This is a genomic window from Amycolatopsis sp. H20-H5, assembly GCF_035828755.1.
In the GTDB taxonomy this organism is placed as follows: domain Bacteria; phylum Actinomycetota; class Actinomycetes; order Mycobacteriales; family Pseudonocardiaceae; genus Amycolatopsis.
The window spans coordinates 1-50,072 of sequence record NZ_JAYMZS010000063.1 but is presented as its reverse complement, the minus strand read 5'-3'; the positions used below and the strand labels follow the sequence as shown (position 1 = coordinate 50,072).

Sequence of the window (50,072 nt, the reverse complement as noted above, 5' to 3'; positions counted from 1 at the left end):
CGCAAGCCGACGCCGTCTTGACCCAGGGAGCCTTGTCATGCCCGTAAACCGGAGAACCGCACTGCGCGGAGGCGCTGTCGCGGCCGCCGCGGCCGCTCTGACGGCCGTGGCGTCACGACCGGCGTTCGCCTCGAAGGTCCTCACCGCCGAAACTGCCGACGCCCTACCGGCCGCCACCTCGGCGATCGTCACCGGCTACCGGCAGCTGCAGACCGGGATCAACCGGCCGTCGGCCGAGCGGACCGAGGCACTGGCGAACCTCGACCGGGTCGCGAAGTCGTACAACGCGAGCATGACGGTGACCGGCGGCCCGCTCTGGGCGGACCTGCCGTTCGGGCCGGGCAGCGACTACACGACGTCGATGTACGCCCGGCTGCGGGCCATCGCGGTTTGCTGGGGCACGCCGGGCAGCGCGCTCGCGGGTGACCCGGCCGTCCTCGACCGGCTCAGAGCGGCACTGAACCTGTTGTACACCAACCAGTACAACGAGAACGTCGCCGAAATCGGCAACTGGTACACCTACGAGATCGGCATCCCGTACTACCTGCTGCACACCCTCGTCACCGTCGCCGAGGAGCTCGACGCCGCCGATCTGGCGCGGTACGTCAAGCCGATCCAGCGGTTCGTCGGCGACCCTAACCGCCGCGCCAACAACAAGGCGCTGGTCGAGACCGGGGCCAACCGTGCGGACAAGGCGCTGATCTCGATCGTGGCGGGCGCGCTGATCGGCGACACCGCGTACATCGCGACCGGCATCGACGCGATCACCGACGTCGCGGGCGGGGGAGCGGCCAGTGTCGTCGCGAAGCTGAACAAGTCCGCCAGCGACGGCTTCCACACCGACGGCTCTTTCCTGCAGCACGACTCGATCCCGTACTCCGGGCACTACGGCATCGTGCTGCTCACCGCGCTGGCCGGGACCATCCACGTCACCGCGGGCACCCCGTACGCGCTCCCGGCCGAGCTCAAGGACAAGGTCTACGCGCTGGTGGCGGACACGTTCGCGCCGTTCGTCTTCGGTGGCGCGCTGATGGAGCCGGTCCGCGGGCGGATGCTCTCGCGCCAAGGCGAGACCGCGCACGACATCGGGCACCAGCTGACCGTCGCCACGGCGGTGCTCGCCCGGTCGGCTTCGGGACAGACCAAGGCGGACCTCGGCGGGCTCGTCGCCAAATGGATCGGCGAGGGCAAGTTCGCGCCGTTGTTCAAGATCCCGGACCCCGAGCGGTTCGCGCCCGGCCCGGACCTGGTGGCCATTCCCGGGGTCGAGTTCGCGCAGGAGCTGCTCGCCACGAAGGTCCGGCGCACCCCGGTCGTCGCCGCGCACCGCGTTTTCGGCCAGCAGGACCGGATGGTGCACATCACCGAGGACTGGTCGAGCTCGCTGGGGGTCAGCTCGACACGGATCTCGCGGTACGAGTCGGTCAACTCGATGAATCTGCACGGCTGGTACACCGGCGACGGGGTGCTCTACACGTTCCTGCCGAACGCGCTGGGGCACTACACCGACGCCTATTGGCCGACGGTCGATCCGCTGCTGCTGCCGGGAACCACGACGAAGACGGGTCCGACCGGCGCGCTCGGGCAGGTGCCGCTGACCACGAAAGCGCATACCGGCGGCGCTCGCTGGGACGCCCGGCACGGGGCGTACGCGATGGACTTCGTATCGGCCGACGGCACGCTGACGGCGAAGAAGTCGTGGTTTTTCACGCCCTCGGGCATCGTCTGCCTCGGTGCGGGGATCACCGACGCCTCGGGCGAGCGGATCCGGACTACGATCGAGAACCGCAACCTCGGGGAGGGCGGCAAGGGCGCGTTGCTCGCGGACGGGCGCCGGGTCGCGGTCGATCCAGGAAAGGTGGGCAGCCTCCGCCGGGCGCGCTGGCTGCACCTGGCGGACGTCGGCGGGTACGTACTGCTCGGCGACGCCGAGGTGACGGCGCTGCGCGAGGACCGCATCGGTGCCTGGCGCGACGTCGACACCGGCGCGAACACCAAGGGCACCACGGTTCCCTGCACCCGGCGTTACCAGAAGCTGGTGATCGAACACGGGGTCAGGCCCTCGGGCGCGACCTACGCCTACGCGGTGCTGCCGACGGCGTCGGTGCTCCAGACGGCCGCGTCCGCGTGGTCGTGGCGCGTCCGGTCCAACACCCCGGTGGCGCAGGCGGTTCGCTTGTGGGACAGCACTTTGCTCGCCAACTTCTTCGCCGCGGGCTCGGTCGACGAGCTCACTGTCTCCGGTCCCGCGTCCGTCGCGCTGGGCCGCACGCGCGACGGCTGGCAGGTCGCCGTGTCCGATCCGACCCAGCAGCAGGCCAGCATCCGGGTCACCGTGCGCCGCAAGAGCGTCGAGGTCCCGGTGCGGGACAGCTTCGGCGCGACCCTGACGGTGAGTCTTCCTCGGTGATCAACAAGGAAAACTAGGCCCGAAATCGTCCTATGAGGACAGTTCACGGCAGACCGTTCCGAGTGGTTTCACGTATGTGAATGACGATCAGGTTTCTGAATCGTTATCAACGCCTGTCTTGTACGTCCGTTTGCAGCGTGTGAGTGTGAGGGCCCTCGTGGCCTAGACCAGAGAAAGAGGCGACACGGCAATGACGCAGACAGAGCCTGCGCGGCGGCAGATCAGCAGAACCACGTTGTACTTCTTCGGTGCGCTCGGCGGCATCCTGTTCGGCTACGACCTTGGTGTCATTTCCGGCGCCCTGCCCTTCATCACCAAACTGTTCGGGCTGACCAGCTGGGACAAGGGCGTCATCACGGCCAGCCTGTCGGTCGGCGCCATCATCGGCGCCCTGTGCTCGCCGAGGACGAACGAGAAGATCGGCAGGCGGCGCACCATCATGGTGGCCGCGGTGATCGTCATCGTCGGCACGCTCGCGGCGACCTTCTCGCCGACCTTCACCCTGCTGGTTGTTTCCCGGCTGGTCATCGGGCTCGGGATCGGACTCTCCTCGTCCACGGTGCCGACGTACCTTTCGGAGCTGGCCCCGGCCAAGCTGCGCGGCGCGATGGGCGCGCTGAACCAGATCTTCATCGTGCTGGGCATCCTGATCGCGTTCCTGGTCAGCTACGGGCTCGGCACCTCTGGCAACTGGCGGCTGATGTTCGCCGGCGCGATCGTCCCGGCGGTCGTCCTGCTGCTCGGCCTGATCATCCTGCCGGAAACCCCGCGCTGGCTGCTGAAGAACGGCCGCGAGGACGAAGCGCGTTCGGTCCTCATCAGCGCGCACGGCGGCAAGGCGAACCTCGACGAGGAGATCGAGTCGATCCGCGAGGTCCTGCGGCTCGACAGCGGCCAGAAGGGGCGCATCCGCGACCTGTGGGCGCCGTGGGTGCGGCCGATGCTGGTGGTCGCGCTCCTGCTGGCCGTCGGGCAGCAGTTCAGCGGGGTCAACGCGATCAACGCCTACTTCCCGACCATGCTGATCGGCCTCGGTTTCGCCACCCAGGCCGCGCTGCTCTCGGGGGTGCTGCTCGGGCTGACCAAGTTCCTGTTCACCGCTTGGGTGGTGTTCGTGGTCGACCGGTGGGGCCGTAAACCGCTGCTGCTCATCGGCAACGTCATCATGGTCGTCACGCTGGTGGCCGCCGGGCTTGTCGTGCTGAACGTGCACGATGTCGGCACCCGCGGCATCCTCATGCTCGTCATGATGATCCTGTACCTGGTGGGCTACGAGCTCGGCTGGGGCGCGGTCGTCTGGGTGATGATGGCCGAGGTGTTCCCGCTCAAGGCGCGGGCGTCGGGCATGGGCGTGGCCAGTGTCGTGCTGTGGGCGGCGACCGGCCTCGTCAGCGCCGTGTTCCCGATCATCTCGGACCCGAAGTCGCTGGGCATCGGTGGCTCGATGTTCCTCTTCGCCGGGATCAACGTGGTGCTGTTCGGGCTGACCAAGTGGCTCGTACCGGAAACCAAGGGCCGCAGCCTGGAACAGATCGAACTGGACCTGCGTGCGCGCACCCAGGTGCGCGCGAAGGCTTGATCTTCGCCGGCTGTAGTTCCTTCGGGCCCGTCACCGCTTCGGTGACGGGCCCGAAGCCTGTTGGTCGCGCGGGAGGCCGATTTCTTCCTGCTGGTTTACGGCTGGCGGGCCTGAACGACCGGTCCGAACAGCTCGTCGAGCAGGCTCGCGGCCTGCTCCGGGGCTTGGACCAGCAGCTGGACGACGTCCGCGGCGAACCGGAGCCGGAAGGCGAAGAACGGGCAGCACTGCTGCTCGGCGACCACCAGTTCCGCGACCGCCGACGCGAGCGCGGCGGGTAGTTCGACGCGGATTCCGCCGGTGATCCGCTCCCGGGGCGCGGTCCCGAGCAGCTCCCGCCACCGCTGGGCCCGCGTGTCCTGCCCGGCGGCGGCGAGCGAGCAGGCGATCGGCACTTCCTTGGCGGGGTGGGGGAAACCGCAGTCGTCGGTACAGGGACTTTCGCTGGCGGGCAGCACTTCCAGCCGCGCGAGCGTGTCGGTGAGCTGGTCGCTCAACGTCGTCAACTCGTCGACACGGTTTTGTGCCAGCGTGAGTCGCGCGGAAACCAGGGGACGCAACTTGTCGCGCAAGTCCACACACGCGCCGTCCTGCCGGACGCTCAGCAGCTCGGCGATGTCCTCCAGCTGCAGCCCGAGTCCCTTGGCCGACGCGATGAACGCCAGCCTGTCCAGCGACGCGTCGTCGTAGAGCCGGTAGCCCGCCGCGCTGCGCCCGGCGGGCAGCAACCCGGCCTGCTCGTAGAACCGCAGCGTGGTGGCCGGAACGCCGGTCCGGTCGGTGACCTGGGAAATGCGGTAGGTGCCCACCGGATGACGGTAGACCTTCGACCCGGCTCGAAGGTCAAGCCCGCTGGCTCGACTCTCGCCGGGGTTTCAGAAGGCGTAGGGTCCGAAACGGCCCCAGGCCACGAAAACGGCGAGCAGGGTCAGGACGACGGTGAAGCCGGTTTCGCGCGGTTCCTTCGCCCGGACGTGGATCACCACGGCGCCGATCGACACGATGGCGAGCCCGACGGCCGCGAGCGGGGTGAGCACGGTCGCGATCTTGGTGAGCGCGGGCAGGACCAGGCCCAGCGCGCCCAGCACCTCGACCGCGCCGACGAACTTGACGAAGCCGGGGGACGAGTCCACCACCCACTTCATCTGGCCTGCCAGCTTCTCCTTCGGCTTGCTGACCTTGGTCACGCCAGCCATTAGGAACAGCAGCGCGAGCGCGCCTTGGACGATCCATAACACGACGTTCACCGGGGGCCTCCTGACTTCACCTGGCGAGAAGGTAGCACAAGTGAGAGCTGACCTTCACTCATTGCGGAGGCAACCAATTGCCACATGCGCATGTATGCATGTATTGTCCAGGGGTGAACACGAGCGACGAAGAAGCGGGTGTGAAGTCTCAGGACGCGGGTCATGGACACGGGCACGGCGTCACGGCCGGTGCGGACCGCCAGTGGCTGGCCGCCGCACTCGCGCTGATCGTCACCTATATGGCGGGCGAGGTCGTCGTCGGGCTGCTGGCCGGTTCGCTCGCGCTGATCTCCGACGCGGGGCACATGCTGACCGACGCCGTCGCGATCGTGCTGGCGCTGGTGGCCATGCGGCTTTCGGCACGCCCGGCGCGGGGCGGCTACACCTACGGCCTCAAGCGCACGGAGATCCTTTCCGCGCAGGCCAACGGGCTCACGCTGCTCCTGCTGACCGTGTGGTTCACCTACGAGGGCATCAACCGGCTCATCGACCCGCCCGAGGTCAAGGGCCTGCCGGTGCTGCTGACCGCGTTGCTGGGCATCGCGGTCAACATCGCCGCCGCCTGGTGTCTGAGCCGGGCCAACCGGTCCAGTCTCAACGTCGAGGGCGCCTTCCAGCACGTCCTCAATGACCTCTATGCCTTCATCGCCACGACGGTGGCAGGCGCCGTCGTCTGGCTGACCGGGTTCAGCCAGGCCGACGCGATCGCCGCGCTGGTGGTCGCGGCGCTGATGGCGAAGGCGGGCTGGGGCCTGGTCCGCGAATCGGGCCGGATCTTCCTCGAAGCGGCCCCCGTCGGGATGGACCCCGAGGCCATCGGCGCCCAGCTGGCCGCGGTGCCCGCCGTCGCCGAGGTGCACGATCTGCATCTCTGGCAGATCACCTCCGGGCAGAACGCGCTTTCGGCACACGTGCTCGTCGAGCCCGGCGCGGACTGCCACCGGATCCGCGGTGACATCGAGACCTTGCTGCGCGAGGAGCACCACCTGGAGCACACCACGCTGCAGGTCGACCACCAGCCCGATCCGTCCGATGTGGACGCTCACTGCGTGGGGTCGCACGGTGTCGTCCATCGCGCGGTGGTCCGCTGAGACTGGACACTGGCGAAGTCCGGGGAGTCCTCAGCCGTGGCCGGAGCCGGGCGAGTTCGATCCACCGGGAGTACTGCGAGCAGTGCGCGCAGGTGGCGGGCATCATTGCCGGGCCACCTGTTCCCCGCACCTGGTTCAGGAGGCCAGTGCCTCGTTGAGTGGAAGGAATTCGTGGGCGGTGCGGGTGGGGGAGAACTCGATGACCTCGTACCGGGCGAGGTGCTGCCAGACGAACGGGTCGGTCGCCAGTATCGCGTCGAGTTTCCCCCGCAGGAGCGGCCGGGTGAGGATCACCCTGTCCGCCTTGCCCGCGCATTTACCGGCGGCGAGGAACAGTCCTCGATCGAACTGTTTTCGCAACCAGGCGGTGTGCTCCGCCAGCGCGTAGTCGACTTCTATCTCGGGTGCTGTGTAGGTGATCAGTGCGATAAACATAGTTCGATGTTAGGCCCGTCGCAGAGCTTTCCGCATCGGCTTGTAGAGTGGCGCTGAACACGCCTCGTGCAAAGAATTTGCCAAGCTCTTCCCGGTTCTCTTTACCGCCCTTTTCCTTACTTGTCGAAAAGGTGGTAAAACCTGAGAAAATCACCCGATATGGTGAACGATTCACTTCGGCGGCGGCACGGTGAACGTCAGGACCAGCCGGTACCGGAGGGCGTCGATCCGGTTCACCGTAGCGGTCCGCAGCAGCCCGGTCACCGCACAGGTGACGGTCTGGCCGGGCGCCGGTTCCGGGCAGGTGGCGACGGTGCCGGTGCGGTCATGAGTGAGCGCCCGCTGTGCGAGGATCCCGTCCGAGTCGAGGGGAAAGTCCCATCTCGTGGTCGCCAGAAATCGGCGATAGCCACCTTCGTCATCCTTGTTCTGTTTCATGAAGAAGGTTCCTGAATAGCCGTGACGGCCTTTCTGATCACGCAGCAAACAGTCGTAGCCCTGGTCATCGGGTTCCGCGCAGTTCGCGACGACGCCGGTGAGCGTCTCTTCGCCGACCTTCGCCACGATGGTGGACTCGGCCTCCGCCCTGCTGGGCAGCGGCGGGCTGTCGTCCCCGTGCGCCAGCGCGAAGGCGGCCCAGATCCCGACCGCCGTCACCAGCGTCCAGCCGATGACCTTCGCCGTGGTGCTTTCGGCCATGTGACCACGGTAGATCCGCAGACGGTGGGCCCGGGGCGGTATTTCAGCCGACGGCGAGCCGGAACCGGTCGCGGAGCTCCGCGAGCCTGCCCGCCGGTTCGTTGGCGAACACGATCCGCAGGTAGCGTGCGCCGCTCGGTCCCCAGCCGTCCATCGGGGTGGTCGCCACCTTCGCCCGGTCGAACAGGAGCCGGGACAACGCGGCGGGCGTCAGGCCGAGCGGTTCGCTGTCGATCAGCAGGGACCAGCCGCCGTGTGGCCGGATGACCGGGTATGCGGCGAGCTGGTCGAGCACGGTTTCGCAGCGGCGTTGCCATTCGGCAGTCGCCGCGGCCACGTCGGCTTCCGCGTCGGGCGCGTCCAGCGCGGCGGCGACGGCGGCCTGGCCCAGCCCGACCTGGCAGACGACGTTCGTCAGCCCGACCAGCTTGATGTCGGCGAGGATCGGCGCCGGGCCGGCGACCCAGCCGATCATGCGCAGCTCCTTGGCGGCCGACCCGACCGTGATGGTCCGCTCGGCCAGCCCGGCGCAGGCGGCCGGATGGCTGGGCGGCAGCCCGTCGAAGCGGATGCGTTCCATCGCCGCGTCGTAGATCAGCCAGGCGTCGTGCCGTTCGCAGGCGGCGGCCAGCGCGGACCAGTGCGAGTCGTCGAGCACCAGCCCGGTCGGCATGGCCGGGCCCATCATCAGCACCGCGGCGGTGTCCGGTCCGACGGCCTCGGCGAGCCTGCCGGGGTCGACTGTCCAGCCCCGCGCGGTGGCCTCGCCCGTCACGAAGCGCGGGACCCCGCCCGCCAGTCGCACCCGGTTCACCAGTCCGGCGTAGAGGGGATCGCACAGCACGACCTCCTGACCCGGTTCGACGGTGGCGAGCAGCGTGTTGAGGACGCCGTTCAGGCCACCGGCGACGCTCACGCACTCGGTGCGCGGATCGTAGGAACGCCCGGCGAGCCGTCCGACGTGTGCGGCCGCGGCCTCGCGGAGCGAGCGATGTCCGTGGAACGGCAGGTAACTGTTGGCCGCGTCGTCGTCGATCGCGGCCAGGGTCGCCGCCAGTGCCACCGCCGGGGGACGCAGGTCGGTGTCGAGGTTCTCGAGGCGCAGGAAGTCCGGATCGGCGGCGGCGTCCGCCGCGTCGCCGATGACGTCCACCCCGATTCCCGGGATGTCGCGCAGCCTGGACACGGTCATGGCGCTCCTCCTGAAATGACAGGCCAGCCGGTTTTCGACAGTATGGGGCTTACCTACCGAGTCTTGTGAAGCTGAGTGGAGAATTCACCATGGCGGGACGAAGCACCGTGTTCGGCGCGGCCGCCGCGGGTGTGCTGATGCTGTTGTCCGGGTTCAGCGCACCGGCTCTGGCGGCTGAGGCGGCCGCACCGGCGTCGACCGTCGGCTGGAAGCCGTGTGCGGACGCGCCCGGTCTCGACTGTGGCACGGTGACCGTGCCGATCGATTGGTCGAAGCCGCACGGCGCGACGATCGAGATCGCGCTGGCACGGAAGAAGGCCACCGACCCCGGCGCGCGCATCGGCTCGATCCTGATGGACCCCGGCGGCCCCGGTGGCTCCGGCGTGGACGAGGTCAAGGCGGGCTGGAGCCTGTCGCCGGAGATCACCCGCCGGTTCGACACGGTCGGCTTCGACCCGCGCGGGGTCGGCGCCAGCCATCCCGTGCTCTGCGACTACGACAAGATGAGCGCGCCCTACGCGCAGGTCCCGGCCAATGAGGCCGAGTTCCGCGGGCTGGCCGCGCACAACAAGGCGCTGGGGGAGAGCTGCCGCAAGCTCACCGGGCCGCTGTTCGACTTCGTCGACACCGAGAGCGTGGCGCGGGACATGGACGTCATCCGCGCCGGGCTGGGCGAGCGGAAGCTCACCTACTACGGCGAGTCGTACGGAACGCTGATGGGCCAGCAGTACGCGGAGTTGTTCCCGGAGAACATCCGGGCGCTGGTGCTCGACAGCAACATGGACCACAGCCAGACCACGGCCTGGCAGTTCCTGCGCTCGGAAAGCAAGTCGGCGCAGGGGCTCTTCGAGCAGTTCGCGGCCTGGTGTGACCGCACGGCGTCGTGCGCGCTGCACGGGCAGGACGTCGGCGCGGTGTTCGCGGATCTCTACGGCAAGTCGGAACGGGGCGAGCTGAAGGCCCCGGGTAGTGGCGAGCCGATCGAGCCGTCCGTCCTGCTGGGCACCATGGGTGGCGCGTTCTACGGTCCGTCGTGGGGCCAGCTGGCGAGCTACCTGGCCTCGCTGCGGGACGGCAAGCCGAATCCCGAGTCGTTCGGTGCCGCCGAGCCGTCCGCGATCTCGGTGCCCTCGCCGTTCCAGGCGGTGTTCTGCCAGGACTGGAGCCTGCCGGTGCGCAGCTTCGCCGAGCTCGACGTCTACCGGAAGGCGATCGAGCGCACCGTGGCGCCCGACATGAAGCGCTCCCCGCTCGGCTGGACGGCCACCACCGGCTGCATCGGCTGGCCCGGCCAAGTCCGCAACCCGCCGCACCCGCTGTCCGTCCACGGTGCGCCGCCCGTCCTGATGCTGAACAGCCGGTACGACCCGGCGACACCGTACGAATGGGCGCGGACGGCGTCCAGGCAGAGCGGCGCCGTCCTGCTGTCCTACGACGGCTGGGGACACGGCGCGTACTTCAAGAACAGCGACTGCGTCATCCAGGCGACGGACGACTACCTGATCACCGGCAAGACCCCACGCCGCGGCACCCACTGTGCCGCCGTCGAGCCCGGCCCGGCGTCTGCCCAGAAGAACGCACCGCGGACCACCGGCCCGGCCCAGCGGCAGACCTGGCCCGCCTCACCTGCTTTCACGGCGCCCTAAGTGGTTGGTTTCGGAGGTTCTTCGGGGGTCTTGGCGATTTTCGTGTGTCCGAGCGTGGGACTCGCCCCCGTGAACGTGGAACTCGCACGCCTGAGTGTGGGACTCGCCGCACGGCGCGCAGCTCCTCCGCGAGTCCCACACCCAGGGAGCCGAGTCCCACACTCGAGCGAAACAGACCACGCTCCACCAACACCCCCGAAGAACTTCCGAAGTGACCACTACCGTCGCAGCAGCCGCCGCTCGAAGCCTCGGGCGCCTGTCCTTCGAAGTCGCTTACCCTCCACAAAGGACGGAAAGTCGGCCCATTCGCCCGTTTTATACCGCCACGACCGTTTCATGCGTGCCCCTGAAGGCCACCATGACAGCGTTAAACGCCGTGAAGGCTCCCATCAGGGCACACGGCAAGCCTGGGGTAGCGGACTGAAGGGACGCGGCCCCAGGCACCAAACTGGACGCCATGACATCAACTTCCGGACGCCTTCTAACGCCGTCATGGTGGCCTTCAGAGGCTTTCTCGGGCGGTCAGAAGATGGACCAGCCGGTCAGGGTGGTGAACAGGTCCAGTGCGGTGGCGCCGGCGACGGAGTTGCCGCGTTTGTCGAGGCCGGGGCTCCAGACGCACACCGTGCAGCGGCCGGGGACGATCGCGAGGATGCCGCCGCCGACGCCGCTCTTGGCGGGCAGTCCCACGCGGTAGGCGAACTGGCCCGCCGCGTCGTAGGTGCCGCAGGTCAGCATCACGGCGTTGACGCGTTTGGCCTCGCTTTGCCCGAGCAGGCGGCTGCCGTCGTTGCGGATTCCGTGCCTGGCCAGGAATAGCGACGAACGGGCGAGGTCGGCGCAGCTCATCGAAATCGCACACTGCCGGACATACTGGTCGAGCACCTCGGGCACGGGATGGCGCATGTTGCCGTAGGCGGCCATGAAGTACGCGAGCGCCCGGTTGCGGTCGGCGTGCTCGGCCTCGGAGGTCGCGACCTCGGCGTCGAACGCCAGGGTGGGTGTGCCGCTTTCCTTGCGCAGGAAGGTCAGCAGCTCCTCCGCCGCGTCGCCGTAGCGGGCCAGTTCGTCGGTGACCACCAGCGCGCCCGCGTTGATGAACGGGTTGCGCGGGATGCCGTCCTCGTGTTCGAGCTGCACCAGCGAGTTGAACGGGTCGCCCGACGGCTCCCGGCCGACCCGATCCCAGAGGTCGGCGCCCTCGGCCTGTGCCAGCACCAGCGCCAGGGTGAACACCTTCGACATGCTCTGGATGGAGAACGGCTGCCGCCAGTCGCCGACGCCGTACACCGTGCCGTCGAGCTCGGCAACGGCCATGCCGAACCGGTCCGGATCCACCCTGGCCAGCGCGGGGATGTAGTCCGCGACCTTGCCCCGTGCGTCGTCGGCCTCGACGTCGAAGGCGATCCGGTCAAGCAGCGATGCGAGATCCACACCACACAGCCTAGAAGCCCGCCAGTGTGCGGCACGCGGCGCCCATCCCGCACGTTGGGACTAGTGATTTCCCTACGTGATTTCCCGCACACCTTAAGTCTTTCCTTTGTGGCTTGGGTCACCTGGGCAAGGTGGTCTACGGTCTGGCAACTATGGATTCCACAGTGGTCACTGAAAAGGGTGACAACTACACGAAAGCGCTCGGCAATCGCCAAGTGCAGATGATTGCGATCGGCGGCGCCATCGGCGTCGGGCTGTTCCTGGGTGCGGGCGGAAAGCTCCAGCAGGTCGGTCCTTCGCTGGTCTTCTCCTATGCGATCTGCGGTATCGCGGCGTACTTCGTCATGCGCGCTCTGGGCGAACTCGTCATGCAGGAGCCGTCCTCGGGCAGCTTCGTGACGTACGCCCGAAAGTTCATCGGGCCGTGGGCGGGGTTCGCCTCCGGCTGGATGTACTGGGTCAACTGGGCGATGACCGGGATCGCGGAGATCACCGCGGTCGCGATCTACGTGCACAAGTGGCTGCCGGACGTGCCGCAATGGATCACCGCGCTGGTCGCGCTCGGCGTGCTGCTGGCGGTGAACCTGCTCAGTGTCAAGCTGTTCGGTGAGCTGGAGTTCTGGTTCTCCGTGGTCAAGGTGCTCGCCATCGTGGTCTTCCTGATCACCGCGGTCGGGCTCGTGCTCACCAGCGCGAACATCGGCGGCACCACGGCCGGGGTGCACAACCTGACCGGCAACGGCGGGATGTTCCCGGCCGGTGTCGGGATCGCCCTGATGACCCTGCAGGCCGTCATCTTCGCCTACTCGGCGATCGAAGTGGTCGGCATCGCCGCGGGGGAGACGAAGGATCCCCGCAAGGTGCTGCCCAAGGCCATCAACAGCGTGATCTGGCGGATCGGCGTGTTCTACGTCGGTTCGGTCCTGATGCTCGCGATGCTGCTGCCGTGGTCGTTCTACAACGGCGGGGAAAGCCCGTTCGTCACGGTGTTCTCCCGGCTCGGCATTCCCGGCGTCGGTGACGTGATGAACGCCGTCGTGCTCACCGCGGCCCTGTCCTCGTGCAATTCAGGGCTCTATTCCACCGGCCGCATCCTGCGCGCGCTGGCCGAAAAGGGCGAAGCGCCCAAATTCGTCGGAAAAATGAACAAGCATCACGTGCCGTTCGGTGGAATTCTTTTCACGTCCGGCGCCTATGTGCTGGGCGTGGTGCTGAACTACCTGGTGCCGAAGGAGGCCTTCGACATCGCCATCGCGATCGCCTCGCTGGGCGTCATCTCGACCTGGGCGACGCTGGTCATCTGCCAGATGCGCATGCGGACGATGTCCCTGCGCGGTGAGATCGAACGGCCCGCCTATCGAATGCCCGGCGCGCCCTACACCGGCTGGGCCACCCTGGCCTTCCTCGCGCTGGTGGTGGTGCTGATGGCCTTCTCGGACGGCGCGGAGAAGATCGCCTTCTACTCCCTGCCCGTGCTGGCGCTCATCCTCGTGGTGGGCTGGCGGTTCGTCGTCGCCAAGCGGCGGCCCGAGATGATTCCCTGACAGTGGTGACGGCGGCAGCGGGCGGAAAACGTCCCCTGCCGCCGTTTCGCTGTCCGTTGTGGACGGTTTAGCTGCTTGGCGACGCCGTCGCGCAGGACGCCCCCCGGTATCCGGGCACGGATCGCAACATGCCCGAAACGTGCCCGGCAACACCCGGTGCTGGACTGGGCGTCATGCCAGCGGATTCCGGCGAGCTTCGATACCAGGTGATTCACGGGTACCGGCGGGCCTATCGCCGGGCGGGTTCCGGGCCCGCCGTGTTGTTCATCCACGGGATCGGCGACGACTCGTCGACGTGGCTGTCCGTGCTGTCGGCACTGGCGGACGAGTTCACCGTGATCGCGCCGGACCTGCTCGGCCACGGTGGATCGGACAAACCGCGCGCCGACTACTCGGTGGCGGCCTACGCGTGCGCGATGCGGGACCTGCTCGCCACCCTGGACGTCGAACGCGTCAGCGTGGTCGGCCACTCGCTCGGGGGCGGGGTGGCCATGCAGTTCGCTTACCAGTTCCCGCAGCTGTGCGAACGGCTCGTCCTGGTGAGTTCCGGCGGTGTCGGCCCGGAGGTCCATCCGCTGCTGCGCCTGGCGACCGCGCCCGGCACCGACCTGATCCTGCCGCTGCTCGGCGCGCTGCCGGTGCGCACCCTGCTGCGCCGGTTCGAACGGCTGCTCCGTCCCGTCGACGGCTTCGGCATAGGCTCCGACTTCGACTACGTCGTCGGCAAGTACGTGCGGCTGGCCGAATCGACCACCAGGCAGGCGTTCCTGCGCACGCTCCGCTCGGTGGTGGACTGGCGTGGCCAGGTCGTCACGATGCTCGATCGCGGCTATCTCACCGAGGGCATGCCCACCATGCTGGTCTGGGGTACCCGGGACCGCGTCGTGCCCAGCCCGCACGCGCAGATCGCCTACGAGGCGTTGCCGAGCAGCAGGCTCGAGATCTTCGAAGGCGCCGGTCACTTTCCGCACCACAGCGCCCCGGAGCGGTTTCTGGCGATCCTGCGGGAGTTCCTCAGCGAGACCGAACCCGCCGCCCACGACAGCGAGAAATGGCGGAAGCTGCTCAGGGCCGGCCGGCGGGACCGGCCGGCCCCGTCGAGCGGCACCTGATCGCGGGGGTCAGGCGGTATGCGGGCAGTTTCCCTGGAACGCGGAGATCGCCGGGTTGCCGGTCGGGATCGGGCAGAGGAACTGTTCGTACCGGGTGTCGGAGTCCACGAATCGTTTCAGCCACGAAATCGAGTACTTCGCGATCGTGGTGTTCGGGGAATTGGGGGTGGAGTGCGATCCGCCCGCCAGCTCCAGATACGCGCGATCGAGCGTGGCTGGCAGGCTCGCGTAGAACGGCCGGGAGTGGTTGGCGACCGGCGCGATGGCGTCGTTCTGGACGCCGACGATCAGCGAGGGCACTTTGAGCGACGAGAAATTGTTGTTGAAGTCGTAGCCCGCCAGCGGGATCGCGGCCTTGAGCGTGGGCGTGCTCCTGGCGGCTTCGAGTGTCCCGCCGCCGCCCATGGAATGGCCCATCACGGCGAGCCGGGCGGGGTCGATCCGGCTCTTGACCGGGCTCTGGCCGACGAGGTACTTCAGCGCGGCGAGCAGCTGTGTGCCGCGGCTGTCGGGCAGGTCGAACAGCCCGAGGGTGTCGATGGTGATCACGACGAACCCCTGTGAGGCCAGTCGCGGCCCGTACCAGCCGATGGCGGACTGCGGGCTGACGAACCCTGGCGAAACCGCGATCGCGCCGTAGGTTCCTTCGGCTGTGCTGGTCGGGTAGTAGATCGTGCCGCCGCCGAAGGTCGAGGTCTTGGGCGCGGTGGTTTGCGAGATGGCGAACGGGCCGGTGGTGGCTTCGATGCTCGCCACGGTCGGGGCGGGGCCGCGGGCATAGGGATTGTCGGCGGCGATCGCGGTGGGCGCGCCGAGTGTGGCTCCCGAAAGGAGACCGGCGAGCAGCACCAGGACGGCGGCCAGGATGAGACGAAGTTTTTCGCGCACGGAAATGGCCTTTCGAACGGGTTTCTGTGCTGTCGGAAAGGGTTCCGACGCAGGTCAGGCTAGGGACGTCGGTAAACCCTGTAAAGCAGCGTTCACCGGTGCGCCGGTTCTTGTCTCCGCGATGACAATTATCGTGTTTTCCGTTCGTAAGTGCCGCACAAACTCCGTACCGGCACCGGCCGGTCCGATTCGGGTAGGATCGGGAGTGGATCCGGGAGGAGGAGTGATGAGCCGGTTTCAGCTGCTGCTGACGGCGTTCGTGTTCTTCGTCGTCTTCCCGGTCGAGATGAGCGGCACGCTCGATCCGCTCGTCCTGGTCACCGCCCTCACCGGCAGCTTCGCGTTGCTGCTGATCGTGTGGACGGTCTCCCTCACGATCGAGCCCGCTTCGAGCCCCGCCCGCGTTCGCGCCATCGCGCTGCGCGAACGGGCCCGCCGCACCGCTTTCCTGCGGCTGCGCGACCCCGGCGCGGCGGGCAACGCCCGTCCCAGAGCACCCTCGGCCGCCTCGGCGGCTGCGTGCCTCGCCTGACGTACCGGTCCGGTCCGTCCGGGTTATCCGTTCCTTTTCCTTGCGCACAGCCGCTTCCGTTGTCCGTTCTCCTCATTCGAGACCACACGGAGTGCCGCCCATGTTCGCTTTCCTCGACGTGCCCGTCGCCGCCGTCCACCACGTGGTCGGCTGGCTCGCCACCCTCGCCGATCCTGTGTTCGGCGAGCTCAGCACCGCGATCGTCATCGTCGCGTTCACCGCCGCCGTCCGTCTGCTGCTGCATCCGCTCGCCCGCGCCGCTGTCCGGGGTGAGAAGGCCCGCGCGGCGCTGGCACCGAAGGTGGGTGAGCTGCGCAAGCTCCACGGCAAGGATCCCCAGCGCCTGCGGCGCGAGACGACCGAGCTGTACCGGGACTCGGGAACCTCGCTGTTCGCCGGTTGCCTGCCCATGGTGGCGCAGGTGCCGTTCTTCACCGTGATGTACCGGCTGTTCGCGTCGCCGACGGTCGACGGCGCCCCGAACTCTCTGCTCGGCCACACGCTCTTCGGGGCGCCGCTGGGCCTGCACGTCACCGACGTCTTCACCGTCGGCTCGGTCAGCGTCCACGTCCTGGTGTTCGCCTGCCTGTTCGCCGCCCTCGCCCTGGTCGCCCGGTTCACCATCCGCTGGCAGGCCAGGCTCGCCGAGCGGACCGGGGCGCCGGACGTCCCGGGAGCCGCGTTGATGCGGCTGCTGCCGTACGGGACGGTGCTGTTCGCGGCCTTCGTGCCGCTCGCCGCCGGGCTGTACCTGCTGACCACGACCACCTGGACGGCGGTCGAACGGGCCGCGCTGCGCCGGGAGAAAAGCGCCTCGCGGGCCGTTTCGGGTTAGGTTCTCCCCATGGCGAAAGACTCCGCGGTGGAGCTCGAGGTGGGGGACCGGACGGTGCGGATCTCCAACCCGGACCGGGTGTACTTCCCGGCTCGGGGGGAGACCAAGCTCGACCTGGTCCGCTACTACCTGTCGGTCGGCGAGGGCATCGTGCGGGCGCTGCGTGAGCGGCCCTGCATGCTGCACCGGTTCCCGTCCGGGGTGGCGGGGGACAAGGTGCACCAGAAGCGCGTCCCGAACGGCGCCCCGCCGTGGCTGGAAACCGTCCGGGTGCACTTCCCGCGCTATAACCGGCACGCCGACGAGCTGTGCGTCACGGAGCTGGCGCACGTGGTGTGGGCGGTGCAGATGTCCACTGTGGAGTTCCACCCGTGGAACTCCCGCCGCGCCGACACCGAACGCCCCGACGAGTGGCGCATCGACCTGGACCCGATGCCCGAGTGCGGGTTCGCCGTGGTGCGGCGGGTGGCCCACGTCGTCCACGAGATCCTCGACGAGCTGGGCATGACCGGCTGGCCCAAGACGTCCGGCGGCAACGGGCTGCACGTCTACGTCCGGATCGAGCCGCGGTGGGAGTTCGCCGACGTCCGCCGGGCCGCGCTCGCGTTCGCGCACGAGGTCGAACGACGGCTGCCGGACGAGGTCACCACCACCTGGTGGCGCAAGGACCGCGACCCGAAGAAGCTGTTCGTCGACTACAACCAGAACGCGCGCGACCACACGATCGCCAGCGCGTACTCCGTGCGCGGGGTGCCGGAGGCGATCGTGTCCACGCCGATCACCTGGGCGGAGGTCGACGACGTCGAGCCGCGGGAGAGCACCATCGCGACGATGCCCGCGCGGTTCGCCGAGCTCGGTGATCTCCACCGGGGCATCGACGACACGGCGTACTCGCTGGAAACGCTGCTGGAGTGGGCGGATCGGGACGGTTTGTCCGAGCCACCCGGCGAGTGAGCGGCGAAACGCGTCAAAGGTTCGCCGGCCCGGTTGCCGACCATCGACGCGATGCTTTACTGGCCTCAGCGCCAGGGGCGAAGGGCGCCCTGGCCGACCGATTCGACGAGGAGGACCATCACCGTGGCCGATCCAGTGGCGCAGCTCGCCTTCATCCGTCCCCTTCCCGGTAAGGAGGACGAGGTCGAGCGGCACCTGCTCCAGCTCGTGGACGCGGCCAAGGTCGAAGACGGCACCAAGGTGTACGTCGCGCACCGGCGTGAGCTGGAGGGTGGCCGCGTCGAGTTCGTGTTCTACGAGCTCTTCAGCGACTCGGACGCCTTGTCGGTGCACGGCAAGAACCCGGCACTGCGGGCGTTCGCCGGTCAGGCCGCGGAGCTGCTCGACGGCGGCATCACGGTCGAACCGCTCGGCATCGTGGCCGGGAAGGCCACCGCGTTGCCCGTCTGAGACCTTTCCGGATCGATCCAGACACGTTCGCCGGTTGCTTCCGGCCGGTCCTGCGGCGAATATGTTGCGACTCACAACATATTCGCCGTCAAGGGTGCCGGAGGTTGTCCATGCGCGAGCGCAGGCCTGTCTGGCGGGTCGTGGTAGCCGTTCTGGGGTTGTCCGGGGCACTGGTCGTCGCGGCCGGGGCTCCCTCGGGGGCGGCGATTGCCGCCGGGGGCACCGCGACGGACTGCTGCGGCGGCCCGGCGTCGTGGGCGACGGGGAACAAGGCGGCGCTGGGCACCTCGGCCACCACGGCGAGCACGGTCTGGTTCACCGTGGCCAACGGCATCACCTCCGAGGTGTTCTACCCCCGCGCCGACGTGGCGAACACGCAGGACATGCAGTTCGTCGTCACCGACGGCTCGACCTTCGTCGACCTGGAGCGCGACGCCACCACGCACGCGGTGTCGATGCCCGACGAGAAGGCCCTCGAATACACGGTCACGAACACCGCGAAGAGCGGAAAGTACCGGATCACCACCAGTTACGTGACCGACCCGAATCGGGCGACGCTGCTGACCAGCACCCGGTTCCAGTCGCTCGACGGCGGCGCCTACCGGCTCCACCTGCTGGCCAACCCGTCCATGGCCGGGGGCGGTGGCAACGACAACGCTTGGTGGGACGCCGGTTCCGGCGCGCTGATGGCGAGCGGCACCGAAAACCTGTTCGGCGCGTCCACCACCGTCACCTCGGCGCTGCGGGTGTCGAGCGGGTTCGTCGCGCACGACAACGGTTACAGCGGCGCGGGCAGTGACTGCCTCACCGACCTGCGGGCCGACAAGGTGCTGACCAACCAGTTCGACGCGGTGTCGGGCACCGGCAACGTCGTCCAATGTGGACAGATCGCGGTCGGCGCGGACACCACGTTCACCGTCGCGCTCGCGTATGGCGGCACCGCCGCGGCGGCGAACTCCGCGGCCGGCGCCTCGTTGTCCGCCGGGTTCCCGAGCGTGGCCGGTGCTTACCGCACCGGCTGGAACGGTTACCTGGCCGGGCTGAAGCCCGCTCCGGTGAGCGTCGCGAGCGACACCCAGCGCCGCCGCGCGTACTACGTGGCTGCGATGGCACTGCACGCCGCCGAGGACAAGACGCATCCCGGTGCCAGCGTCGCGGGCCTCGCGACGCCGTGGGGTGACTTCACCAACGGCGACAGTCTCAACGACGGCTACCACCGGGTCTGGGGCCGCGACCTCTACCAGCAGGCGACCGGCTTGCTCGCCGCAGGGGACAGCGCGCAGGCGAAACGCATGGCGCAGTTCCTGTGGAACTCGCAGTGGATCGGCTCGCCGACCGCTGGCGACGGGACGACGTACCCCGCGGGCGCGTTTCCCCGTTACAGCCCGGTGAGTGGCGTGGCCGGGGCGAACGCCCAGCTGCTGGGCTGCTGCGAGCAACTCGACCAGGACGCCGACGCGATCCTGCTCGCCTGGCAAACAGGGCTGACCGACGCGGGCACCTACGCCAAGGTGAAGCTGACCGCGAACCACATCCGTGCCGCCGGGCCGGACACCACGGAACGCTGGGAGGAGCAGTACGGCAAGTCGCCCTCGTCGATCGCCGCCGAGATCGCCGGGCTGGTCGCCGCGGGCGCGATCGCGAGGGCCAACGGCGACGCCGCGAGCGCCGCGACCTGGGAGTCCACAGCGGACTCGTGGCGCGCCTCGCTGACTGGCTGGACCGTCACCACGTCCGGCTACTGGGGCGGCCACCAGTACTACGAGCGACTCGACAAGGGCACGAACCCGAACGACACCGCACAGATCTGCTTCGACGACGGCTGCTACTACGAACGCGACGTGGTGGACTTCGGCTTCCTCGACCTGGTCCGGCTGGGCATCCGGCCCGCCGCGGACGCGACTGTCGCGGCGTCGATCGCGCCCACCGCCGCCGCGTACGACGGCAACGCGCCGATGCAGGTGACGACGCCCAACGGGGACGTCTACTTCCACCGCTACGTCCACGACAGCTACGGCGAAAGCAGCGCGAACTGCGGTGGCTGGCCCGCCAACGGCTCCCAGCGCTCCGGCAGGCTGTGGCCGGTGCTCTCGGGCGAACGTGGTGAGTACGAGCTCGCGAACGGGCGGTCCGCCGCGGTCTATCTCAAGTCGATGGCCGATTCGGCCAACGAGGGCTACTTCGTGCCCGAGCAGATCTGGGACCGCGCCGACCTCGCGTGTTTCGGGCTCGGCAGGCCGACGGGCAGCGCGGCGCCGCTCATGTGGGCCGAGGGGCAGTACCTCCGGCTCGCACAGAGCATCGACGCCGGGCAGAACCTCGACACGCCTTCGGTGGTGCGGACTCGCTACGGCACCTGATTCTCCCTGGTGAAAAACGCGCCACGCCGTGCTCGCCCGTTCCTGTTGTCGGGGTGGGGCTGATCTGCGACGATGCTGGTCCGTCGCGATCGAAGGAGCATCCGGTGTCCGCTCGTCTGAACCCGTACATCAGCTTTGCCGGCAACGCGCGCCAAGCCATGGAGTTCTACAACGGAGTCTTCGGCGGCACGCTGGAGCTGAACACGTTCGGCCAGTACGGCGCGCCGGACGCCCCCGGGGCCGACAAGATCATGCACGGCATGCTCGAGACCGAGGGCGGGTTCACGCTCATGGCCGCGGACAATCCCCCGGGGACGGAGCACAACCCCGGCGACAACATCACGGTGAGCCTGAGCGGCGACGACGGTGACGAACTGCGGGGCTATTGGGAGAAACTGTCCGCCGAGGGCACCGTTTCGGTCGCGCTGGAGAAGCAGATGTGGGGCGACGAGTTCGGCATGTGCGTGGACCGCTTCGGCATCGGCTGGCTGGTGAACATCAGCCAGCCCCAAGGCTGAGCGAGCGCCCGTCCCGCGATGACCGCTGCCCAACTGCCCCTGAAGGCCACCTTCACGGCGTTTTACGCGGTGAAGGTGGCCTTCAGGGGCAAGGGCGGCCGCGCGGACGGCCTCAGGGCTGAACGGGTCGGCTGCTGTTAGATTCGGCGGTATGCCCAGCGACTTCGCACTCAAGACCATGAACGCTTTTCACCGAGGACTGCTCAAGGTCAGTGGCGGGCGGGCCGGGTGGAGCGCGTCCAACATGCCCGTACTGGAGCTCACCACCACCGGCCGCAAGTCCGGCCAGCCCCGCTCGGTGATGCTCACCTCGCCGATCCAGGAGGGCACCACCCTCGTCCTCGTGGCTTCGCGCGGCGGTGATGACAAGCATCCGGCGTGGTTCCTCAACCTGCGGGACAACCCCAGCGTCGAGGTCGCCTACCAGGGCAAGGCGGCGCGGCCGATGGTGGCCAGGGTGGCCACCGCCGAGGAGCGTGCCCGGTTGTGGCCGCTGGTGGTGGCCGACCACAAGAACTACGCCGGCTACCAGACCAAGACCGAGCGGGAGATCCCGTTGGTGCTGCTCGAAGAAACCACGAGCTGACCGTACTTAGTGGACCTGGAGACGAAGGACGCCGTCGGCTTCCGGCCGGTTCCCTGGTGGGCGGTGGTCTCGTCGCTGGTGGCACCGGTCGCGATGATCGGCGGCTGGACCGTCGCGGCGGCACGGCAGCCCGCGGGGTACGACTCGATCCGCCAGACGATCAGCGCGCTCGCCGGGCACGGCGCGCAGGATCGGGCGATCATGACGACGGGCCTCGCCGTGCTCGGGGTGTGTCACGTCGTGACCGCGCTCGGACTCCGGCCCGCGCGGTGGCCCGGCCGGGTGGTGCTGGCCGTCGGCGGCGTGGCCACCGCTGTGGTGGCGGCACTGCCGTTGCCGGTTTCGGGACCGTCGGGCGCCCACGGGGTGACGGCGCTGATCGCGTTCCTCGCGCTGGTGCTCTGGCCGGTGGGAGCCGCGTTCCGGCGGGCCCCGGCGGCGGTTTTGCGCAGGCCGATGACCGTGGTCGCGGTCACCGTGTTGGTAAGCCTGCTGATCGCTTTCGGGATCGCTCTTCAGAACGGTGACCTCGTCGGTTTGACCGAACGCCTGCTCGCGGGGGCGCAATCCCTGTGGCCCGCGATCGTCGTACTCGGCGCTCGATTCACTATTTCGGGTGAACGGCCGTGAGCTGACCGAAATGAAGTCGCCCGCCATGCCTGGTAATGGCATGACGGGCGACCGGCTTGGGATCAGGCGATACCGATGATCGCGAGAATGGCGTCGATCAAGGAAACGATCGTGGTCATGTTCTCTCCTTAGGATGGTTTACCTGAAAGGCAATGAACTCGCGCCTTCGAAATAGTGCCGATGCGGATGATCATCGCTGGTTCCCAGTCTTGTCAGCCTTATTTCAGGTGTTTGAGCACTTTATTTCTTCCGGGTAACGTGTCGGCGGGCTGATTGCCGAAGGGTTGCCGGTTGTGAAGTGTGAAAAAAGAGACGCGATCGGCCCGCTTCGGGCCTCAAGTCAATCGCCCGCGCTGAACCGGCGCAGTACCTCGGTGGTGTCGGCGAGGAAACCGGCCACGGTCTCGGCGTGCGCCGGTTCGAGCCGTTCGGTGAGCTCGGTGATGGCGCTGATGAGCGGCGCGAGCGCGGCGCGGACCTCGGTGCGGGCCGAGTCGCTGACGGCGAGGGTGATGCGGCGGCGGTCGGTCGGGTGCGGCACCCGCCGGACGTGGCCAGCGGCCTCGAGCCGGTCGACCAGCACGGTGGCCGACGCCGACCGGATGCTCAGCGCGTGCGCCAGGTCCACCGTGCCCAGTGGTCGGGGGCTGCCCGCCAGATGCTGCAGCGCCTGGACGTCGGTGCCGCCCAGTTCGAGTCGCTTCGCCAGCGTGTTCTGCACGTCGTGCGCGAGCGCGAGCAGATTCCTCAGCGCGAGGTTGACCCGCAGCGTGACTTCTTCCACCCGGACAGCTTAGGCCGCCAGGTCGCTAGACAGTCTAGTAAATATTGCTAGACTGTCTAGCGAGGTGCGACCTGGGAGGCGGAACGGATGGATCTGCGGGCGATGAACGCGGCGATGGTGGCCAAGGTGCTGGCCGAACCGGCGCGGCCGGTGACCGACGGCGAGTACGGCTTGCGGGTCGTCGAGACGAGCGGGCGGGCCAGTGGCGAGCCGAGGCGTGTGCCGCTGGCGGTGATCCAGGCCTCGGGACGGCGATATCTGGTTTCGCCGGTCCGTGACCGGGACTGGGTGGCGAATCTGCTGGCCGAGCCCGCGTGCGCGGTGCTGTCGGCGTCGAGCCGTCAGTCCTGCCGGGCCGAAGTCCCCGGCGACGAGGAGGCCGCCGGGATCGTGGCGCAGTACCTCGCCTCGATGTCCGTGCCCTGGGCGATCAGCGCCTTCCCGATCGCCAAGGACGCGAGCCTGGCCGAGATCCGGGTGAACCTGCCCGGCATGGCGGTTTTCCGGCTGCGCGAAACGGGGAACGCGTGAACCCCGCCGCGCCGGTCGTGATCGCGGGTGGCGGTCCCGGCGGGATGATCCTGGGCTATCTGCTCGCCAGGGCGGGCGTGCCGGTGACGGTGCTGGAGTCCCGGGGCGACTTCGACCGGGACTTCAGGGGCGACTCGCTGCACCCGTACACGCTGGAGCTGCTCGACCGGCTCGGGCTGGCCGCGGCGCTGCTGGAACTCGACCACTTCAAGGCCCGCGCGTTCCGTTTCCACACACCGGCCGGGGTGTGGAGCACCGCGGACTACCACCGCCTGCCCACCCCGTTCAACTACGTCGCCCTGATGCCGCAGGTCCGGTTTCTCGACTTCCTCGCCGCTCAGGCCGCCACCCTGCCGGGGTTCACCCTGCGGATGGGCGCCAAGGTGACCGGCCTGCTGGAGGCCGCGGACGGCACGGTCACCGGCGTCCGTTGCCGTGACGAGGAGATCCCCGCCTGCCTGGTGATCGGCGCCGATGGCCGGTTCTCCACGGTCCGCCGCCTGGCCGGGATGCCCGCGCTCCCGCTGGGCGCGACCACGGACATCCTGTGGTTCCGGCTGCCGCGCTCCCCGCTGGACCCGCCGGACGCCGACCTCGACCTGTACTTCGGCCGGGACTCCTACGTCGGCGTCCTGGGCGGAATCAGTGACTGGCAGGTCGGCTACAGCATCGAGAAGGGCGCGTACGCCGAAGTCCGTGAGCGCGGTCCCGAGCCGATCCGCGCGTTCCTCGGCGAGCACGTCCCGTGGCTGGCGGACCGGGCGCACCTGCTCACCGACTTCTCGCAGACCACGCTGCTCTCGGTCGACATCTCCCGGGCCGAGCGATGGCATCGGCCGGGCCTGCTCCTGATCGGCGACGCCACCCATGTGATCTCCCCGGTGGGGGGAAACGGGATCCTGATGGCGATCCAGGACGCCGTCGCGACGGCCAACCGGATCACCTTGCCGTTGCTGGACGGCACACTGTCCACTGAGGACCTCGGGGCGGTCCGGCAGGATCGGATCGACGCGATCGAACAGGTGCAGGCCCAGCAGGTGCGGGTCGAACGCCGGGCGGCGCGGGCACGGGCGCGGGGGAAGGCCGCCGCGCCGCCCGGATTCCTGCGGTGGCTCTTCGCCATCCCCGCGCTGCGGCTCAGGAGCGCGCGGGCCAACGCCTACGGCCCGGCGGCGCCCCGGCTGGACGCCAGCCTGCTCAACCGCTTGTCCTGAGTGGACGGGCAAGGCCGTGTCTGGCAAATCAAGTTCACGAAGCCCATCGAACAGATTTACCTGACACGCCCTAGGGTGCCGGGGTGAACGGTGAACTGGTCTATGGCTGTATGGGACTCGGCGGCGCCTGGTCGGCCGCCCCGCTGACGGCGGCGGACGTCGACAAGGCGGAACGCGCGGTGGCGGCGGCGCTCGAGATCGGGATCGCCTGGTTCGACCAGGCCGACATCTACCGGCTTGGCAAGTCCGAGGCCGTGCTGGGGCGGGTGCTGGCGCGGAATCCGGCCTGGCGGGAGAAGATCCGGATCCAGACCAAATGCGGCATCCGGCTCGGTGAGCACGGGCTCGAGGCGTACTACGACCTCGGCAAGGCTTCGATCCTCGATCGTGTCCATGCCAGCCTCGACCGGCTGGACACGGATTTCGTCGACATCCTGCTGCTGCACCGGCCGGATCCGCTGATGCAGCCCGCCGAGATCGCGGAAGCCTTCGCCGAGTTGCGGGCGGCGGGCAAGGTCGGCGCGCTCGGGGTGTCGAACATGTCGGCCGCGCAGATGGCTTTCCTGCAGGACGCGCTCGACGAGCCGCTCGTGGTGAACCAGCTGGAGATGAGCCTGGGCAAACGCGACTGGGTCGATGCCGGGGTGCTGGTCAACCACCCGGACGGGCGCGCGGTGAACTTCCCCGAGGGCACCCTCGAGTACTGCCGTACCCACAGCGTGCGGTTGCAGGCCTGGGGATCGCTGGCCCAGGGCGTCTACTCCGGCTCCGCCGCCGCGGACCGCACGCCCGCCGACGAGCGGACCGCCGCGCTGGTCGCCGAACTGGCCGCGGCCAAGGGCACCACGCCGGAGGCGATCGTGCTCGGCTGGCTCCTGCGCCACCCCGCCGGAATCGAGCCGGTCATCGGCACCGCCGACCCCGGCCGGATCCACGCCTGCGCGGACGCGGCCCGGCAGGCCGCGGCGATGACCACGGTCGAGTGGTACGCGCTCTACACCGCCGCGCGCGGGCAAACCGTGCCCTGATCTTTATTGATTCAGAGCAGGGCGATTTCTGCTAGCCTTCGGTCGCTTTCTCCGGTGGCCCGGTGCTGTGCCGCCTGCGACTTTCCTCCGGTGCGCCGGAAAACACGACACTCTCCCCGAGGAGCGAATATGACTGCCATCGTCCGGGTCCGCGGCCGCGAGGTCCTCGACAGCCGGGGCAACCCGACCGTCGAGGTCGACGTCGAGCTCGAGGACGGTTCGCTGGGGCGCGCGGCGGTGCCGTCGGGCGCGTCCACCGGGACGAAGGAAGCCGTCGAACTGCGCGACGGCGACAAGTCGCGCTACCACGGCAAGGGCGTGCGCAAGGCCATCGACGCCGTCAACGCCGAGATCGCCGGTGCCGTCATCGGGCTCGAAGCCGAGGCTCAGGCGCAGGTCGACCGCACCCTCATCGAGCTCGACGGCACGCCGAACAAGGCCAGGCTCGGCGCCAACGCGACGCTCGGTGTTTCCCTCGCCGTCGCCAAGGCCGCCGCGCAGGCCAACACGCTGCCGCTGTACCGCTACGTCGGTGGCGTGTTCGCGCACCTGCTGCCGATGCCGATGATGAACATCATCAACGGCGGCGCGCACGCCGACAACCCGATCGACTTCCAGGAGTTCATGATCGGCCCCGTCGGCGCGGAGACCTTCGCCGACGCCGTCCGCATGGGTTCCGAGGTGTTCCACACGCTCCGGAAGTCGCTGCACGACGCCGGGCACGGCACGAACGTCGGCGACGAGGGCGGCTTCGCGCCCAACCTGAGCTCGGCCGACGAGGCGCTGGAGTTCGTCGTCCGCGCGATCGAGCAGTCCGGCTACACCCCGGGTGAGGACATCGCGCTGCTGCTCGACCCGGCGGCGTCGGAGTTCTACGCCGACGGCGTCTACGACTACACCGGCGAGGGACGCAAGCGCAGCGTCGAGGAGCACGTGGCCTACCTCGCCGAGCTGACCGGGCGGTTCCCGATCGTGTCCATCGAGGACGGTCTGGCTCAGGACGACTTCGAAGGCTGGAAGCAGCTCACCGACAAGATCGGCGGCCGCGTCCAGCTCGTCGGCGACGACGTCTTCTGCACGAACGTGAACCTGCTGCGCGACGGGATCGAGCGGGGCATCGGGAACTCGATCCTGGTCAAGGTCAACCAGATCGGCACCCTGACCGAAACGCTGACCACGGTGGAGACCGCGCACAAGGCCGGGTACTCCGTGGTCATGTCGCACCGCTCCGGTGAGACCGAGGACACCACCATCGCCGACCTCGCGGTGGCCACCAACTGCGGCCAGATCAAGACCGGTTCGCTGTCCCGCTCCGACCGTACGGCGAAGTACAACCAGCTCATCCGCATCGAGGAGGAGCTGGGTGCGGAGGCCCGCTACGCCGGTCGCGACACCCTGCGCGGCCAGCGCTAGACAGTGGATTCACCCGCGTAAGCGGTGGGAAACATTCTCTGGATCCGCAGATGCGGGATAGTCTGGTCCGGAGAGTGGGAGGCCGGATGCACGACAGGACGCGGGTCGCCGTACTGCTGGACCGTCATCAGCCGGGCCGGTCGGTGCGGTCCATCGCCGCGTCGGCGGGGTTGCCGGCGGCGAGCCTGGATTCCTGGCTCGACGCCGGCTCGCCCACCCATCCGGCCGCACTGGTCTCGGTGGACACGATGTGCCGCGTCGCGGCCGCGACCGGGGTGGCGCTCGCGGTGGTCTCGCGGGCGTTCACCGGCACCTGGTTCGACCTCAACGGCTGGCAGTGGAACCACTTCCAGCCCGGCGACCGCGTCGTCGTGTTCAGCGCGCCCGACCCGGAAACCCGCACCCGGACGGCCACCTACGGGACCGTGTCCGCGGTCGACCCGCTCGACGTCATCGAGGTCGATCTCGACGACGGCACCCGCTACCTCCGCAACCCCGAGAGCGACGGCCAGATCTGTCACGTCAGCGGTGGCTGCCACTGCGTCACCGCGCACTGACCCGACCGGCGGGAGATACCTGGGCTGGGTATGGTGAGGGGATGAGCGGGCGGAAGACGGGCACCTGGGCGCGCTGGGCGCTGCTGTGCGCCCTCGCCTGGGGTGTGGTCGCCATGCACCACGTCGGGACGGCCCAGCCCGGTCACTCGATGGACGACCCCGCGCCCGCCGCGATGGTCATGGTCGCCGCGCCAGGGCTGCCCGCCGCGGATCCGGCGCCGATGGACCCCGGAATGCACCACGATCCGCTGCATCTGTGCCTGGCCGTGCTCGGCGCCCTCGCGGGTCTCGCCGTGGTGCTTTGGCTGCTCGGCGTCGTGGGCGCGGTGGCGCCGTCGCTCGCCCAGCGCGTCCGGCGGCCGGGTCCCTCGCGCCCACCGCCGTCCAGACGTGGTCGCGAAATCCTCCTCACCGCCTGTGTGCTGCGGGTCTGACAGGCCCGGCCGGTCGCTCGCCGGTCACGCCGTCATGACCTGAACCCACGCGGAAACAGAGGACCCACCAATGATTCACCGAACCATGCGCTTCGTACTGCCCGTACTCGCCGCGGGCGTGCTGCTCGCCGGTTGCGCCGGCCAGAGCACCGGACCCGCCCCGAGCGCCAGTGCCTCGGCGGCCGGGCACAACCAGGCCGACGTCACCTTCGCCCAGCAGATGATCCCGCACCACCAGCAGGCCGTCGAAATGGCGAAGCTGGTGCCCGCGGGCACGGCCAACCAGCCGATCCGGGACCTGGCGAGCCGGATCCAGCAGGCTCAGGACCCGGAGATCGCCACGATGACCGGCTGGCTGACGGCCTGGGGCGCGCCCGCGCCGATGGCCGGGATGGACCACGGCTCGATGGCCGGGATGATGTCCGCGACCGAGATGGCCGACCTCGCCAAGGCCAAGGGCGCCGAGTTCGACCGCCGGTGGCTCACCATGATGACCGCCCATCACCAGGGAGCGATCGACATGGCCAAGGCGGAGCTGGGGCAGGGCGGCAGCGGCGAGGCCAAGCAGCTCGCGCAGCAGATCATCGACGCCCAGCAGCGGGAGATCACGACGATGAACGGCCTGCTCAGCGCGGGCTGAGCGACACCGGTGGTGGGGCCAGACCGGCCCCGCCACCGGGTGCCCGTCAAGCCGCCCGGTGTTTCCCGGCCGGGCGGCGTGCCTCCTGGCTCCGCCGGATGCCGGGTGCGGCGCCGAACGAGCCGTGCTCGGTGAGCCGGAGGTCCTCGCCGGTGTCCAGCGCGTCGCCGACGACCGGGCCCGGCTGGTGGGTTGCCCGGTGGCGGCGGTGCACGGCGAACAGCAGCGCGAGCCCGACGACCAGGAAACCGTGCGACAGCAACCGTTCCGGGGTGACGCGGTCACCGAGCAGGTCCCCGGCCGAGACGACGGTGAGCACGAGCACGAACCCGGCGATCATCGGCAGCTGCCCGGCGGCGGCGCGGGTGCGCAGCGCGGCCCAGAGCAGCCCGATGCCGACGGCCAGGTTCCACGCGGCGCTCTCGTTGATCAGATGGGTTTGCATGAACCCGCCCGGTGCGCCGTGCATGCCGGTGTCGACGCCGAGCAGCTGGGCGAACGCGAGCCCGCACTGCACCAGCGCGACCGTGCCCAGCGCGATCCGCAGGCCCCATTTCTCCCGCGGCGGGGGCGCGTTCTCCAGGATGGCGGCGGTGAGGTCCGGCACCGGGGGCGCCGCGCGGACCAGCATCGAGCGGCGCAGGAGAAGGCTCTGCTCGTACCAGCGATGGCAGGCCGGGCAGCCGGTCAGGTGCAGGTCCACCTGCTGTTCGGGCAGCGGTCCGCGCTCGCCGTCGATGCGGGCGGACAGCGCTTCACGGTAGGTCTCACAGCTCACGAAAGAGTTAGTCGTCCGTGAGACGGCTTGAGTTCCCGGCACACCCGTGCACTACGTTGGGTGCGTGTCCCCAGGTCGGTCGAACAACGATGACGAGCGGATCACCGGGCTCGCCATGGCGGCGGGCCGGGGCGACCGCACCGCGCTCGAGGAGTGGGTCCGCGCGACCCAGGCCGACGTCTGGCGCTTCCTCGCCCATCGCGCCTCCCCGGCGCTGGCCGACGACCTGACCCAGGAAACGTACCTCCGCGCGTTCGGTTCCCTGCCGCGATTCGCTGGCCGGTCCTCCTCGCGGACCTGGCTGCTGTCGATCGCCCGGCGGGTCGTGGTGGACCACATCCGCTCGGTCTCGGCGCGGCCTCGGCTCTCGGGTGCCGAGGACTGGCAGCGCGCGGCGGAGGACAGGGCCGTGCGCGACCAGGGCAGCGCCGGTTTCGAGGACCTGATCGAGCTCGGGCTGCTGCTGGACGGGCTCGACGAGGACAGGCGGGAAGCGCTGGTGCTCACCCAGTTCCTCGGACTGTCCTATGTGGAGGCTGCCGAGGTGTGCGGGTGTCCGATCGGGACGGTGCGCTCACGGGTCTCCCGTGCCCGCGAGGACCTGCTGCGCGCGAGGGACGAGCAGAACAACGCGATGTGAGCGGGCCCGCTCGTCAGCCTTTCCGCCGAGCCGCTTTTTTCAGCCGCCACACCATGAACAGCACCGGCAGCCGGACCACCTGTTCGAGTAGCCTGCCGCTGCCCGGGACCAGCGGGGCGAACGACGAGGTCCAGGACAGGTCGGTCCCGCCGCCGTTCTCCTCCAGCGTGACCGTCGCGTGGTAGTCCTTGACGGGCACGACGCGCCCGACGAAGCAATAGGACAGCTTCTTGCCCGGCTCGTATTCGGTGATCCGTTCCCTGATCAAAAAGGGCCAGATGCCTGCCGAGCGGACCGAATCGAGCCCGCCGTCGGTGTCCGTCCCCAGTTTCTCCCATTTCGAGGAAAGAATCAGCGGCCAGGCCCAGCGTTTCCACTCGGGCACGTCGGAGAGAATGTCGAAAATAATCGCCGGTGTGGCCGGATAACTGCGCTTGATGGCGAAACCGAAACTCTTCACCGAACCCCGTTTCCCCGTCGTGCCGCCCTGTCTGCTCAGCACTTCAGCATGTCCATGGGGTCATGGTCAACTTGGTGCCGACGGGTCGTACGGGGGTTACAAGACCGCGCGGCCGCAGGCCTGACCACGGTGACAAGAAACCACGGCCGCGCTCCTTTTCCGCCATTTATCCGGCTCGGCGGACGGACATTCGCTACCCGTGTTCTGGTCCGAGGAAAATCGGGTTGGTCATCGCCACCATCGCGTTGGGCGTGGCGGTGTTCGGGCCGCCGGACGGGCGCCGGACTTCGGCCCTGACCCAGCGGCTGTAACGCGGATACGTCGTCCAGGTGACGGTGGCTGAACCGGAGTCGCCGACCGTCTCGGTGTGCTGCGGGCCGAGCTGGTCGAGGATCGACACCGTCGTGCCGGGGACGCCGCCGACGACGACCTGCACGGTCACCGGGGTGCCCGTGCCGACATCGGCCCGGCCACCGATCTGCGCGGTGCTTGCGCCGGCCGCCGCGGTGAACGACAGCGTGACCGCCGACGACTCCGCGAGCCAGGCGCGCCCTGCTTTCAGCCCGCGCAGCAGGTCCTCCTTGCGGAGGCTGTCGGCCTGCACGACCGTGTGCGGCAGCGCGACCCGCTGATCGGGGTTGTGCGCGTCGGAGTCGCCGATCGCCGGGATCCAGAGACCGCCGCGCAGCAGGCCGTCCCAGTGGATGACGCTCGCCTGGTCGTCCTCGGTCCACGGGCCGTTCCAGACCTCCACCAGGTCGGCGATCTCGTAGGCGAACTCATAGGTACAGCCGAAGCAGTTCGCGAACGGGTGGGCCGCGGTGACCAGGCCGCCCGCCCGGTGCACCTCGTTGACGAACCGGCGGAAATCGGCCGGGTCCGCGGCCCGGTAGCGCCAGTCGATCCAGGTGCCCGCCGGGAGCCCGATCGCGGGCCAGTGCCCCGATCGGGTGGTGACCTCCTCGCCGTTGAGGATGAGCAGGTCGTCGGTGGCGTGATCGCCCCACTGCAGCTGCGAGCTGGACGTGTTGTGGTCGGTGGAGACGATGAAGTCCAGCCCGGCGGCCCGCGCGTCGGCGACGAGCTGGTCGGGCGTGCGCCTGCCGTCGGAGTACACGGTGTGCAGGTGGCAGTCACCGCGGTACCAGGACCTGCCGCGCTGGCGGGCCGGGGCGGTCTCGGGCGCGGGGTTGGGCTTGAACGGCGTGCCCTGCGGGCCGAAGTGCAGGGTGACGTCCACCCGGTAGTTCAGGCCCTGCGGCGCGACGGTGTACGGGCCGAGGATGACATGCCAGGTGCCCGGCTTGATCGGCCCGGCGAGGTAGCCCGGCGTCGCCTCGGACGCACTGATCGAGAACCGGTCGCGGAACCCGCCCGACCAGCCGCGGAAACCGCGCTGGTTGCCGAGCTGGTGGCCTTCCGGGCCGAACATGCCGATGTCACAGGCGTTCCCGCGGGTGCCGCTGGGCACGGACGGCCGGTCGTAGGAGTACACGACGTCGATCTGGCTGACCCCGCGCGGCACCTCCACGGGCAGGTAGTACCAGTCCGGGATGTCCGGTTTGAAGGTCCCCGTCACGGTCTTCGTCTGCTGGGCGGTCCCGGGTTCCGGGGTGGCGAACGCGACCCCGGGCAGAAGGCTCAGCGCGGCCGCGGCACCGCCTGCCCGCAGCAGATTGCGCCGGGTGAGATCTCCAGTGGACATGCCTACCTCCGCATCGGTGACGGCCACGACGCTAGGTCGGCACCGGCGACGTCTCAACCACCATCGGGTGAACAACTGAGGAGTTGACCCACGGTCACGACCTGGCAGGGTGGGTCCGATGAGCGGTGACGACGAGCGGGCGGGCGTACCCCTGACCAACCTCGACCAGCCCTTGCTGGCGGGGGAGGACGCGACCAAGCGGGACCTCGTGGACTACCTCGACGCCGTGCGAGACCGCATCCTGCCGGGGCTGGCGGGCAGGCCGTTGTCGGTGATGCGGGTGCTGCGCGGCCAGAAGCCCTTCATGCAGAAGAACCTGCCGAAGTACACCCCGGAGTGGGTGCGGCGGGTGCCTGTGTGGGCGGAGGCGTCGAAGCGCGAGGTCAACTACGCGCTCTGCGACGACCGCCGCACGCTGCTGTGGTTCGCGAACCAGCGCGCGATCGAGTACCACCCGACGCTGTCCCTCGCCGAGAGCCGGGACCGGCCCACCCACCTCATCCTCGACATCGATCCGCCGCCGGGGGACGGGTTCACCCCGGCCGTGCGGGCCGCGCTGCTGGTGCGTCAGGCGTTGGCCGACGCCGGGCTGGCCGGTGCGGTCAAGACCAGCGGCGCCAAGGGCGTGCACGTGTTCGTACCGGTCGAACCGGCGCCTGCCGAGGACGTCGCCGCGGCCACCCGCGCCCTCGCCGCCAGGGCCGAGCGGCTCGACCCGGCCGTCGCGACCACGGCGTACATCCTGGAGGACCGCGAGGGCAAGGTGTTCCTCGATTCGACCCGCGCGGGCGGTGCCACGGTCGCGGCGGCGTACAGCCCCCGCATCCGGCCGGGCCTGCCGGTTTCGTTCCCCGTCGCCTGGGACGACCTGGAAAGCGTCACCCCGGCCGACTTCACCATCCGCACCGCGCCGGGCCTGCTGGGCGAGGGGGATCCGTGGGCCGAGGCGATGCCCGCGCCGCAACGGCTCGACGCCGCGCTGGTGGCCGAGGGCCACGAGATCCCGGTGGCCAGGGTGGCGGCCATGCACGAGGGCAAGCGCCGCGCCCGCGCCCGCCGCGAATCCTGAGTCGGCCGAGCCTCGGGAACCGTTGGCAGGTCAGAAAGCCGTCCACGTCCAAGGGCGGGGCTCTTCACCGCGAAGACAAGCGATCCGGTGACGTGGACCTGCTGGTCTGGCCATGGCAGCGACGCCGTCGCACAGGTCGGCTACGTCTCCGATGCTCTTGTGAGGTTCTGCCACCCGCTTCAGGTCGTCCAACTCGGCGATGACTCCTGCTTTCGCGATCGGAATCAACGCTTTGCCGATGCTGCACTGGTGTTCCGCCTCGTCGTAGCAGACCAGCCATGGCGGATTCTTGTCGTTCGAGCGTTCGGCAAAGTGATCGTCGGCCCTGCTCGCTTCAACAAGGGCTTCATCAGGAGGAATGGGCGTCTCGTCGCGCAGAAGGTCTCCAAAGGAAGGGGGCAGAGCTCACCTAACGGGTTCGATCCAGCGCGAATCGTGGATGATGAGCGCGACTGGTTCCGATCCTCGAAGGGGCACGTAGTGACGACTCCTCCACTGTCCAGCTCTCCGGTGGCTGTTCTCGATGTCCGAGTACATGACCATGAGGACGTTCTCCGCCGCGTTGAACACGTCCTCGACCTGCGCCTTGACCGGTCGTCTGTGGTCTACGGCGATTCTGGAGCCACCGAGGGGTTCCGCACGAGTAACGGCACCTGGGCGCGGGTCGAGCGGCGCAATCGCTGGCGAATCAACAGTGCGGTGTGGGTCGGCCTTGAAGCGGCCTCGACGGTCAAGGGCGTGAAGAAGCCCGAGTGGTTCCAGGGGACGACGTGGGCCGACAACGCTCGTGAAGTCGTGTGGCGAGCCGACGAGGTCGAACTGATCTCCGCACTAGTCGTGGGTGACCTCGCCAATGCGGCCACGCTTCCGGATGCCTGGTGGGCAACTGTCCGGGACTCCCTGACGGCACTTGCGGCCCACCAGACCGAACGGGTGGGGATGACCCAAGCTCACTTGACTAAGCGGATCAGTGAGGTGTTCGACGGGGTCAACACGACCGTTGACGACTGGACCACTGCACACGCTGATGTGCACTGGGGCAATCTGTCCGTTGAGGGTCACTTGATCGACTGGGAAGACTGGGGCGCGGCTCCGCGTGGCCTCGACGCTGCCACGTTGTGGCAGTCAGCTTTACCGGACGCGGCCGTTGCGGCGCGGGTGCAGCATGAGTTCGGCGGAGACTTGCGGACTCGGTCCGGCAGGTTGTCCCAGTTGCTTGTGTGCGCGAACGCGATCCGCATCGCCGCCCGTCGCGGGAAGCCGACTCCGTTGTCGGAGCCCGCGAAGGCGGCGGCACAGGTACTGGTGGCGGAGTTGCGGGCGTAGCCTGGCCAGCAAGCAGCGCTATCGGGTTTCGGTGCTGGCTCGATCGACTGGCCCGCCACCGTGAGCGAAAGCAGTGAGATCACTCCGTTGGCAGGTCAGAAAGCCGTCCACGTCCAAGGGCGGGGCTCTTCACCGCGAAGACAAGCGATCCGGTGACGTACCTCCTCGGCGGCTGCCGGGTCGTCGGCGGCTTTGGTCATCACGAAGGACAGCCAGCGAAGCTCTTGCAAGTCGGCAAGGGTGCGGTAACCGGGCGACTCGGTTACGTCGTGGCCACCGTAGGCCTTCACGAAGGACTCGTAGTCGGCCTGGGTCAGGCGGGCGAAGTCGAGGTAGTCGACCGCCAGGTCGATCAGATCATGGTCCGGGTGCCCGAGCGCGACATTCTCCAGGTCAAGCAGAACGGGGTGACCGTCCTCCGTAACGGCGACATTGCCTTGCCAAGCGTCGCCGTGGATCACGGTCCGACTCTGTCGATGGTTGTGCCCTGTGTAGTCGTCGCGCACTGCGGTCAGTCGCTCGACAAACCATTCACGATCAGCTTGGCCGAGCCAGTCGGTGGTGTCGAGCCGCTGGGATATACCGTGGAACGGGTCGTGGATCGGCAGTTCGAACGCGGTCGGGGCTGGTAGCGAGTGCAAGATGGCCAGCAGCGTGCCCAGCTCCGCAGGACTTCCGGACCGGTGTTTCGGAATGAGAGTCCACCAGGTCACCGGCCTGTCCTCAATCACTACCGGCTGCGGCAGGCCGGGAACCGCTTGGACGACCCGGATGCCCGCCTCGGCAGTCAGCCAGTGTGAGACCTGCACCTCCCGGCGAGCGATGTCCGACGTTCCTGTTCGTCCAATCCGGGCGACGATGCCGTCCGGCAGTTCGTAGATCGTGTTGTTACCGTCGCGGATCATCCTGGCTTCGGTGGCGTCCAGTCCGGCTATCGCCGCTGCGGCCAGGAGGACTCTGCCCGCTGACGTCGGTTTCGGTGTCACGCGGGTGATGATGTCAAGGACCTGCTGGTCTGGCCATGGCAGCGATGCCGTCGCACAGGTCCGTTACGTCTCCGATGCTCTTGTGAGGTTCTGCCACCCGCTTCAGGTCGTCCAACTCGGCGATGACTCTTGCGGAGTTGAGCGGTGCGGCCCCGGTGACAGCATTTCTGCCGATCATCGCTGCTTGTCTGGGGTCGTCTGTCACCATCAAGAGTGAGGCCAAGCGGATTTGCGAAAATACCCGGGAACGGGGATACCGAGCGTCGTGTAATCGGATGGCGGCTTCGAGCCTAGAGGAAGCCAACTCCGGTTTGCCCTCGTCTTTCGCGATCGGAATCAACGCTTTGCCGATGCTGCCCTGGTGTTCCGCCTCGTCGTAGTAGACCAGCCATGGCGGATTTTCGTCGTTCGAGCGTTCGGCAAAGTGATCGTCGGCCCTGCTCGCTTCATCAAGGGCTTCTCTGTTCCGCCCGGTCAAACCGAGCAACCGCGCACGGACCGTCCCTAACATGGCTCGCGCGGTGCTGGTCAGTCTGTCTGCTCTCACCTGTGATAATTCGATCAGGGTGAGGGCTTCCTCGAAATTGCCGAGGTAGGTCGCTTTGCGTGCCATGCCCGCCAACGTGTCTGCCCGCAGGCCCCAGGAACCGCCTTGTTCGGAGCACCACAAGGCGAACTCGAAGCAGTGGTCGGCCGCGCGGTGATCGGCGATGTCGAAAGCCGAGTATGCGACCACGCCGCCGAGGTTGCCGACCGCTTCCAGCAGCGCGTTACGTACATTGTCGGCCGCCCTCGATTCCAGGAGCTTGCCTGCCCACCGGAGTTGACCCATTGCCGCTTCACAGGACAGGCCGCCGCCGAAAAGGTTCTCCGACATGGCGATGGCGCTTGTCGTCGCGCGTACGTGGTCCACCTCTGTCTGCCCGACGCGGGCCGGGACCGGGGTTTCGAGGGTAATGCGCCGGAGAAACTCTGTCGGGGTGGTGCCGAGATCGGCGGTGGCCTTGAGTCCGCCCGTGGTCACGGTCTTGACCGGGCCTGTCAGCGGACCGGTGCTACCGCGCCGGTTGGCGGAGAAGCCCAGTTTCGCGTCGCTGTCGACCCCGAGAACGGCCCTGAGGCCTGCGCGGTATGGCTCGTTCGGCCAGCGTACCTGTCCGCGTTCGTAACGCGCGACGGAATGGCCGTCGAGCTCAAAACGCTTGCGCCGGGTGTGCCAGAGATACTCGTTGACCGCGTCCGCGAGTTCGCCACGGCTCATTTGTTCGCCGGGTCTGGTTCGCGATGACGTCGCTTCGCGAACCGCGCGAAGGGCCTCATTGCGCGTAACCATTGCCGTTACCTCCTGAACAGGTTGTCAGGTGACCGTACCTGTCCGACCGCGCCAACGTCCCAGAATGCCCCGGGCAGGACAGAGATGCCCTGGAACCTGCCCTCGGGAAAAGGGTGCGGCCATCGGACGCTGGGGTCATGAAAACGACGGTTCGCAAACGTGTCCATCTGACGTGGGTGACGGCGGTGACACCGGTGGTGGACCATGCGGTGACCGATGATGGGTTCGCGGCCGGGCTCGCTGCTGGGGACGGCGTTTATGTCGGGATTTGTGGTGTCCGTTTCGTGCCTGCCTCGTTGATCTCCGAGCCGGGCGCGGTGTGTTCGCGGTGCAAGGTGGTGCTGACGCCGGTGCCGGGATCGCGGGCGAAGCGGCGGAGCAGGGTGGCCGGTCGTGGCTGAGGTGACTTCGGTCGAGGGGGTCGGCGAACTGGTGGCGGAACTGCGGGCCCTGCGCGTCCGGCGGGGATTGTCGCAGGAATGGGTGGGCCGGGCGGTGGGATTGCCCGTTTCGACGGTGTCGCGAGTGGAGGGGAATTGGTATCACTCGACGGTGCTGGTGCGGCATCTCATCGCTTACGCGGAGGCGATGGGGTGCACCTTGCGATTCGTGCTGGTCGCCGACGACTCCGGCGGTCAGCCTGAGAACCTGGCGCCCGGGTGGCGGGCGTTGGGGCTGACCTGGCGTGGCTACCGGATGTCCGCTGCGGAGCTCACGGGCTCCGTTCCGCTGGACACGCCGTTCCGTGCCGCCGCGTGGCTGGCGGAATGCGTGGTCCAGTAGGACGGTTCGGTGTACGTGTGATACGCGCGCAAGGCGCGATGGGAGTACCTCTGCGGGGTGGGCCGGTCCGCGACCGTGTGCGGGGAGGTGATTTCCCACGCCGCGTGCGTCGACTCCGTTTCAGGGCAAGGGTTTCAAGTCGCCGAGGATGGCCTCGCCCTTGGTCAGCCATGCGACGCCGAACGCGAGGATCGCGGCTGTTTCCAGCCACAGCGCGGGATGTAGCGTGCTCGTCTCGGCGCTCAGCAGCCAGTTGGACAGCACGATGAGCACCAGGCTCGCCAGGATGACGCAGCCGGTCACGCGGTAGACGATGTTGCGCTGGGTCTTGCGCGGGGTGGGGTTCGCGGCGTCGCTCTTGGTGAACTGGACCAGGCAGAAATAGGCCAGCGTCAGGAAGAACACCGCGGCGAACACGAGGTGCAGCGTGCCGAGGACGTTGTCCGCGGGCGTCCGGGCGCCGCCGGGCTTCGTCGGGCAGAGCGCCAGGCCGATCGCCGCGACGGCCGCGACGTCACCGGCGACCGCGTCGGTACGGCCGTAACCGCGGTAGGACAGCAGGAAGACGCCCGTGGCGCACATCGCGCCGACGAAGACGTCCCGCACGTCGGTGTAGTAGTAGCCACTGAGTGAGTCCAGCAGGCCACCGCCGTCGACGACCAGCTTGCCGAGGATCAGGACCAGTGGCAGGGCCACGCCGATCACGCCGATGGCGCGGCGGAGGAACAGGTACGAGTGGACGAGGGTGTCCTGCTGTGGTGCGGTCGCCTGGCTCATGACAGTCTCCTGTTCACGGGAGTTCGAAGCCTCACCATGACCATCGGCACGCGGCCGGTGATCCCTGAGTTCGGCGCCGGACAACGAAAGCACATTGTGAGGAAACATGATCCGCGAGGACACGACGTTCGGCAGGCTGGGGGAGCGCCGGGCGGCGTGGTTCTACCCGCCGGAGGCCATCGGGGACGCGCCCGCTGTCGTGATGGCGCACGGGTTCGGGGCCACCAGGGCGCTGGGGCTCGGCTCCTACGCGCGCCGGTTCGCCGCCGCCGGGTTCGCCGTGCTCGTGTTCGACTACCGGGGTTTCGGGGACAGCGAAGGGACTCCCCGGCAGGTGCTCGACGTCGGCAGGCAGCTCGCGGACTGGACGGCGGCGGTGGAGCACGCACGCGGGCTGCCGGGGGTCGACCCCGCCCGGATCGCGCTCTGGGGTTCGTCGTTCAGCGGCGGGCATGTCGTCTCGCTCGCGGCGCGCGACCCCCGGATCGCCGCCGTCGTGGCCCAGGTTCCCTACCTCGGGCTGGTCCGGCGGCGCGCGCTGCCCCGCGCCCGGACGGTCAAGCTCGTCGTGAAGGCGCTGGCGGACCGGGCGCTCGCCGCGGCCGGGTCACGGTCCCCGCTGCTCGTGCCGACCATCGGCGATCCGGACTCCGCCGCGCTGCTGCGGGTCGCGGGTGCCGAGGCGCAGTTCCGCTCGCTGCTGGAGCCGGGGGCGAGCTGGGACAACGCCGTCGCCGCGCGCGTCGTCTTGAGCCTGCCTGGGTATCGCCCCGGCGAGGTGGCCGGGCGGATCCGGTGCCCAGCGCTCTTCTGCGCCTGTGAAGCGGACACCATCACACCCAAAGCGCCGGTCGTCGCGGCGGCGCGGGCCGCGCCCCGGGGACGGCTGATCACCTATCCGGGCGAGCACTTCGGCATCTACCGCGGCCCGGTTTTCGAGCGCGCCGTCGAGGACCAGACCCGGTTCCTGGTCGAAGCGTTGACGCTCGTCTAGCGCCAAGAGACTGGGCAGGCGCGTGCCAACCGGCGGACGCCTTCGGCGACTTCTCCGACGGTGCCTGCGCTGACGTAGCTCAGCCGCAGGTGCGGCCCCGGCGGCTCGGCCGCGAAGTACAGCTTGCCCGGCGTGATCGCCACCCCGCCGTGGAGCGCGGCGCTGACCAACGACGCCTCGTCGGCGCCGTCCGGCAGGGGCAGCCACAGGTGGTAGCCACCGTGCGGAACGTCGGGCGCGGGCAGGCCCGGCAGGTGCTCGCGCAGCGCCGCGATCGTGGCGTCGCGGCGATCACGCAAGGCCGTGGTGAGGGTCCGCAGGTGACGTGGCCAGGCGGGCGCGCTGACCAGTTCCAGCGCGGTTTCCTGCAGTGGCCTTGGCACGAAGAAGCTTTCGACGGTGTGCAGGCCGCGCAGCCGTTCCAGGGCGGGCCCGCGAGCGGTGAGCGCGCTGATCCGCAGGCTCGGCGACGTGGGTTTCGTCAGCGATCTGATGTGGACCACCACCCCGTCGGGATCGGCGGCCGCCAGCGGTGGCGGGGGCGCGGGGGAGCCGGGATGGGCCAGCAGGCGCGCGAAATCGTCCTCGACGACGAACGCGCCAGCCTCTCGTGCGATTCGCAGCACGTCCAGCCGCCGTGCCGCGGAAAGCACCGCCCCGGTGGGATTCTGGAACGTCGGCTGGCAGACGAACACCCGGGCGCCGGTGTCGCGGAACGCGTCGGCGAGCAGGCCGGGCCGGACGCCGTCGGCGTCGACCGGCACCGGGACCGGGCGCAGGCCGGACGCGCGGGCGATCGCCAGCAGCCCCGGGTAGGTGGGCGATTCGACCAGCACCGGCGCCCCGGGCACCGCCAGCGCACGCAGCGCCGTGGTGAGCGCGCTCTGCCCGCCCGAGGTGATCAGCACGTGCTCGGCGGTCAGCGTGCCGCCGGGACCGGCGATGTCGCGGGCGAACCAGGTGCGGAGCTCGGGCAGGCCGTGCAGTGGCGGCCTGGTCCAGGCGCCGGGACGACGTCCGGCGTGGGCCAGTGCGGCGGCGAGCGCGCGTTCCGGCTGCAATACCGGGTGGGGGTAACCGCCGTTGAGGTCGATCACCTCGGGTGGCGGGTCGGTGCAGCAGGCCAGCACCCCGACCGCGTCGATCGTCCTGGCATCCGCCCCGGCGCTGAGCGCGACCTCCTGCCAGGACACGTCCCCGGCGCTCGCGGGCGCCCGCCGGGGCGGGGCGCGGAACACCCCGGCGCCCGGCCGAGCGATCACCAGGCCCTCGGCGGTCAGCGCCGCGATCGCCCGCGACACCGTCACCGGGCTCACCCGATGCCGGTGCACCAGCTCGCGACTGGACGGCAGTTTGCCCCCCGCCGGGTAGCGCTCCAGCTCGCCCCGAAGCTCTACCAGCAACGAAGTGACACTGCTACTATCGGACATGAAGCTAGACGATAGCGCTACTACGCTCCGGCGAGTAGCGCCCGCCACCGGAATCTTGCTGTCGGCGCTGGGCGTACTGGTCTTCTCGTTCAGCTTCCCGGCGACCGCGTGGTCCTTGCACGGGTTCGGCGCGTGGACGACCTCGGGTGGCCGGTGTGTCCTCGCGGCGCTGCTCGCGGCCGTGGCGCTCAAGGCGTGCCGGGTGCCGCTGCCGCGCCGGACCCAATGGCGGGGGATCGCCGTCGTCTCCGCCGGGTGCGTGCTGGGCTTCCCGATCCTGACCACCCTCGCACTGCGCACGTCCTCGACAGCGCATTCAGCGGTGGTCATCGGCATGCTGCCGCTGGCCACCGCGGTCGTGTCCTCCGTGCTGACCGGACGCCGCCCGTCTCGCCGGTTCTGGCTCGCCGCGGGTGCCGGCGCGGTGGCGGTGCTGACATTCACCGTCCTGCAGAGCCAGGGCGCTCCGTCCGGGGCGGACCTGCTGCTGTTCGGCGCGCTCGTGCTCTGCGCGTTCGGGTACGCCGAGGGCGGCAGGCTCGCCGCCGAGATGCCCGGCTGGCAGGTCATCGCCTGGGCGCTGGTGGTCGGTCTCCCGGTCACCGTCCCGCTGACCGCGGTGGCGCTGGCGACCGAGCCGATCCACCTCAGCGGGCAGGCGGTGGCGGGGTTCGCCTACGTCGCGCTGCTCTCGCAGTCCGGCGGTTTTGTGGCCTGGTACAAGGGAATGGCACAGATCGGCGTGGCAAGGGCGAGTCAGCTCCAGCTCGCGCAGCCGCTGCTGACGCTGGTGTGGGCCGTGCTGCTGCTGCACGAACAGCTCCCGGTCGCGGCGCCGATCACCGCGGTGGTGGTGCTCGGCTGCATCGCGGTCACCCAGCGGGCACGGACCTAGCGCTCAGAACGCGTCTGAGAACGGACGTAGCAGCCGCCGCTCGAAGCCTCGAGCACCTGTCCTTCGAAGCCGCTTACCCTCCACAAAGGACAGAAAATCCACCCATTCGCCCGTTTCATACCTCCCTGACCGTTTCATGCGTGCCCCTGAAGGCCACCATGACAGCGTTAAACGCCGTGAAGGCTCCCATCAGGGCATACGGCAAGCCTGGGGTGGCGACTGAAGGGGACTGGACGGCATGACATCAGTTTCCGGACGCGCTCAGGCGGGGTCGACGCGGTAGCCGAAGCCGCGCACGGTGTGCAGCATCGGCGGGGTGTGGAGTTTGCGGCGCAGCTGGGCGATCAGGACGTCGAGCACGTTCGACGCCGGATTGGCCATCTCGTCCCAGCCCTGTTCGATCAGCTCGGTGCGGCTCACCGGCGTCCCCTGCCGCGAAACCAGCAGTTCCAGCACCGTGAACTGGGTCCTGGTCAGGGTCAGCAGCACACCCGCACGGCGGACCTCGTGCCGCCCGGCGTCGAGTTCGAGGTCGCCGCAGCGCAGGACCGGCGGCGTGACCGCCGCGCCGCCCCACCGGCACAGGCTCAGCACCCTGGCCACCAGTTCCTCCATCGCGAACGGTTTGACCAGGTAGTCGTCCCCGTGGGTCAGGCCGTCGACGCGGTGGGCGACGCTGTCGAGGGCGGTCAGGAACAGCACCGGCAGGGCGAACCCCTCGGCGCGGCGGCGGCGCAGGTAGTGCAGCGAGTCCCCCGACGGCAGCATCCGGTCGAACACCGCGCAGTCGTAGGCGTTCACCGCGAGCGCCTCGTCCGCGGCTGGCAGGTCCGCGGCGGTGTCCACCGCCAGCCCGGCCCCGCGCAGCGAACCGCTGACGGCGATGCGCAGGTTTTCGTCGTCCTCGATGAGGAGTACTCGCACGAGTACGAACGGTAGCGGTTCGTGTGCGAGCGCCACACCACTACCCCGTGGCGCCGAGGACGTCCTCGGCGAGGAGGCTCTTGAGCTCCGCGATGTCCGGCATCCGGCCGAGCCCGCGCAGCCGCCGCGACTGCGCCTTGCGCGCGCCTTCGAACAGCCGCCGGGCGTCGCGCGCGTTGCCGAACCCGGCGGTGCCCGCGATCCGGGCGAAGTGGTCCAGCAGGACGGGGGTGGTGTCCGCGGCGAGTTCGTAGTCGGCGTCGGCGACCATCCGCTCGATGATCAGCAGCAGGTCGGGCGCCGAGTAGTCCTCGAACTCGATGGTCTTGGCGAACCGCGACGCGAGCCCCGGGTTGGCGGCCAGGAAGTCCATCATCTCGCCGGTGTACCCGGCGACGATCACCGCGACCTCGGTGCGGTGATCCTCCATCAGCTTCACCAGCGTGTCGATGGCCTCCTGGCCGAAGTCCCCGCCGGAGCCCGCCTGCCGTGAAAGCGTGTACGCCTCGTCGATGAACAGCACGCCGCCCTTGCACTCCTCGAACACGAGCGACGTCTTTTCGGCGGTGTGGCCGATGTACTGCCCGACCAGGTCGCGCCGCGACACCTCACGGAACTTGCCGCCGCTGAGCACGCCGAGTTCGCGCAGCAGCCGCGCGTAGACCCGCGCGACCGTCGTCTTCCCGGTACCCGGCGCGCCCGCGAAGATCAGGTGGTGGCCGACCGCGCCGACCGACAGCCCGGCGCGGCGGCGCCACTCGTTGACCTGGATCTCGTCCACCACCGCGCGGACCTCGGCCTTCACCGCGGGCAGCCCGACCATGGCGTCGAGTTCGGCGAGCAGCCCCCCGACGCCGGGTTCGGCGGCGGCCGGGCGGGCCGGTTCGGCCGCGAGCCGGATGATCACCGGGTCGGCGCCGTCGGCGAGTTCGATGTCCGGGTCGGCGGTGTTGTCCAGGCGGCAGTTCTCGACGACCCCGCCGCAGCCGGGACCGAACGCGATCCCGGCGCCGTTCACGTCGTGCACCGTGGTGTGCCGGATCCGCGGCACACTCTGGTGCACCACCGCGATGCCCTCGCGCGCGGTGCGGGAGATGTCGCAGCCCTCGATGACCGGGCGGGCGTACTGGTAGACGTAGATCCCGCGCTGCCCGCAGCCCGCGATCACGCAGTCCACTATGGACGGATCGGCGCCGAGCCCGGCGACCACCCCGTCGCCGCCGACGTCGGTGATCGACGTCGACTCGATCCGCCCGGACGAGCTTTCCACCGTCACACCCTGCTCGGCGCCGCTGAGCGTGCACCCGCTGATCAGGAACCGCCGCGAGCCGCGTATCCCGATCGCGGGCCCGAGCCGGGAGGTGACGGTGCATCGTTCCACCGTCAGCTCGGCGTCCTCGGCCCGGATACCGCTCGCCGTCGTCCGGACGTCGATCCCTTGCAGTGTCAGCGATCCCTGCCGCAGGCTCACCACCGGCCGGTCGCCGTCGGAGATCTCGAGGCATACCGTCGCGCCTTCGGCCGCCCGCAGGGTCAAGGCGCGGCCGACGAGTTCGAACGTCTCCGGGTAGGTCCCGGCGGCGACCGAGATCGCCGCACCGTCCGGCGCTTCCCGCACGGCGTCGCCGATGGTCGCGTAGGCGCCGGGTTTGTCTGGCGCGACGTGCAGGGTGCGGGCCGTGGCCGCGGCCGTCATCAGCTCGCCTTCTCGGCGAGCCAGCCGCGGGCGGCGGCCTTGGCGCCCGCCTGGAACCGGCTGGCCGCGCCGAGCCGGTTCATCAGCTCGGACACCGTGCGGCGCACCGTGCGCACCGAGATGCCGAGCCGGTCGGCGACCATCGCGTCGGTGCAGCCCTCGGCCAGCAGCGTCAGCAGCTTCCGCTGCCGGGCGGCGGCGGTCTCGTTCTCCGGCACGCCGGCCGCGACCATCGGCACCCCGGCGGCCCACACCCAGTCGAACAGCTCGACGGTAGTGGTGACCACGGCGGGCAGGTGGAACGAGGCCACCCCGGACACCGCGCCGGTGGCGGTCCGGCTGACCGGCAGCACCGCCACGGTCCCGTCGATCACCAGCGCGTCGCCCGGGATCCTGGCGACGGTCCGGACGGCCGCGCCCGCCATCGCCAGCCCGGCGAGCTGGGAGGAGAGCCCGGGTGCGGTGCGCGCGCGGTCGGTGGCCAGCACCCGGTACCGCACCCCGCGGCGCAGGTTCTCGTGGTCGATCGGCCGCAGGGTGCCGATCGGGTCGAGCCCGGCGGTGGTGCGGCCGGTCAGGATCAGGACGTCGCGGGTGGCCGACGCCAGGAGTGCTTCGGGACCGGCGCCGGACCAGCCGGGGAGCCCGGCTGCGGGGTCGAGTGCGAGCAGGCTCATGACGGGAAACCTCCGAGTGGTAGGGAGGCGGCGACCCCGGAGAGGTGGTCACCGTCCAAACGGGACAGATGGAGGCCGGCCGGAGCCAGCAGTGCGGTGAGCCAGGTGGCGGCGGAGTCGACCGCCGCCTCGGTGACGGCCGCGAGGCGCAGCACCGCGGTGGATTCCCGGGTGCCGGTGCGGCCGCCGGAACGAGCGGCGACGGTCACCGTGACCGCGATGCCCGCCGTCGGCGTGAGCAGCCGCGCGACCCAGCGCGCCGCCACCCGGCCGTCGAGCCCGGCCCAGCCGTCGACGGTGAAACAGGCCTGCGACACCGGGCCGGTGCGCCAGAAGCCCCAGTCCTCGCGAACCTCGTGGCGGCCGCCGGTGACGTGGGCCAGCGCGGTCAGCGCGGCGAACCCGGCGTCCTCCGGCAGCGGTTCGGTGGGCACCCCGGCCCGGACGAGCGCCCGCCGGACGCGGCGCAGCGCGTTGCGCAGTGCGAGTTCGAGCTCCTCGTCATCGGGGACCTCGGCCGTGCGCACGGCCTGGACCGCGAGCCACAGCCGGACCGGGGTGCCCTGGCGCGCGGGGGAGTGGAAGGCCGCCTGGACGGCGAACTCGTGGCCCTGCCCGTCGCCGCCGGGCAGCAGGTCGGCGGGCGGCGGGAACGACGCGGCCATCGGCGGGTTGCGAGGCTTGAGCAGTGCGGTCAGCCCGTGCTCGTTGCCGAGCACCATGGTCGCGCCCTGCCGGGTGTCGATGGTCCGCACCGACGAACCCGGGCGGAGCAGGCCGAGCAGTGCGAGCGCCTTGTCCGCCCGGTCGGGCAGATCGTGGCGGCGGGCCCGGAGCTGGAACCGCAAGCGCAGCACGAGCAGTTCGTAGAGCCAGTGCCCGCGCACCCGGATCGCGGTCAGCGCGAGCACCACCGCGGCTCCGGCCGAAACCGACGCCAAGACCGGCCACGGCTGCCGCAGCGAGCCCAGCACCGACAGGACCGCCACCTGCCACCAGATCACCTGGACGACGCCGAGGTGCTCGGTGTACCCGGTGGGCCGGTTCCCGGCCGGAGCCTGCTGCCTGACCTGCGGTGCCGCGGCGGGCCTCGGCAGCGCCCGCTGGGCCACGTGCGGCCTGCCCGGTGCGTACGCCATGGGTGCGGGTGCGGCCATCGGCCCGGCGTACGCGGCCGCGGTGCCCGCCGCGGCCGCGACCACCCGCACCGGCCGTCCGGCCGCCTGCTGCTGACTGTCCACAGTGAACTGACCGGGGTGGGTGGCCGGTTGCGGCCAACTCGGCGCGATCGGGTGAACCTGGCCGACGGACGCGTTAGCGTACGGACCCGATGTGGTCGTCACCGGAACCCTGCCCGCGCCTGCCGGGGGCGCCTGAGCCGCGCTTGAACCGCCGAATTCCATCTGCCCTCCTCCTGACCACCGGTCGCCGCCGCCGCCGCGGCTGCGATCACCGGCTTACGATCACCCCGGACACATGAGGTTTCGATGACACGAGGCGCACAGTGCGAGTACTGGTGGTCGAGGACGACGACGATCTGCGGACGGCGGTGCGCGCCGAGCTCGGCGCCGCCGGGCTGGACGTGGTCGCCGTCGGCGATCTCACCGCGGCCGACGCGGCGATGAACGAGGGCGGTTTCGCCTGCGCGGTGTTCGATCGGATGCTGCCCGAGGGCGACTCGATCACCTACGTGCAGCAGCGGCGGCTCGGCGGGTGCACGGTCCCGGTGCTGTTCCTGACCGCCCGTGACAGCGTCGCCGACCGGGTCGCCGGGTTCGCCCACGGCGGCGACGACTACCTGGTCAAGCCGTTCTCCCCCGCGGAGTTGACGGCACGGGTCCGGTCGCTGGGCCGTCGCGCCGACACCGGCCGCCCGGCCCTGCTGCGCTACGCCGACCTCGAGGTCGACTGCGCGCGCCGCGAGACCCGCCGCGGCGGGGTGCGGCTGACGTTGTCCAGCCGGGAGTTCGCGGTGCTGGAGTACCTGGCCATCCGGCCTGAGCAGGCGGTGGCCAGAGCCGAGCTGATCGAGCACTGCTGGGACGAGGCCGCCGACCCGATGTCCAATGTGGTCGACGCGGTGGTCCTGCGGCTGCGGCGGAAACTGCGGGAGCCGAACCTCGTCCACACCGTGCGCGGCCGCGGGTACCGGCTGGCGATGCCGGACCAGACCTCGTGAGGCGGTCGGCGGCCGAGCGGCTGCGCCGGCTCAGGTGGCTGCTCACGCTGCTGTTCACCACGATCAACGCGGTCGGCCTGATCGTGTTCGCCGTCTTGCTGGTCCACAACGACGACGAGCAGCGCGTCACCCGGCTCGATGACGACCTGAGCCAGGTCACCGCCGTCGCGCTCAGGCTCGTCCAGTACGACGCCGGTGGCCTGCTCACGGAAGTGGCCAAGGACGACGAAGCCAACCTGCAGTGCCCGCAGTTCGCCGTGCTGCCCGGCGGGGCCGGGAGCTATCAGGGCTACTACAGCGCGAAAGAGTGCGTCCGCGTCGATCGGGCCAAACTGGTCGAGCTGGCCAAGAAAGCGGCCGAGTCCGGGCGGACGGCGATCGGGTACGTCACCGGCACCGACGGCGGGTTCGTCCGGATCGGGGTCCGGCCCTTCCGCGCCAAGACCGGGCAGTACATCGGCGCCGCTGTCGCGGTGAGCGACGCGGAACCCGCGCTGGCGGCACACAAGGACTACCTGCTGCTGGTGACCAGCGGCTGCGCCCTGCTGATCGCGGCCATCGCGGCGGGCAGCTACCTACTGGCCGGGCGCGCGATCCGGCCCGCGGTGCTCGCGCTCGAACAGCAGGAGCTCCTGCTCGCGGAGACCGCGCACGACCTGCGCACGCCGGTCGCGGCCCTGCGGGCACTGGCCGAAACCGCGCTGCGACATCCGGGGCAGGACCCCGAGGTGCTGCCCCGCACCGTCCACCTGGCCTCGCGGATGGGCGGCATCATCGACAGCCTGCTGGTGCGGGCCCGGCTCGCGGCGGGCGTCGACCAGCTCGCCGAGGAACCGGTGTGGCTCGACCAGCTGGTGACCACACTGGTCGAGGAGACCCCGGCCGACGGCGCCAGTGTGACGGTGACCGCAGCGCCCTCGCTGGTGCGCGTCGACCCCGGGCTCGTGCAGCGGGCGATCAGCAACCTGCTCGACAACGCGCTGCGCTACGGGCGGCAGCCCGACCAGCCCGCCATCGTGCACATCACCGTCGCGAACGGCCGGGTCATCGTGGCCGACCACGGTCCCGGCGTGGACACCGAGCTGGCCGGTGAGGTGATGGACCGGTTCCGCAGCGGCAGCGGGTCGAGCGGGCTGGGCCTGTCCATCGTCCGCTGGGTCGCCCAGGCCCACGGCGGCTCGCTCGCGATCTACAACGCCGACGAGGGCGGCGCGATCTTCGAGCTCGTCCTGCCGGTGGCCGCCCACCCCTGACCCGCGGTTCGGGACCCCTCCCGAACCAGCTGGTTACCGTCCGTGCGGTGAACGGAACAACACCGGCCCCGGGGGCGCGCACGCTGGTCGCGAACAGCGCAGGGGGTGGCTCGCGCTCATCCGCGTGGCGCCGCCGGGTGCCGGTCGCCCTGATCGCGGTGCTCTGCGCGGCGGCGGTGACCCTCGCCCTCACCGGGGCGGCGAAACCGCCGGGCGGGATGCAGTTCCTCCCGGTCGGGCACTGGGTCTACAACCTCGCCGCGCAGTCGGCTTTCCACGTCGACGGCGCCACCAGCAGCATCGACGCGCAGGCGCCGGTGCCCGGGGACGAGGGCAGCCAGGTCGTGCAGGGGGACACCAGCGGCTACGTCGTCGGCAGCGGTCGGATCACCGAGTTCGGCAAGTCGAACCTGTCGGTCGAGCGGTCCGTCACCCCGCCCTCGGCGGAACCGCCGGTCGGCGTCGAAACCGCGGGCGGGCCGTACCTGGTGTACCGCGACTCCGGCCAGATCGTGCGGCTCGGCGACCCCGCCGCCACGCTGACCGCGGGCGGCCCGGTGGGGGACCCGGTCGCCACCGGCGACGGCACACTCTGGTTGTTCCGCACGGGATCCGGCCTGCTGTGCGAGGTGCCCAGGGGCGCCGACCGCATCTCCTCGTGCCCGGCGACGGCCGCCAAGGGCCACACCGGCGTCCTGACCCTGGTGGCCGACCAGCCCCGGTTCGTCGACACCACCGACGGCACGATCCGCACCCTCGGGCCCGCCGGATTCGGCGCCTCGATACCGCTGGGCGTCAAGGCTTCGCCGGGATCGAGCGCGGCGGCCAACGACGTCTCCGGCCGGGTCGCGATCCTGGACCGCGCCGGACACCGCCTCTACCTCGTCGACGCCGGGAACCCCGCGGTGCGGCCGGTCACCGTGCCCCTGCCCGACGGTGACTACGCCGTCCCGGTCTCCACTGGCTCGGTGGTCGCGCTGGTGGACAAGAAGTCCGGCACGCTGCTGACCTACGACGGCGCGGGCAAGCCGACCGGCTCCAAACCGATCCCGCCGGAGGCCGGGCCGCCCCGCCTGACCCGCGGGGAGGACGCGCGCGTGTACGTCGACGGCGCGCAGGGCGCGCACGTCCTCGTCGTCGACCACGACGGCAAGATCGCGGACGTCCCAGTCGTCGGCGACCATTCGGGTGACGCGCCCAAGCCGGTCACCCCGCCGGACGCGACCACGCTGCCGCCCGCGGATCAGCGCCAGTCGCCGGAAACCCCGCCGTCGCCCCAGAACCCGCCCCGCCAGACGGGCCCGCCCGCGACGGGCACGCAGCAGCCCTCGGCTCCGCCCAAGACCAAGCCCACCCCACCGACCCCACCGACCGCGCCCGCCAGCCCGCCGGGCGCCCCGGCCTCGGTGTCCGCGGGCGCTGGC

The 50,072-nt window shown here is 69.7% G+C and carries 50 protein-coding genes; 31 read left to right on the top strand and 19 right to left on the bottom strand.

What is annotated here, in order from left to right; all coding sequences use genetic code 11:
* Positions 1–37: 37 nt before the first annotated feature.
* Both QMK34_RS29135 and QMK34_RS29130 read left to right on the top strand, forming a co-directional pair.
* A complete protein-coding gene (locus QMK34_RS29135) occupies positions 38–2,410 on the top strand; it encodes a polysaccharide lyase 8 family protein (protein ID WP_326417705.1) in 2,373 nt (790 codons plus the stop codon).
* A 190-nt stretch (positions 2,411–2,600) separates the two neighbouring features.
* Positions 2,601–3,989 (top strand): sugar porter family MFS transporter, encoded by a 1,389-nt coding sequence (locus QMK34_RS29130; protein WP_326417704.1) that lies wholly within the window; start codon positions 2,601–2,603, stop codon positions 3,987–3,989.
* 95 nt (positions 3,990–4,084) lie between these two features.
* On the opposite strand, the gene QMK34_RS29125 is transcribed toward QMK34_RS29130, so the two are convergent.
* Together QMK34_RS29125 and QMK34_RS29120 are read right to left on the bottom strand one after the other, a co-directional pair.
* Complete coding sequence (locus tag QMK34_RS29125) at positions 4,085–4,798, bottom strand: MerR family transcriptional regulator (RefSeq protein ID WP_326417703.1); 714 nt, start codon at positions 4,796–4,798, stop codon at positions 4,085–4,087.
* A gap of 66 nt (positions 4,799–4,864) precedes the next feature.
* Complete coding sequence (locus QMK34_RS29120; RefSeq protein ID WP_326417702.1) at positions 4,865–5,236, bottom strand: DoxX family protein; 372 nt, start codon at positions 5,234–5,236, stop codon at positions 4,865–4,867.
* A gap of 113 nt (positions 5,237–5,349) precedes the next feature.
* On the opposite strand from QMK34_RS29120, the gene QMK34_RS29115 reads away from it, so the two are divergent.
* Complete coding sequence (locus QMK34_RS29115; protein WP_326417701.1) at positions 5,350–6,327, top strand: cation diffusion facilitator family transporter; 978 nt, start codon at positions 5,350–5,352, stop codon at positions 6,325–6,327.
* A gap of 135 nt (positions 6,328–6,462) precedes the next feature.
* Here the strand turns inward: QMK34_RS29115 and QMK34_RS29110 are convergent, their stop codons facing one another.
* From QMK34_RS29110 to QMK34_RS29100, 3 genes are all read right to left on the bottom strand, one after another.
* The gene (locus QMK34_RS29110; RefSeq protein WP_326417700.1) at positions 6,463–6,762 is read right to left on the bottom strand and encodes a YciI family protein; all 300 of its coding nucleotides are present in this window, start codon (positions 6,760–6,762) and stop codon (positions 6,463–6,465) included.
* Between the two features lie 171 nt (positions 6,763–6,933).
* Positions 6,934–7,461, bottom strand: a complete 528-nt coding sequence (locus QMK34_RS29105) for a hypothetical protein (protein WP_326417699.1) — start codon at positions 7,459–7,461, stop codon at positions 6,934–6,936.
* 43 nt (positions 7,462–7,504) lie between these two features.
* Positions 7,505–8,653 (bottom strand): pyridoxal phosphate-dependent aminotransferase, encoded by a 1,149-nt coding sequence (locus QMK34_RS29100; RefSeq protein ID WP_326417698.1) that lies wholly within the window; start codon positions 8,651–8,653, stop codon positions 7,505–7,507.
* A gap of 89 nt (positions 8,654–8,742) precedes the next feature.
* Between QMK34_RS29100 and QMK34_RS29095 the strand changes: the two genes are divergently transcribed.
* Positions 8,743–10,299, top strand: coding sequence for an alpha/beta hydrolase (locus QMK34_RS29095; RefSeq protein ID WP_326417697.1), 1,557 nt, complete (start codon positions 8,743–8,745; stop codon positions 10,297–10,299).
* A 522-nt stretch (positions 10,300–10,821) separates the two neighbouring features.
* Here QMK34_RS29095 and QMK34_RS29090 read toward each other — a convergent pair.
* Positions 10,822–11,733, bottom strand: coding sequence for a glutaminase (locus QMK34_RS29090; protein ID WP_326417696.1), 912 nt, complete (start codon positions 11,731–11,733; stop codon positions 10,822–10,824).
* 152 nt (positions 11,734–11,885) lie between these two features.
* On the opposite strand from QMK34_RS29090, the gene QMK34_RS29085 reads away from it, so the two are divergent.
* Both QMK34_RS29085 and QMK34_RS29080 read left to right on the top strand, forming a co-directional pair.
* Positions 11,886–13,277, top strand: coding sequence for an amino acid permease (locus QMK34_RS29085; RefSeq protein ID WP_326417695.1), 1,392 nt, complete (start codon positions 11,886–11,888; stop codon positions 13,275–13,277).
* Positions 13,278–13,450: 173 nt separating this feature from the next.
* Entirely contained in the window at positions 13,451–14,389 is a 939-nt protein-coding gene (locus QMK34_RS29080; RefSeq protein ID WP_326417694.1) for an alpha/beta fold hydrolase, read from the top strand.
* A 9-nt stretch (positions 14,390–14,398) separates the two neighbouring features.
* Here the strand turns inward: QMK34_RS29080 and QMK34_RS29075 are convergent, their stop codons facing one another.
* Complete coding sequence (locus tag QMK34_RS29075) at positions 14,399–15,277, bottom strand: dienelactone hydrolase family protein (RefSeq protein WP_442785242.1); 879 nt, start codon at positions 15,275–15,277, stop codon at positions 14,399–14,401.
* A 226-nt stretch (positions 15,278–15,503) separates the two neighbouring features.
* Between QMK34_RS29075 and QMK34_RS29070 the strand changes: the two genes are divergently transcribed.
* The 8 genes from QMK34_RS29070 to QMK34_RS29035 all read left to right on the top strand — a co-directional run bounded on the left by QMK34_RS29070 (position 15,504) and on the right by QMK34_RS29035 (position 22,142).
* Positions 15,504–15,809 carry a DUF6412 domain-containing protein gene (locus QMK34_RS29070; protein ID WP_326417693.1) on the top strand — a complete coding sequence of 102 codons (306 nt, stop codon included), beginning with the start codon at positions 15,504–15,506 and terminating at the stop codon, positions 15,807–15,809.
* 100 nt (positions 15,810–15,909) lie between these two features.
* Positions 15,910–16,644: a YidC/Oxa1 family membrane protein insertase gene (locus QMK34_RS29065; protein WP_326417692.1), complete on the top strand. Its 735-nt coding sequence runs from the start codon at positions 15,910–15,912 to the stop codon at positions 16,642–16,644.
* Between the two features lie 9 nt (positions 16,645–16,653).
* A complete protein-coding gene (gene ligD / locus QMK34_RS29060) occupies positions 16,654–17,598 on the top strand; it encodes a non-homologous end-joining DNA ligase (protein WP_326417691.1) in 945 nt (314 codons plus the stop codon).
* Between the two features lie 123 nt (positions 17,599–17,721).
* Positions 17,722–18,048, top strand: coding sequence for a putative quinol monooxygenase (locus QMK34_RS29055; RefSeq protein WP_326417690.1), 327 nt, complete (start codon positions 17,722–17,724; stop codon positions 18,046–18,048).
* Positions 18,049–18,158: 110 nt separating this feature from the next.
* Entirely contained in the window at positions 18,159–20,408 is a 2,250-nt protein-coding gene (locus QMK34_RS29050) for a glycoside hydrolase family 15 protein (protein ID WP_326417689.1), read from the top strand.
* A 104-nt stretch (positions 20,409–20,512) separates the two neighbouring features.
* On the top strand, positions 20,513–20,926 hold the full coding sequence (locus tag QMK34_RS29045) for a VOC family protein (protein ID WP_326417688.1): 414 nt from the start codon (positions 20,513–20,515) through the stop codon (positions 20,924–20,926).
* 151 nt (positions 20,927–21,077) lie between these two features.
* The gene (locus QMK34_RS29040; RefSeq protein WP_326417687.1) at positions 21,078–21,512 is read left to right on the top strand and encodes a nitroreductase/quinone reductase family protein; all 435 of its coding nucleotides are present in this window, start codon (positions 21,078–21,080) and stop codon (positions 21,510–21,512) included.
* A 9-nt stretch (positions 21,513–21,521) separates the two neighbouring features.
* A complete protein-coding gene (locus tag QMK34_RS29035) occupies positions 21,522–22,142 on the top strand; it encodes a DUF998 domain-containing protein (RefSeq protein WP_326417686.1) in 621 nt (206 codons plus the stop codon).
* Between the two features lie 340 nt (positions 22,143–22,482).
* On the opposite strand, the gene QMK34_RS29030 is transcribed toward QMK34_RS29035, so the two are convergent.
* The gene (locus QMK34_RS29030) at positions 22,483–22,926 is read right to left on the bottom strand and encodes a MarR family winged helix-turn-helix transcriptional regulator (RefSeq protein ID WP_326417685.1); all 444 of its coding nucleotides are present in this window, start codon (positions 22,924–22,926) and stop codon (positions 22,483–22,485) included.
* A gap of 87 nt (positions 22,927–23,013) precedes the next feature.
* On the opposite strand from QMK34_RS29030, the gene QMK34_RS29025 reads away from it, so the two are divergent.
* The 7 genes from QMK34_RS29025 (at position 23,014) to QMK34_RS28995 (ending at position 28,743) form a co-directional block, all read left to right on the top strand.
* Positions 23,014–23,457 (top strand): nitroreductase/quinone reductase family protein, encoded by a 444-nt coding sequence (locus tag QMK34_RS29025; RefSeq protein ID WP_326417684.1) that lies wholly within the window; start codon positions 23,014–23,016, stop codon positions 23,455–23,457.
* Complete coding sequence (locus QMK34_RS29020; protein WP_326417683.1) at positions 23,454–24,671, top strand: FAD-dependent oxidoreductase; 1,218 nt, start codon at positions 23,454–23,456, stop codon at positions 24,669–24,671. The genes QMK34_RS29025 and QMK34_RS29020 overlap by 4 nt, the downstream gene beginning before the upstream one ends.
* 83 nt (positions 24,672–24,754) lie before the next feature.
* A complete protein-coding gene (locus QMK34_RS29015) occupies positions 24,755–25,699 on the top strand; it encodes an aldo/keto reductase (protein ID WP_326417682.1) in 945 nt (314 codons plus the stop codon).
* Positions 25,700–25,828: 129 nt separating this feature from the next.
* Positions 25,829–27,112 (top strand): phosphopyruvate hydratase, encoded by a 1,284-nt coding sequence (eno, locus tag QMK34_RS29010; protein WP_326417681.1) that lies wholly within the window; start codon positions 25,829–25,831, stop codon positions 27,110–27,112.
* A gap of 86 nt (positions 27,113–27,198) precedes the next feature.
* Entirely contained in the window at positions 27,199–27,669 is a 471-nt protein-coding gene (locus tag QMK34_RS29005; RefSeq protein WP_326417680.1) for a hypothetical protein, read from the top strand.
* Between the two features lie 41 nt (positions 27,670–27,710).
* Positions 27,711–28,103, top strand: a complete 393-nt coding sequence (locus QMK34_RS29000) for a hypothetical protein (protein ID WP_326417679.1) — start codon at positions 27,711–27,713, stop codon at positions 28,101–28,103.
* Between the two features lie 70 nt (positions 28,104–28,173).
* Positions 28,174–28,743, top strand: a complete 570-nt coding sequence (locus tag QMK34_RS28995; protein ID WP_326417678.1) for a DUF305 domain-containing protein — start codon at positions 28,174–28,176, stop codon at positions 28,741–28,743.
* Between the two features lie 46 nt (positions 28,744–28,789).
* Here QMK34_RS28995 and QMK34_RS28990 read toward each other — a convergent pair whose 3' ends face one another.
* Positions 28,790–29,521, bottom strand: coding sequence for a zf-HC2 domain-containing protein (locus QMK34_RS28990; protein ID WP_326417677.1), 732 nt, complete (start codon positions 29,519–29,521; stop codon positions 28,790–28,792).
* Between the two features lie 115 nt (positions 29,522–29,636).
* Between QMK34_RS28990 and QMK34_RS28985 the strand changes: the two genes are divergently transcribed.
* Positions 29,637–30,161, top strand: coding sequence for a sigma-70 family RNA polymerase sigma factor (locus QMK34_RS28985; RefSeq protein WP_326417706.1), 525 nt, complete (start codon positions 29,637–29,639; stop codon positions 30,159–30,161).
* Positions 30,162–30,174: 13 nt separating this feature from the next.
* Here the strand turns inward: QMK34_RS28985 and QMK34_RS28980 are convergent, their stop codons facing one another.
* Complete coding sequence (locus QMK34_RS28980; protein ID WP_326417676.1) at positions 30,175–30,663, bottom strand: SRPBCC family protein; 489 nt, start codon at positions 30,661–30,663, stop codon at positions 30,175–30,177.
* A gap of 151 nt (positions 30,664–30,814) precedes the next feature.
* Positions 30,815–32,326, bottom strand: coding sequence for a CehA/McbA family metallohydrolase (locus QMK34_RS28975; protein WP_326417675.1), 1,512 nt, complete (start codon positions 32,324–32,326; stop codon positions 30,815–30,817).
* Between the two features lie 118 nt (positions 32,327–32,444).
* On the opposite strand from QMK34_RS28975, the gene QMK34_RS28970 reads away from it, so the two are divergent.
* Entirely contained in the window at positions 32,445–33,395 is a 951-nt protein-coding gene (locus tag QMK34_RS28970) for a DNA polymerase domain-containing protein (protein WP_326417674.1), read from the top strand.
* 87 nt (positions 33,396–33,482) lie between these two features.
* Positions 33,483–34,721, top strand: a complete 1,239-nt coding sequence (locus QMK34_RS28965) for a hypothetical protein (RefSeq protein WP_326417673.1) — start codon at positions 33,483–33,485, stop codon at positions 34,719–34,721.
* 95 nt (positions 34,722–34,816) lie between these two features.
* Here QMK34_RS28965 and QMK34_RS28960 read toward each other — a convergent pair whose 3' ends face one another.
* Positions 34,817–35,626, bottom strand: a complete 810-nt coding sequence (locus tag QMK34_RS28960) for a phosphotransferase family protein (RefSeq protein ID WP_326417672.1) — start codon at positions 35,624–35,626, stop codon at positions 34,817–34,819.
* Positions 35,627–35,720: 94 nt separating this feature from the next.
* Entirely contained in the window at positions 35,721–36,968 is a 1,248-nt protein-coding gene (locus tag QMK34_RS28955) for an XRE family transcriptional regulator (RefSeq protein ID WP_326417671.1), read from the bottom strand.
* Between the two features lie 209 nt (positions 36,969–37,177).
* Between QMK34_RS28955 and QMK34_RS28950 the strand changes: the two genes are divergently transcribed.
* The gene (locus QMK34_RS28950) at positions 37,178–37,441 is read left to right on the top strand and encodes a hypothetical protein (RefSeq protein ID WP_326417670.1); all 264 of its coding nucleotides are present in this window, start codon (positions 37,178–37,180) and stop codon (positions 37,439–37,441) included.
* A complete protein-coding gene (locus tag QMK34_RS28945; protein ID WP_326417669.1) occupies positions 37,434–37,823 on the top strand; it encodes a helix-turn-helix domain-containing protein in 390 nt (129 codons plus the stop codon). Before QMK34_RS28950 ends, QMK34_RS28945 begins: the two co-directional genes overlap by 8 nt.
* A gap of 120 nt (positions 37,824–37,943) precedes the next feature.
* Here QMK34_RS28945 and QMK34_RS28940 read toward each other — a convergent pair whose 3' ends face one another.
* Entirely contained in the window at positions 37,944–38,600 is a 657-nt protein-coding gene (locus QMK34_RS28940) for a DUF998 domain-containing protein (protein WP_326417668.1), read from the bottom strand.
* A 106-nt stretch (positions 38,601–38,706) separates the two neighbouring features.
* On the opposite strand from QMK34_RS28940, the gene QMK34_RS28935 reads away from it, so the two are divergent.
* A complete protein-coding gene (locus QMK34_RS28935) occupies positions 38,707–39,594 on the top strand; it encodes an alpha/beta hydrolase (protein ID WP_326417667.1) in 888 nt (295 codons plus the stop codon).
* On the opposite strand, the gene QMK34_RS28930 is transcribed toward QMK34_RS28935, so the two are convergent.
* Positions 39,591–41,024 (bottom strand): aminotransferase-like domain-containing protein, encoded by a 1,434-nt coding sequence (locus QMK34_RS28930; RefSeq protein WP_326417666.1) that lies wholly within the window; start codon positions 41,022–41,024, stop codon positions 39,591–39,593. The genes QMK34_RS28935 and QMK34_RS28930 overlap by 4 nt on opposite strands.
* Here QMK34_RS28930 and QMK34_RS28925 point away from each other — a divergent pair.
* On the top strand, positions 41,023–41,919 hold the full coding sequence (locus QMK34_RS28925; protein ID WP_326417665.1) for a DMT family transporter: 897 nt from the start codon (positions 41,023–41,025) through the stop codon (positions 41,917–41,919). The genes QMK34_RS28930 and QMK34_RS28925 overlap by 2 nt on opposite strands.
* Before the next feature lie 261 nt (positions 41,920–42,180).
* Here the strand turns inward: QMK34_RS28925 and QMK34_RS28920 are convergent, their stop codons facing one another.
* From QMK34_RS28920 to QMK34_RS28905, 4 genes are read right to left on the bottom strand one after another with little or no spacing between them, the layout of a single operon-like run.
* Positions 42,181–42,843: a response regulator transcription factor gene (locus QMK34_RS28920; protein WP_326417664.1), complete on the bottom strand. Its 663-nt coding sequence runs from the start codon at positions 42,841–42,843 to the stop codon at positions 42,181–42,183.
* A 40-nt stretch (positions 42,844–42,883) separates the two neighbouring features.
* Positions 42,884–44,539: a right-handed parallel beta-helix repeat-containing protein gene (locus QMK34_RS28915; RefSeq protein WP_326417663.1), complete on the bottom strand. Its 1,656-nt coding sequence runs from the start codon at positions 44,537–44,539 to the stop codon at positions 42,884–42,886.
* Entirely contained in the window at positions 44,539–45,216 is a 678-nt protein-coding gene (locus tag QMK34_RS28910; RefSeq protein WP_326417662.1) for a helix-turn-helix transcriptional regulator, read from the bottom strand. Before QMK34_RS28910 ends, QMK34_RS28915 begins: the two co-directional genes overlap by 1 nt.
* Positions 45,213–46,559, bottom strand: coding sequence for a hypothetical protein (locus QMK34_RS28905; protein ID WP_326417661.1), 1,347 nt, complete (start codon positions 46,557–46,559; stop codon positions 45,213–45,215). Before QMK34_RS28905 ends, QMK34_RS28910 begins: the two co-directional genes overlap by 4 nt.
* A gap of 161 nt (positions 46,560–46,720) precedes the next feature.
* On the opposite strand from QMK34_RS28905, the gene QMK34_RS28900 reads away from it, so the two are divergent.
* From QMK34_RS28900 to QMK34_RS28890, 3 genes are all read left to right on the top strand, one after another.
* Entirely contained in the window at positions 46,721–47,395 is a 675-nt protein-coding gene (locus QMK34_RS28900; RefSeq protein WP_326417660.1) for a response regulator transcription factor, read from the top strand.
* Positions 47,392–48,648: a sensor histidine kinase gene (locus tag QMK34_RS28895; RefSeq protein WP_326417659.1), complete on the top strand. Its 1,257-nt coding sequence runs from the start codon at positions 47,392–47,394 to the stop codon at positions 48,646–48,648. Before QMK34_RS28900 ends, QMK34_RS28895 begins: the two co-directional genes overlap by 4 nt.
* 47 nt (positions 48,649–48,695) lie before the next feature.
* Positions 48,696–50,072 (top strand): fibronectin type III domain-containing protein (locus QMK34_RS28890; RefSeq protein ID WP_326417658.1); only part of this gene is annotated, 1,377 nt, incomplete at its 3' end.

Bases quoted from the DNA above. Each gene is read 5' to 3' on its own strand.
- QMK34_RS28950 (WP_326417670.1), top strand. From the start codon at position 37,178: ATGAAAACGACGGTTCGCAAACGTGTCCATCTGACGTGGGTGACGGCG.
- QMK34_RS29070 (WP_326417693.1), top strand. From the start codon at position 15,504: ATGAGCCGGTTTCAGCTGCTGCTGACGGCGTTCGTGTTCTTCGTCGTC.
- QMK34_RS28985 (WP_326417706.1), top strand. From the start codon at position 29,637: ATGGCGGCGGGCCGGGGCGACCGCACCGCGCTCGAGGAGTGGGTCCGC.
- QMK34_RS29005 (WP_326417680.1), top strand. From the start codon at position 27,199: ATGCACGACAGGACGCGGGTCGCCGTACTGCTGGACCGTCATCAGCCG.
- QMK34_RS29130 (WP_326417704.1), top strand. From the start codon at position 2,601: ATGACGCAGACAGAGCCTGCGCGGCGGCAGATCAGCAGAACCACGTTG.
- QMK34_RS28910 (WP_326417662.1), bottom strand. From the start codon at position 45,216: ATGAGCCTGCTCGCACTCGACCCCGCAGCCGGGCTCCCCGGCTGGTCC.
- QMK34_RS29065 (WP_326417692.1), top strand. From the start codon at position 15,910: ATGTTCGCTTTCCTCGACGTGCCCGTCGCCGCCGTCCACCACGTGGTC.
- QMK34_RS28915 (WP_326417663.1), bottom strand. From the start codon at position 44,539: ATGACGGCCGCGGCCACGGCCCGCACCCTGCACGTCGCGCCAGACAAA.
- QMK34_RS29105 (WP_326417699.1), bottom strand. From the start codon at position 7,461: ATGGCCGAAAGCACCACGGCGAAGGTCATCGGCTGGACGCTGGTGACG.
- QMK34_RS28975 (WP_326417675.1), bottom strand. From the start codon at position 32,326: ATGTCCACTGGAGATCTCACCCGGCGCAATCTGCTGCGGGCAGGCGGT.
- QMK34_RS28995 (WP_326417678.1), top strand. From the start codon at position 28,174: ATGATTCACCGAACCATGCGCTTCGTACTGCCCGTACTCGCCGCGGGC.
- QMK34_RS28960 (WP_326417672.1), bottom strand. From the start codon at position 35,626: ATGATCCGCGACGGTAACAACACGATCTACGAACTGCCGGACGGCATC.
- QMK34_RS28955 (WP_326417671.1), bottom strand. From the start codon at position 36,968: ATGAGCCGTGGCGAACTCGCGGACGCGGTCAACGAGTATCTCTGGCAC.
- QMK34_RS28925 (WP_326417665.1), top strand. From the start codon at position 41,023: ATGAAGCTAGACGATAGCGCTACTACGCTCCGGCGAGTAGCGCCCGCC.
- QMK34_RS29100 (WP_326417698.1), bottom strand. From the start codon at position 8,653: ATGACCGTGTCCAGGCTGCGCGACATCCCGGGAATCGGGGTGGACGTC.
- QMK34_RS29050 (WP_326417689.1), top strand. From the start codon at position 18,159: ATGCGCGAGCGCAGGCCTGTCTGGCGGGTCGTGGTAGCCGTTCTGGGG.
- eno (WP_326417681.1), top strand. From the start codon at position 25,829: ATGACTGCCATCGTCCGGGTCCGCGGCCGCGAGGTCCTCGACAGCCGG.
- QMK34_RS28935 (WP_326417667.1), top strand. From the start codon at position 38,707: ATGATCCGCGAGGACACGACGTTCGGCAGGCTGGGGGAGCGCCGGGCG.
- QMK34_RS28930 (WP_326417666.1), bottom strand. From the start codon at position 41,024: ATGTCCGATAGTAGCAGTGTCACTTCGTTGCTGGTAGAGCTTCGGGGC.
- QMK34_RS29085 (WP_326417695.1), top strand. From the start codon at position 11,886: ATGGATTCCACAGTGGTCACTGAAAAGGGTGACAACTACACGAAAGCG.
- QMK34_RS29000 (WP_326417679.1), top strand. From the start codon at position 27,711: ATGAGCGGGCGGAAGACGGGCACCTGGGCGCGCTGGGCGCTGCTGTGC.
- QMK34_RS29135 (WP_326417705.1), top strand. From the start codon at position 38: ATGCCCGTAAACCGGAGAACCGCACTGCGCGGAGGCGCTGTCGCGGCC.
- ligD (WP_326417691.1), top strand. From the start codon at position 16,654: ATGGCGAAAGACTCCGCGGTGGAGCTCGAGGTGGGGGACCGGACGGTG.
- QMK34_RS28940 (WP_326417668.1), bottom strand. From the start codon at position 38,600: ATGAGCCAGGCGACCGCACCACAGCAGGACACCCTCGTCCACTCGTAC.
- QMK34_RS29025 (WP_326417684.1), top strand. From the start codon at position 23,014: ATGGATCTGCGGGCGATGAACGCGGCGATGGTGGCCAAGGTGCTGGCC.
- QMK34_RS29080 (WP_326417694.1), top strand. From the start codon at position 13,451: ATGCCAGCGGATTCCGGCGAGCTTCGATACCAGGTGATTCACGGGTAC.
- QMK34_RS29040 (WP_326417687.1), top strand. From the start codon at position 21,078: ATGCCCAGCGACTTCGCACTCAAGACCATGAACGCTTTTCACCGAGGA.
- QMK34_RS29110 (WP_326417700.1), bottom strand. From the start codon at position 6,762: ATGTTTATCGCACTGATCACCTACACAGCACCCGAGATAGAAGTCGAC.
- QMK34_RS29095 (WP_326417697.1), top strand. From the start codon at position 8,743: ATGGCGGGACGAAGCACCGTGTTCGGCGCGGCCGCCGCGGGTGTGCTG.
- QMK34_RS28970 (WP_326417674.1), top strand. From the start codon at position 32,445: ATGAGCGGTGACGACGAGCGGGCGGGCGTACCCCTGACCAACCTCGAC.